The sequence below is a fragment of the Streptomyces sp. NPDC006551 genome (assembly GCF_040611675.1).
Taxonomy (GTDB): Bacteria; Actinomycetota; Actinomycetes; order Streptomycetales; family Streptomycetaceae; genus Streptomyces.
In genome coordinates, this window is the sequence record NZ_JBEXOT010000010.1 from 56,982 (window position 1) to 114,652 (window position 57,671).

Consider the following 57,671-nt stretch of genomic DNA (forward strand, 5'->3'; position numbering starts at 1 on the left):
TGTCCACGCCACCGTGGCCGGTCTCGCCACCGGCCTGATGCTGCGCACGGTCCGGGACAAGGGGGAGAAGGCGGCACCGGCCGCCCGTGTCGCGTACCTGCTGCACCCGGTCTCCGCCGGTGTCGCCGTCCCGCTGTTCGCCCTCTTCACCGCCGGCGTCAGCGTCTCCGGCGGCGCGCTCGGCCGGGTGTTCACCGATCCGGAGCCGCTCGGCGTCGTCATCGGCCTGGTCGTGGGCAAGATCCTCGGCATCTTCCTGGGCACGTACCTGGCCGCCCGCTTCACCCGCGCCGAACTCAATCCCGACCTCGCCTGGGCCGATGTGTTCGGACTCGCGACCCTGGCGGGGATCGGCTTCACCGTCGCCCTCCTGATCGGCGAACTCGCCTTCCCCGGCGCCGCCGAGGCCGAACCCGTCAAGGCCGCCGTCCTCGTCGGCTCCCTCGCCGCCGCGGCCCTCGCCGCCATACTGCTGCGCCGTCGCAACCGGATCTACCGGCACCTGTGGGAGGAAGAGGAACGGGACGAGGGCGCGGACGGCGTTCCCGACATCTACCAGACCGACGAACGGGCGCCGGGTGGGACCGCACGACAGCCGGCGGGCGAGGTCGCAAGGGGCCGGGGCTGCAGTGCCCGGCGAACTCGCCCGTGAGTCGACCAATCGCCCATGTGCTGATCGATATTCGATCAATCGACAAGAACGCATTGACTCGATCACCACCCGCCCCTAGCTTCTGGCGACACCAGGCCGCCAGAAAGGTGTCGCGTCATGATCAACGGAGCGTTTCGAGGGCGGCAGGCGATGGCCCGCGGGCTCGTCGCCGTCACCCTCACCTTCACCGGCGTCGTCGCCCTGACCGACGCACCCGCCTCGGCGGCGGGGACCACCACCCACGTGGACTGTTCGCGCCCGGCGGCCGGGGACGGCAGCCAGAGCGCGCCGTTCAACAGCGTCGCCCAGGCCAACGGGAAGACGTACGGCCCCGGTGACACGCTCGCCTTCGCGTCCGGCACCACCTGCACCGGCTCCCTCGCCCCCCGGGGCAGCGGCACCGCCGCCGCCCCCATCTCCCTCACCCGCTACGGAACCGGGCCACTGCCCGTGATCGACGGAAACGGCGCCCCGAACGCGGTCTCCCTGACCAACCAGGACCACTGGCGGATCAGTCATCTCAAGCTGACCAACCCGGCGTCGTCCCTCGCCCGTCGCACGGGTCTGCGGATCTCGGCCACCGACGGGACGGCGCACCGCGGTTACGACATCGGCTACCTCGTCGTCGACCGCGTGGCCGGCCAGACGAACAAGAACAGCCCGACCACCGAGGACTTCGTCCAGTCCGCGGGCATCGTCACGGGGGCGAGCGGCACCAACTCGACCCTCCACGACGTCCACGTCCACCACAACCAGATCAGCAACACGGGCGGCGGCGGCCTCAAGATCCGCGTCGGCGCCATGGCGGTCAAGGGCTCCGGAGTCCTGATCGAGCACAACGTCGTCAAGGACGTCGGCGGCGACGGCATCATCGCCAGCTACGCCGACGCGCCGATGATCCAGTACAACAACGCCTCAGGCGTCGGCAACGGCGTGTACCCCTTCTCCGGCGGCAACTTCGCCGGCATATGGGTGCTCGGCGACCACGATCCGACGATCCAGAAGAACGCCGTGTACGGCATCACGCGGATGTCCGTGGCCGACAGCCAGGCGTTCGACTGCGACTGGGGCAACACGGGCACCTGCACGATCCAGTACAACTTCAGCCGCGACAACATCGGCGGCTTCTTCCTCGACTGCGACGGATGCGGCACCATCGGCGGGGCCCGGCAGGTCATCCGATACAACATCTCCGAGAACGACTGCCGCATGAGCAGCGTCAGCGCCGGCCGGTCCGCGCTGCACATGTACAACAACGTCGTCTACTGCACGGACAGGAAGTTCAGCATCACGCTCCCCGAGGAGAGCGTCGTGGAGAACAACATCTGGGTGGGCACCAGCGACTCGCGGCTGCCGACAGGTCCCGGGATCTCCTGGCTGTGGAACGTCTTCCAGGGAGTGCCGCGGCCGACCGCCAACGGCATCGTGGGCGACCCCCACTTCGTGAACCCCGGCACCGGCGGCGACACCATCCACTCGGTCGACGGCTACAGGCTGCGGTCCACGTCCCCCGCCCTGAACAACGGCTCCGTGATCAGCGGCAACGGAGGCCGCGACTACTGGGCGAACCCCGTCTCCTCGACCACGAAACCGCACCGCGGCGCCTACAACGGTCCGGGGTTGTAGCCCGCCGCCCCGGACCGTCGGACGGTCATCGGGAGTGGAGCTCGCCGTCGCCACGGCCGGGGTGAACCGGCGCGCGGCATCGGGGGATGCGGCGTGTTCCGCCGGCAGCGCGCGGTGATGCCCCTGGCCGCCAGGATCTCGACTGCGCCGGGGACCCTAGGCTTCAGCGCGAGCCCCCCGGTGAAGAGCTTGAGGTCGGGCAGCAGGTCCAGGTCGTCGAGGCGGCGCACGTCGAACAGGTCGTCCTCGCCGTCCCAGACGGGGGCGCACTCCATGAAGACCTGGTGGCCGCCGTCGAACGTCAGCTCCTCCACGGCTGCGAGAAGCTCCGCCGGTATCTCCAGAAGGACCGTTGAACGCCTGCGCGTGCAATTCAGCCGAGAGTCATCACGAGCTTGCCCCGGACGTGGCGGGCGGCCAGTTCCTCCAGCGCGGCCGGAACTTCGTCGAGCGGGACGGTCCGGGCCAGCAGGGGATCGAGGCGACCGTCGGCAGCCAGCGCGCACAGCTCGGTGAGCATCACGGCCATGTCCGTCCGGGCCTGCTCGTCGCCGCTGCTGTACGCGGCTCCGAGCGCGATCTCGTGCACCGAGGGCGCGATGGTGAAGGGCGCCACCGTGGTGATGTCGGGCCGCCCCGCGACGGCGGCCAGTCCGCCGCCGTACGCCAACAGGCGCAGGGAAGCGGTGGCCGATTCGGTGCTGACGGTGTCGACAACCGCGTCCACCCCCCGCCCGCCGGTCAGCTCGCGCACCCGGGCAGGCACGTCCTCGGTGCGGTAGTCGATGACCGCCTGCGCGCCCAACTTCCGCACGTGGTCGATGTTGCGTGCGGAGGCGGTCGCGAATACCCGGGCGCCGGTCATCGCGGCCAGCTGGACGGCGAATCCGCCCACCCCGCCCGCTCCGCCGTTCACGAGCACGGTCTGACCCTCGGCGACATGCAGTCGCCGCACCAGGGCCTGGTAGGCAGTCATGCCGGCGGCCGGCAGCGCGGCAGCACGCACCAGATCAAGCGCTGCGGGCACCTGAGCCAGGACCTCCGCGTCGCCGACGGTGTACTCGGCGAATCCGCCAGGGCGCCGCAGGTCCGCGTGGTAGGCGACACGCTGCCCCACGCCGACCCGGGTCACCCCCTCTCCCAGAGCGTCCACGGTGCCTGCCACGTCCAGGCCCAGCACGTGCGGCCACGCCAAGCCGGCGACGCCGTTCTTCGCGATCTGGTAGTCCACCGGGTTCAGCCCGCACGCCTCGACCTTCACGCGTACCTGGCCGGGGCCCGGCGCCGGGACCGGCAGCTCGGTGCTGCGCAGGCTGTCGAGCGGTCCGGGACGGTCCAGGACGAGCGCGCGCATGCATGGCTCCTTACGGGTTGGTGGGTCGATTCCGGTCACTCGCAGGGTAAGGAAGCCCAGGGATGCCGGTACGGCTCTGTGGTTCCAGCCCCTGTTGAGGCTTGAAGGATTGACCGCCGGCATCCCTCGACGACTCGACCACTCATTGTGATGCGCGTGACAAGATCGCTTGGAAGGACACGCTGGCGAGGTCATCCCCCGCGCGCCGTCCAACTCCACCCGCCCCTTGCCGACCTTCACCCGGGAGGGGGCGGCGTTCGGCAGGTACACCGGCCGGCCCCCGGTAGGCGCGTGTCGGACACCGGGGACTTGACCCGCGTTGGCGCTCCGAGACCGACGTACAGACGGCACGCGAGGCGGCGACGAACCAGACCCGGCCTGGCCACGGCTCAGCGCGGACCATCACGTCTGCGACACGCTTCGGGGCCGCGATCACGGAGCCTCGAGGCAGAACGGGATTCTCTCTCCTGGCCGTTTGCAGTCGAAGGTCAGGGGATTTCCCTAGTTCCGGCACGGTGTGGCAGCCCCTATGGTCCGGAGAACGGATGCGGCGGCCGAACGAGTCCAACTTGCTGTTCGAAAAGGGGAGTCAGTGTGTTGAATCGGTGGCTGGCAGGGCTGATGAGTGTGGCGGTGGCCGGGTTAATGGGGTGGGCGCCGTCGTCTGCGGCAGCCGCGTCGAGTGGTGAGTGGTACCGGGACCTGAGGGGCGGGGGGCCGAGATCAGACTGGATGGCTCCGATACCGGGCAGTGCTTCCCTGGGCCGGCTGTCCTTGCCCGGTACCCATGACACACTGGCGATCCGCGGTGGCGATTCCACCACCACGCAGGAAGACTTCGGCACCAGGGCAGCGACGCTCCGCGCCCAGCTCGAACACGGCATACGTGCGATCGACATTCGGGTGCGTGTGGTGGACGGGCGGTTCACCATCCATCACGGCGTGGTCTACCAGGAAGCGAACTTCAGCGACGTCCTCGGCACGTTGGGCGACTTCCTTGACAGCCACCCGACGGAAACGGTGGTGATGTCGCTCCACGCCGAATGCACCCAGGAGTTCCCATCCTGCACCGATCAGCCGGCGACCACGGACGACGCCGCGCGCCTGGCCGTCTTCCGCGACTACCTTGCCAACGATGCACACGCCGCCGAGCACTTCTGGGCGCCGTCCGTCACCGGCCGAGGAGCCGCTGCCATGCCGCGCCTGGAGGATGTCCGCGGGAAGGTGGTGCTGGCGAAGTTCACCACCCCGCACGGCGGCCGCTACGCCGGCTACGGGCTGGCGCGCATGGCCGACGGCGGGTTCGAGCAGAACCACTACAACGTCCCGACCGTCTTCGACATCGGCTCCAAGTGGCAGCACGTCAAGGAGCACTTCCAGCGCACCAACGCCGACGCGCCTGACGCCATGTACTGGAACTGGACGAGCGGAAGCGGGATCACCGCCTTCCCTCATGCCGTCGCCGGCGGATACACCACCGCCGTCGGAGGCGAACCGATCCGGATCCAGGGCGTCAACGAACAGACGTACACCTTCCTCAGGAGCGACAACCGCACGGTCCGGGCAGGGGTCGTGTGGATGGATTACCCCGGCTGGGCGCTGGTCCATGCGATCATCCGCATGAACTTCTGGGGAGCGATCACCGGTCCCGGCGGTATGTGCGTCGATGTCTCCGGGGCCGGGACCGCCAACGGCACCGCCATTCAGCTCTCCGACTGCAATGGCACCCGCGCCCAGCGGTGGACTGTGGCCTCGGACCAGACGGTCCAGGCTCTGGGCAAGTGCCTGGACGTGGCCGCCGGCGGCACGACGGCGGGCACCAAGGTCCAGCTGTGGGACTGCAACAACACCGGCGCACAGACGTGGCGGAAGGCCGCAGACGGAGCACTGCTCAACCCCCGGTCCGGACTCTGCCTCGACGCCCCGGGCGGCAACGCGGTCAACGGCAACCGGCTCCAGATCTGGACCTGCAACGGACTGGACTCACAGCGCTGGAGCGTCCACGCCATCTAGAGCCCGCACCAGCTTCACCACCGTCCTCCGTAGGCGGCCCCGGCACGTCCGTTCATGTCGAGGCCGGTGCCGTTGCGGCCAGCCGGACGGGACCCTCGACACGGCGTCCGGGTTTCGCACTGCCCCCCATGGCGGTTGCCGCCGGGCGGCCTGGCCCCGGCCGGCTCCCATCGGCACGTACCCGGTGAACAACGCAGTGCCGGATCACATCCTCGCGCGGTGGGCCGGCCACAAGAACGTGAGCACTGCCACGAAGTGGTACGTCAGGCCGGACGTGGAGGATCTTCGTGGGGCTGCCACAACCGTGGGACGGTCTCCGTAGGCCTGCGGCTGGGGCGGCCGGCTCCGGAGCTGATCCGCGCGGGAGGGGTGGGAGCCGCCAGGTTCGACCCGGCGATGCGAGAGATTGTGAGAGATGAGAGGGTCTGGCGGGTGAGCGAGACACCACCGAACACCCTGCAATACCGCGTCGACGGGCCCGAAGACGCCCCGGTCCTGGTGATCGGCCCTTCCCTCGGCACCACATGGCACATGTGGGACCGGCAAGTCCCCGAGCTGACCCGCCAGTGGCGCGTCGTCCGCTTCGACCTGCCCGGTCACGGCGGCGCCCCCGCCCGCCCCTTCACCTCCGTCGCAGAGCTCGGTGACCGGCTCCTGGCCACCCTCGACGAGCTGGGCGTCCAGCGCTTCGGCTACGCCGGCTGCTCCATCGGCGGCGCCGTCGGCCTCGACCTGGCACTGCGGGCGCCCCACCGGGTCGCCTCGCTGGCCCTGGTGGCCACCTCCCCCCGGTTCGGCAGCGCCGACGAGTTCCGCCAGCGGGGAGTGATCGTCCGCACCCACGGCCTCGAACCCATGGCCCGCACCGCCCCCGAACAGTGGTTCACCCCCGGCTTCGCCGCCACCCAGCCCGCGATCGTCGAGTGGGCCGTGCAGATGGTGCGGACGACCGACCCCGGTTGCTACATCGGCGCCTGCGAGGCGCTCGCCCTCTTCGACGTCCGTGACTCCCTGGGCCGCATCGGCATCCCCGCCCTCGTGCTCGTCGGCGCGGACGACCAGGTCACCGGCCCCGCCGAGGCCCGCACCCTGGTCGCCGGGATAGCCGACGCCCGGCTCGCCGTCGTTCCCGGCGCCTCCCACCTCGCCCCCGTCGAGCAGCCCGGCGCCGTCACCGACCTCCTCACGAACCACTTCGCCGGGATCGTGCACGACACGCAGAGCGCCCTGCCCGCCCCGCCGATGCCGCCCGTCTCGGCCCCGGTCGTCCCCGTCGCCGAGATCGCCCCGGCGCCCGTGCCCGAGCTCGCCGGGTCCGCGCGGCCCGACGCGTACGACGAGGGCCTCAAGCTGCGCCGCGAGATCCTCGGCGACGCGCATGTGGACCAGGTGCTCGCGGACGAGTTCGGCGCCGACTTCCAGTCCCTGGTCACCCGCTACGCCTGGGGCGAGGTGTGGAGCCGCGACGGCCTGGACCGCCGCACCCGCAGCTGTGTGACCCTCACGGCCCTGATCGCGGGGGGCCACCTGGAGGCGCTCGCCGACCACACCCGCGCCGCCCTGCGCAACGGTCTGACCCCTGCCGAGATCCGCGAGGTCCTGCTCCAGACCGCGGTCTACTGCGGCATGCCCGCCGCCGACAGCGCCCTGCGGGTCGTGAGCCGGGTGATCAAGGAGGAGACCACGCCCCAGGCGTAGGCTGACCGGGCATGCCCATGTCCGGACCGTGTGAGGTGGACTCCTGTGAAGCTGACGAAGAAGTCGCACGCCTGCATCCGCTTGGAGAAGGACGGGCGGACGCTCGTCATCGACCCCGGCGGCTTCACCGAGCAGGACGCCGCCCTCGGCGCCGACGCCGTTCTCGTCACCCACGAACACCCCGACCACTTCGACGAGAACCGGCTGCGGGCCGGCCTGGAGGCCAACCCGGCGGCCGAGATCTGGACGCTGAGGAGCGTCGCCGAACAGCTCTCGGCCGCCTTTCCCGGCCGGGTGCACACCGTCGGCCACGGCGACACCTTCAGCGCGGCCGGTTTCGACGTCCAGGTGCACGGCGAGCTGCACGCGGTGATCCACCCGGACATCCCGCGGATCACCAACATCGGCTTCCTGGTCGACGGCTCGCTCTTCCACCCCGGCGACGCGCTGACCGTCCCCGGGCAGCCGGTGGAGACGCTGATGCTGCCGGTGATGGCCCCCTGGAACAAGATCTCCGAGGTCATCGACTACGTCCGCGAGGTCAAGCCGTACCGCGCCTTCGACATCCACGACGCCCTCCTCACCGACCTCGCCCGGCCGATCTACGACCGGCAGATCGGCGCGCTCGGCGGCACGGACCACGGCCGGCTGGCCCCCGGAGACTCCACCGACCTGTGAACTCGATGACTGTCACACCCCGCCGTTAGGCTTGCGCGCATGCGCATCGCCACGTGGAACGTCAATTCGATCACCGCCCGGCTGCCCCGGCTCCTGGCCTGGCTGGAGAGCAGCGGCACGGACGTGCTCTGCGTCCAGGAGACCAAGTGCACCGCCGAGCAGTTCCCCACCGACGAGCTGCGCGAGCTGGGGTACGAGTCGGTGGTCCACGCCACCGGGCGGTGGAACGGCGTGGCCCTGCTCTCCAAGGTCGGCCTGGAGGACGTCGTCATGGGCCTGCCCGGCGGACCCGACTACGAGACCGTGCAGGAGCCCCGGGCCATCTCGGCGACCTGCGGCCCGGTCCGCGTCTGGTCGGTGTACGTGCCCAACGGCCGCGAGGTCGCCCACGACCACTACGCCTACAAGCTGCGCTGGCTGGAGGCGCTCCAGGGAGCGGTCGCCGCGGACGCGGCGGGGGAGCGCCCCTTCGCCGTCCTCGGGGACTTCAACATCGCCCCGACCGACGACGACGTCTGGGACATCTCCCTCTTCGAAGGCGCCACGCACGTCACCGCCCCGGAGCGGGCCGCCCTCGCCGGACTGCGGGAGACGGGCCTGTCCGACGTGGTCCCGCGCCCCCTGAAGTACGACCACCCCTTCACGTACTGGGACTACCGCCAGCTCTGCTTCCCCAAGAACAGGGGCATGCGCATCGACCTGGTGTACGGCAACAAGCCCTTCGCCGACGCGGTCAAGGACAGCTACGTCGACCGCGAGGAGCGCAAGGGCAAGGGCGCGTCCGACCACGCCCCGGTCGTCGTCGACCTCGACGTCTAGGACTTGGCCGGGAGATCACGTGCGGGGCGGAATGACCCCGATCGCTGCGGTGGGGTGCCGAGGAAGCGTGGCTGCGTCTGCCATTGGGCGGCTGCGTGCCAGTCGCTCTGGTCGCGGCGGCGCCGGTAGTGGCTTTGACACGCGCGCCCAAGAGTGGTTTGCCTCCCTGCGGGCGGCCGTGGGGCCGTGCGCGCAGGGCTTCACGGCGACCGACTCCACGGGGACGACGACGTATCGGAAGGCCGAGCCGGAGCCCCTGTCGGCGGGCGACGAGGCGCTCGCCTGGGGCCTCACCGTCGAGCGGGACGGGGCGCCGGTGGTCGTCCGGCTCGCGGCGGTCCGCAAGAGGAACAACGTGGCGCTGTTCTTCACCTGCGACCCCACGGGCGGTGTCGACCGGCAGCCGATGGCCGTCATCGACGCGCAGACGGCCAAGCTGCCCTGACTCCACGGCCGAGGGCGGCTTCCGCCGTGGGCTGCCTCCATGTGCGGATCGTGGGATACGTCGGCCAGTCGGGGCTTGATTTAGTGGTCACGGGCGATGGCGCTGTGAGCGGAGTCGGCTGCGCCGACGGTGTAGTCGAGCGCGGTGAGGTGGACCGACAGCTCTCCGGTGCCGCACCCCGCCTCCAGCGCAAGCTCGGGCGCGTGGACACCGCCATGCAAACCCGTCGTCCAGGGAGTGTCCTGTCGATCACGTGACAGCTGGTTGCACGTGGTTCCGACCGGCCCGAGGGATAGTGGATCTTCGTTTATGTCGGTTGTGGCGGGGTGCTCGCATGTCCAACCCCGGCCCCGGGACCTCCCCTGGCACCCCGTGGAGCGGTGATCTCCGCGTGCCGGGTGGTCCATGGGAGGGTCCGGTGCGACGCTGGTCGGATGAACATCCCCTTCCTGGACAACTGGCGCAAGCGGCACGAAGCCGATACCTCCCCGCTGACGGCGGCCTTCGACCGCGACCCGGAGGGGGTCGGCCAGCTGCTCGCCGAGTGCGAGCTGCTGCGTGCCAGGGCCCAGGAGACCGGGGTGGAGCTGGACGACTCCCCGCGCTCGCTCGCGGCCCTCGACCAGCTCCCGCCGCGCTGGCGCGACGACCCGGAGGAGCTGCCCTGGATCGGCAACGACGCCGGTCTGTACCTCGGCACGGTCATCGTCCGCACGGTGCCGGGTGCCTGCTGGCGGGTGTGGCCCGGAGGGCAGCCGGTGGTGCGGCTCGCCTCCGGGCGGGAGATCGACGTGGTCGAGGCCGGCCTCGACTGGGCCGTGAGCGGGTCCCCCGAACTCTCCCACGTGTACGCGGAGGCCGCCGAGTTCTGACCGGCCGCCCCACCCTTCTGCAGTAAATACGGCTTATCCGTGTTTCATGCGTGTCGGGCGTGAAGTCCCTTTTCGTGCTGGATAGTTTGCGCTGACCTCGACACAGCCGAGAAGGGGGCAGGGCAGCGTATGGCCGTCGATCCGCTGATCGAGCTGCGTGGCGTCAACAAGCACTACGGAACGTTGCACGTCCTGCAGGACATCGATCTCACCGTCGGTCGCGGGGAGGTGGTGGTGGTCATCGGACCGTCCGGCTCGGGCAAGTCGACCCTCTGCCGGGCGATGAACCGTCTGGAGTCCGTCGAGTCGGGCGACATCCTCATCGAGGGGCGTCCTCTTCCCGAGGAGGGCAAGGCGCTGGCCCAGCTGCGGGCCGAGGTCGGCATGGTCTTCCAGTCGTTCAACCTCTTCGCGCACAAGACCGTCCTCGCCAACGTGTCCCTCGCCCAGATCAAGGTGCGCAAGCGGAAGAAGCAGGAGGCCGACCGCCGTTCGCGTGAACTCCTCGAACGGGTCGGCCTCGCCGCCCACGCCGAGAAGTTCCCCGCCCAGCTCTCCGGCGGCCAGCAGCAGCGCGTCGCCATCGCCCGCGCCCTCGCCATGGACCCCAAGGCGCTGCTGTTCGACGAACCGACCTCGGCGCTCGACCCCGAGATGATCAACGAGGTCCTCGAGGTCATGCGGCGGCTCGCCCGCGAGGGCATGACCATGGTCGTCGTCACCCACGAGATGGGCTTCGCCCGCTCCGCCGCCCACCGCGTCGTCTTCATGGCCGACGGCCGGGTCGTCGAGGACCGCACCCCGGAGGACTTCTTCACCGCCCCGCGCAGCGACCGCGCCAAGGATTTCCTGTCCAAGATCCTGAAGCACTGACGGGGAGCGACGCCATGCACCGTACGCAACGACTCCTCGCCGCGCTCGCGCTCGTGCTCGCCCTGGGCGCCGCGGCCGCCTGCGGCAAGGAGGGCAGTCCTCCGGTCAAGGGGCCACAGCCCGACGCACTCCCGAAGTACCGGATCGCGTCGGCGTTCCAGCTGCCCGACTCCGCCACCTGGAGGAAGGCGAAGAACCGCGGCCGTCTCATCGTCGGCGCCAAGGAGGACCAGCCGTACATGGGCGAGAAGGACCCCGCCACCGGCAGGTACTCCGGCTTCGACATCGAGATCGCGAAGATGATGGCGGCCTCGCTCGGCTTCGACCCGGCGTCGATCGAGTTCAGGACCATCGCCTCGGCCAACCGCGAGACCGCCCTGCAGAACGGTCAGATCGACTACTACGTCGGCACCTACACCATCAACGACAACCGCAAGAAGCTCGTCGGGTTCGCCGGCCCCTACTACATGGCCGGCCAGTCCCTGCTCGTCCGTGCCGACGAGAACGACATCAGCGGGCCACGGGACCTCGACGGCAAACGGGTCTGCTCGGCCGCCGGCTCCACCCCGTACCAGCGGATCGAGAAGGACTACCCCGAGGCCGACCTCGTCGCCTACGACACCTACTCGGTCTGCGTCGACAACCTGCTCACCTACCAGGTCGACGCGGTCACCACCGACGACACGATCCTGATGGGCTACGCCGCCAAGGTCCCCGACGAACTCAAGGTCGTCGGCAGGCCCTTCTCCCAGGAGCCGTACGGCATCGGCGTGCCGCGCGACGACAACGCCCTGCGCTTCGCCCTCGACGACGCCCTCGCGGCGCACGAGAGGAACGGCGACTGGAAGAAGGCGTACGACGCGACCCTCGGCCTCTCCGGGGTGCCCGCCCCGCGGCCGCCCGCCATCGACCGCTACCCGGCGAGCTGAGGAGGAGGAGCGGCGACATGGATGTACTGACCGAGAACTTCTCCCTCTACGGCGACGGCTTCCTCGGCACCGTCGAACTCACCGTCTACGCCTCGGTCCTGGCCCTCGTCCTGGGCTTCCTGATGGCCTCGTTCCGGGTCGCGCCGGTCGGCTCCCTCCGGGTCTTCGGCGGCGTCTGGGTGACCGTGCTGCGCAACACCCCGCTCACCCTCCTCTTCTTCGCGGTGATGCTGGGCCTGCCACGCTTCGGACTCGTGCTCCCCTTCAAGCTGTTCGCGGTCCTCGCGCTCGGCTGCTACACCTCGGCCTTCATCTGCGAGGCGCTGCGCTCCGGCATCAACACCGTGCCGCGCGGCCAGGGCGAGGCGGCCCGCAGCCTCGGCATGACCTTCGGACAGACCCTGAGCGCCGTGGTCCTGCCGCAGGCCTTCCGCTCCGTCATCCCGCCCATCGGCTCCACCCTCATCGCGCTCGCCAAGAACTCGGCGATCGCCGGCGCCTTCAGCGTCACCGAACTCCTCGGCACCTACAAGACGTTGAGCGAACTCGGCTACAACATCATCTGGACCTTCGTCTGGATCGCCGTCGGCTATCTGATCGTCACCCTCACCATCAGCGCGATCTTCAACATCCTGGAGAAGGGCTGGGGAGTCGCCCGATGACCGAGTCCACCGCCCTGTACGACATCCCGGGTCCGCACACCCGGAAGCGCCACCGGCTCTACGGCGTCCTCTCCACCGTGGTGATCCTGGCGCTGGCCGGCTGGATCCTCCACCTCCTGTTCGACACCGAGCAGTTCACCTCCACCAAGTGGTCGCCGTTCGCCTACGAGGGCATCCAGGAGCTGCTGCTGCGCGGGCTCGGCAACACCCTCAAGGCCTTCGCGTACGCCTCGGTGCTCTCGCTCGCGCTCGGTGGCCTCCTCGCCACCGGGCGCCTCTCCGAGCACCGGGTCTTCCGCTGGATCTCGACACTCCTCGTCGAGTTCTTCCGTGCCATGCCCGTCCTGGTGATGATCTTCTTCATCTTCGTGGCGCTGAAGGTCCACCCGCTGCCCGCGCTGGTCGCCGGACTGACCCTGTACAACGGCTCGGTGCTCGCCGAGGTGTTCCGTACCGGGGTCGACTCGGTCGACCGCGGGCAGCGTGAGGCGGCGTACGCGCTCGGCATGCGCAAGACACAGGTCATGACCTACGTCCTGGTGCCGCAGGCGCTCCGTGCCATGCTGCCGACCATCATCAGCCAGTTGGTGGTGGCCCTGAAGGACACCTCGCTCGGATTCCTCATCACCTACGAGGAGTTCCTGCACGCCGGCAAGCTGATCGCGTCGAACCTCGACTACGACCTGCCGTTCATCCCCGTCGTCATGGTGATCTCACCGATCTACATCGGGATGTGCATGCTGCTGTCCTGGTTCGCCACGTGGGTCGCCAGGAAGGAGCGCCGCAGTCCCAAGACGAAGGCCGTCGAGGTCGCCCCGGCCGAACCGGGGACGCTGCTGCCGGGCGGAGGTCCTCCCAGGGGCGCGTAGCGGGCGCGCGGCAGCTCGCAGGAAGCCATGCCCGTCCGGCAGCAGCCGGTGATCACTCCTCCCGCAGCGGGATCGACACGAACGACGGGTCGGCCGAAGGGGAGGAGAAGGTCAGCTGCGCGCCGGTCGGGTTGTGCTCGATGTAGAGGGGGTCGACGGTGTCGACGACCACGGCGAGACGGTGGCCGGCCGGCACGTCGTAGGCCGTGGAGAACAGCTCCAGGTCGACGGTGAACGGCTCGCCGGGCGTCTTCCCGTGGAAGGTGTACGGGGCGTTGCTGACCAGTCTGCCGAGGCCGAGCGGGCCCACGTCGTAGAGGTACGCGACGAGGGTGCCGCTCTCCTCGGTGGAGGTGACCGTGGTGTGGAGCTTCGCCGTACCGCGCACATTCTGGACGGTGTCGTAGCGCTCGGACTGCCACACGCCGGCGAAGGAGCGGGGGAGCAGCGGGATCGAGGCCATGGGCGGGATCTTGAGGAACTGGTCCAGGGCGTTGGAGAGGAGGACGACGCCGCCGTTGGCACCGGAGTCCACATCGGCCCGGATCCGCTGGGAGCCGCCGAGGGCGATCTTCCGCTCGTCGGCGCCGACCGACTTCCAGTCGGGGTAGCCCTCGTAGCCGCCCGTGGAACGCGACTTGAGCTGGACGGGCTGCTCGCGGTCGATGCCGTTGTCGGCGCCCTTGAGGTAGCGGTCGAACCAGCGGTGGGCGCTGGTCCAGGTGTCGTTGGGCAGACCCAGCAGGCCGGTGGCCTCGGCGGTGGCGTGGTCGCCGGGGCGGAACTCCAGGCGCTTGGGGCCCTGGAGCTTCTCGTAGAAGGAGGCGTACTGGTTGGGCGGGAAGATGGTGTCTCCCCAGGCGTTCCCGAGCATGATCGCGGCGCCGTTGGCGTTGATCCGGTCCAGGTACGTGACGGCGGAGCGCTTCCTGCCCCAGGCGATCATCTTCTCCTCCTCGGCGAGGTTGGAGGAGAGGAAGTCACCAAGTATCTCCTGGAGTTCGGGGCCGGGGCGGCCGGTGAGGTAGCCGGCACCGCCGAGCAGGGCCGCGGCCTGGACGTGCTGGGTGCGGCCGCTGTAGATCGACTCGATGAGGTCGGCCCAGCCGCTCAGCGCCGCCACGGCCTTGACGCGCTTGTCGTGCGCGGCGGCGAGCAGGCTGATTCCGGCGCCGTACGAGACGCCCGCCATGCCGACCTTGTCGGGGTCGGCGGCGGTGTTCGCGAGGACCCAGTCGATGACCTTGGAGGCGTCGGCGACGTCCCTCGGCCCGGCGGTCTCGATCTGGCCGCCGGACTGCCAGAAACCGCGCGAGTTGTAACTGACCACGATGTAGCCGGAGTCGGCGAGCTTCCGGGCCTGGGCGAGGTACTCGACCTGGGGCATGGCCCAGCTGGTGGGCAGCACGATCACGGGGTGGCGGGCGCCGGAGCCCGCACCCGCCGGGGTGAGGACATTGGCCTTCAGGACGGTGCCGCCGTCGCCGGCGATGTCGACGAAGTGGAGGCCGGTCTCGGTGGCGTGGGCGGCGGGTGCGAGCCCGAGCGCCGTCCCCGCCACGAGGGCGGCCGAGACGGCGAGGACCAAGGGTGTGCGCACGGGTCACTCCTCACTGATGTCACTGATGGGGGGCAGTGAAAGTGACCCGACGGTAACCGGGAGGCCTTACTCGGGGTAACCAGCTGGTGAGTTACGTGCGGGTAACGATTATTGGACTGACTGTCAGTTGAGGGCGCTCTTGGAGCGCCACTCGGCCCAGGACAGATTCCACTCGCCGTAGCCGTTGTTCAGCGCCTGCGTCCCCTTGGCATCGGAACCGGTGATCTCGAAGGGGTCGCCCACCCGCACCCGGTCGTACACGGCCCGCGCGTCGCCGTCGCTCATGCCGATGCAGCCCGAGCTCCTGTTGGCGCTGCCGAAATGGGCCGCGTTCCAGGGCGCCGCGTGCGCGTACATCCCCGACCAGGTCAGCCGCATCGAGTAGTCGACCATCTTGTCGTAGGCGTCGCCGAGCCCCACGGTCTCCGAGCGCATGTTGATGGTGCCCTCCTTGGACATCAGCACGGTCCTGCCGCGCCAGGAGGCCTTCTCGCCGCCGGGCGTACCGGCCGACACGGGCACCTCCTTCACCACGGCGCCGTCCCGCAGCAGCGTCAGCCGGTGGTTGTCGAGATCGACCTTGACGAGCTGCTCGCGTCCGATGCCGAAGGTGGTGGTGTAGTCGCGTACGAACCAGCCGCCGGCGCCGGAGTCGATCCCGCTCAGCCGGGCGTCGAGGGTGACCTTCGTGCCGGCCTTCCAGTACTCCTTCGGCCGCCAGTCGACCCGGTCCTTGCCGGACCAGTCCCGCATCCAGCCCCAGGAGCCTTCGGTCCGGTTCGAGGTGGTGACCGTGAGGTGCTTCTCGACCTCGGCCTTGTTCTTCACCGGGTGGTCGAAGACGATCGACAGCGGCTGCGCGATGCCGACGGTGGTGTTCTTGCCGGGGGCGAGCGTCAGTTTGTTGACCCGCTCGGCCGGTGCGGTGGTGAACCCGGCGCGGGCACTCCCGCCGGAGGCGTCGCGCGCCTCGATCGCGTAGGCGGTTCCCGGCACGGCCTTGCGCGAGGAGGTCCAGCTCGTCCCGTCGGCGGACACCTTCCCCTCCAGCCGCCCGCCCTTGGAGTCGGTCACGTCGACCCGCGACAGCCTCCCCTCGGCGAGCCGGACGACGACCGGCTCGCCGGCCGTCGCCCGGTCGCCCGTGAGATTCACCGAGATCCGCGTCCGCGGCGCCCCCTCCTCCGTACCGCCGGCCGCCGCCGTTCCTCCGGAGCAGGACGTGACGGCGGCCAGGGCGAGCGCCCCGGCGACGGTGGCGAGCAGGGGGCGCGGGCGTATGCGGTTCACGGGGACGACCTCCGGTGTGGATCACTTTCGCGGGGAGAGAGGGACGGAGGCCGGGAAAGGTTGCGCGCGTTTGATCTATTTCACGGTCTTCGGATGTGAGATGGGCGATACGTCGCCGTCCAGCAGCGCGACGACCTCCAGGAAGTCGTCGTAAGCCGCGCCGTACCGCTCGTCGGCGACGAGGAACACGGCCCGGTCGGTCAGGGCCCGCGCCGAGGCCGCCGGGCCGTCGTGGGCCGGGCCGGGAAGGTCGGCCAGGCGGCGGGCGAGTGCCACTCCTTCGTCGAAGAGCGGCCGGAACGGCTCCAGGTCGGGGCGGCCGCGCTTCACCCCGACGAGCACCGAACGGATCGTCAGCCGCCGCTGCGCGGTGACCAGCGCCGGAAGGTGCCCTCGCGCATCGGTACGGGCCGCACCGGCGAGGGCGGCGACCTCCTCCTCCAGGCGGGGCAGGCTCGCGACGTACGCCTCTCTCACATCGGGAGACCAGGAGGAGAGGCTCGTACCGAACGCCGGTGCCGGTGCGCCCGGGGAAGCCTCCGGCTCGGCCGGCCGGCCGGACAGGGCGAACAGGGCGGTCCAGCGGAGGACGTCGCCCCCGCTCGTGCGCTCGCCGGTCCTGGCGAGCTCCGCGAGGAGAGCGAGTGCCTCCTGCCGTGCGGAACGGGCCTCGGCCCGGCGCCCCGCCGCGTCCAGCATCCGGGAGTGGTGGACCAGTTCCCAGGTCAGCAGGGCCAGGGGCGGCTTCGCGGCCTCGACGCCACGGCGGTGCGTGCTCACCAGGTCCGCGAAGACGTCCAGGGCCGCGTCACGCTGACCGGCGGCGTCCAGGTCGGCCGCCCATGCGACGTTGTTCCAGAAGAAGACGTCCGCCGGCGTCTCGTCCGGCCCAGGACGGGCGAGCCGCTCGCGGAGTTCGGCGGCCTCCCGGTGGCGGCCCTCCTCGGCCCGCACGGTGGCCAGCCGCCCCTCCACGTACCGGGCGCTCGACACCTGCCCCTGCTCGAACCCCCACCGCCCCGCCTCGGCCATCTCCTCGCACATCGCGACCCCCTCGGCCCGTCGGCCGGCACGGAACAGCTCGTGCTGACAAGTCCTCAGAACGTCCACCAGCAGCTCCGTCCTCCTCGGTTCACCGGCGTCGATCCGCCGGGCGGCGTCCGCGGCCTCCGCGCACACGGCCAGCCGCACGTCCGGCCGGTCCCCGATCTCGCGCCAGTAGCCGTACGACACCAACGCCCGGGCCAGCTTGGGCAGATAGGTCAGCGGGCTCACCGGCGCGAGGACCCGGTACACCTCGACCTCTCGGACGGGGCTCAGCCCGCCGGATCCGAGCAGCATCGTCCGTGCCCGCAGCACCGCATCGTGATCGATCTTCTCGGAGTGATTCATGACGGTGATTCTGGGATCTGCCGAAGCGCTCGAACAAGGTTTCCCGACCGTGTCATCGGTCCTACGAAAACCGCCTCTGACCTGTCATGATGGATACGTCATCACCTCTGGAGCCGGTCCGGCCGATCTCGTCCCGCGCGGCTGCCCGATGCTCCGCGGACCTGGATTCCCGGAGGCGGGCGCTCCAAGCTGAGGCCCGTGGAGAACACCAGCGACGTACCCGACGTCTTCGATCCCCGTGTCTACGCCCACGGATTGCCGCACGAGGCGTTCCGCACCCTGCGCGACCGGTGGCCGGTCGCCCGGCAGGAGGAGTACGAAGTCCTCGGCTGGCCCCCCGGCACAGGTTTCTGGGCCGTCACCCGCCATGCCGACGTCGTGCGGGTGCTCAAGGACGGCACGACCTACTCGTCGTGGCTCGGCGCCACCCAGATCCGCGATCCCGACCCCGCCGACCTGCCGTTCATCCGCCGCATGATGCTCAATCAGGACCCGCCCGGGCACGGGCGGCTGCGTCGGCTCGTCAGCCGCGCGTTCACGCCCGGCCGGATCGAACGGTTCGCCGTGAACGCGCGGTCACGGGCCCGCGAGCTGCTCGGCGCGGCCCTGGAGGCCGGGCCGGAGGTGGATCTCGTGAGCGCTGTCACCGACGACTACGCCCTGCTCAACCTGACCGACCTCCTCGGGGTGCCCGCCACCGACCGAGGACTACTGCTCGCCTGGACCGAGCGGGTCATCGCCTACCAGGACCCCGACGAACCGGCCGTCCTCGGCCCCGACGGCCGGCCGGTCGATCCGCGCTCACCCGCCATGCTCGCCGAGATGTTCGGCTACGCCCAGGAACTCGCCGCGTACAAACGGAAGCACCCAGCGGACGACATCATGACCTCGCTCGCCACGACCGAACTCCAGGACGCCGAGCTGGAGATGTTCTTCTTCCTGCTCACCGTCGCCGGCAACGACACCGTGCGCTCCGCCGCCCCCGGCGGACTGCTCGCCCTCGCCGAACACCCCGCCGAGCGCGAGCGGTTGTGGCGCGGCGAGGTCGCGACGGACAGCGCCGTCGACGAACTCCTGCGGGTCCACCCGCCCGTGCTCTCCTTCCGGCGCACCGCGCTCCGCGACACCGAGCTGGCCGGCCAGGGCATCGCCGCGGGCGACAAGGTCGTCGTCTTCCACGCCTCCGCCAACCACGACGAACGGGTCTTCACCGACCCCCACCGGCTCGACCTCGGCCGGAGCCCCAATCCGCACGTCTCGTTCGGAGACGGACCGCACGTCTGCCTCGGCGCCCACTTCGCCCGCATGCAGCTGCGCATCCTGCACGAGGAGGTGCGGGACGCCTTCACCGACCTCACCCTGGTCGCGCCGCCCCGCCGGCTCGTCTCGAACTTCATCAACGGCGTCAAGTCGCTGCCGGTTCGGCCGCGACGGCCGTCATCGCCTGCCGCGTCACATCGGCGACCAGCTCCACCACGTCCGGGCCGTACGCCTGCGAGTTGACCACCTTGAGGAGGAGGACGAACGGGCCGGAGCCGTACGTGCGCGCCAGTTTCTCGTGGTGCTTGGCCAGATAGCGGGTCGCGGCCTGGTTGGTGACCGCGAACTGCCCGCAGAAGAGGAACACCGGCCGCCCGCCGTCGCCCGCCGTGAGCCGGGCGAGGACGACGTACTCCGTCACGCCGTTTACCCCCCGGTACACCTCGCCCCCGATCGTGAACATGCCCCGGTCCTCGACCGGGTCCGACTCCACGTTCATGCGCAGACCCGGCAGCAGGGAGGAGAGATGCGCGGCCATCCGGCGATTGGAGTACGGTCCGCCGACGCAGAACTCCGCCAGGTCACCGATGCCCTGCCGCGCCGAGTCGTGCTGGACTATCCGGGGCTGCGCCCCGCAGTCCTTGATCAGGGCGGACAGTTCGAGCAGCGCGGAGACGTCGGTACGGTGCACCGAGCCCTCGCTGCCCGCCTTGCGGTTCACCACCAGCAGGCACTCGGAACCGCCGGCGAGACCGAAGAACGCCTGCTTGCGGCGGAGCCCGCGGCGCCACAGATACGTGCGGGTCAGCCAGCCCAGCGATGCGCTGACGCCGGTCGCGAGCACGCCGAGGACGACATTGCGCAGGTCTTCATTCATGGGCGCGCATGCTAGCGGGGCGGCGCCACTCCGTTCGAGGCGGTCCTGACGAGGAGGGCGGGAGGAAGTTAGGCTGCCGGGACGGCTGTTGACTGGAGGTAGGAATGCGTCGTTCCGCCGCACGGAATGGGTCGGTTCTCGCCGTCGCCGCGACGGTGCTGCTCTCGGTGGGCGCCGCCGCACCGCCGTCCGCCGCACCGCCCTCCGCATCCAGGGCGACCGAGGCGAAGCCGGCGGTCAAGGAGCCCGTGGCCGTCGGCTGGGGCGGTGCCGTGGCCAGCGTCGACGCGGACGCCTCCGCCGCCGGCATCGAGGTGCTCCGCGAGGGCGGCAACGCGGTCGACGCGGCCGTCGCGGTGGCCGCGGCCCTCGGCGTCACCGAGCCGTACTCGGCCGGTATCGGTGGGGGTGGCTACTTCGTCCACTACGACGCCAGGACCCGTACGGTGCGCACCATCGACGGGCGCGAGACCGCGCCGCGGTCGGCGGACGCGAACCTCTTCGTCGAGAACGGCAAGCCCATCCCCTTCGACGAGGGGATGACCAGCGGCCGCGGCGTCGGCACCCCCGGCACCCCGGCCACCTGGAAGACGGCGCTCGACACATGGGGCAGCAAGCCGCTGCGCACCCTCCTCGCGCCGGCCACGCGGCTGGCCCGCGAGGGCTTCACCGTCGACCCGACCTTCCGCGCCCAGACGGCCGCCAACGAGGCCCGTTTCCGCGACTTCCCGGCCTCCTCGGAGCTCTTCCTGCCGGGAGGGGAACTGCCCGTCGTCGGCTCGACGTTCAAGAACCCGGACCTGGCCCGTACGTACGAGAAGCTGGGCCGGGAGGGCGTCGGCGCCCTCTACCGGGGGCCGCTGGCCCGGGACATCGTGAACACCGTACGCAAGCCCCCGGTGCGGGAGGGGGCCACGCGGGTCGTCCGCTCCGGCGACCTGACCGAGCGTGACCTGGCCGCGTACGAGACCGAACGGCGGCGGCCCACGAAGATGTCGTACCGCGGTCTCGACGTCTACGGCATGGCGCCCTCGTCCTCCGGCGGCACGAGCGTCGGCGAGGCGCTCAACATCCTGGAGCGCACCGATCTCTCCGCGGCCACCCAGGCCCGGTACCTGCATCGTTTCATCGAGGCGAGCCGGATCGCGTTCGCGGACCGGGGCCGCTGGGTCGGCGACCCGGCGTTCGAGGACGTCCCCGTGCGGGAGCTGCTCTCGCAGCGGTACGCGGACTCCCGGGAGTGCCTGATCCGCGACGACGCGGTCCTGACCAGTCCGCTCGCGCCGGGCGACCCGCGCGACCCGGCCGACTGCGCGAGCGGCGGGACGGCGGCGCCGACCACGTACGAGGGCGAGAACACCACGCACCTGACGGTGGCCGACAAGTGGGGGAACGTCGTCGCCTACACGCTGACCATCGAGTCGACGGGCGGCAGCGGGATCACCGTGCCGGGGCGCGGCTTCCTGCTCAACAACGAGCTGACCGACTTCTCCTTCGCCCCGGCGAACCCGGCGGTCCACGACCCGAACCTGCCCGGTCCCGGGAAGCGGCCCCGCTCGTCGATGTCCCCGACCATCGTGCTCGACAAGCACGGGCGTCCGCTCCTCGCCCTGGGCTCCCCGGGCGGGGCGACCATCATCACCACCGTGCTGCAGACGCTGACCGGCGTCGTGGACCGGGGGCTGCCCCTGGTCGACGCGATCGCGGCGCCCCGGGCGAGCCAGCGCAACCAGACGACGACGGAACTGGAGCCGGGGCTCTGGAACAGCCCGCTGAGGGGCGAGCTGGAGGCGATCGGCCACGGCTTCCGGCAGAACCCGGAGATCGGCGCGGCGACGGGCGTCCAGCGGCAGCCGGACGGCAGCTGGGTCGCGGCGGCGGAGACGGTCCGCAGGGGCGGAGGCTCGGCGATGGTCGTACGGCCCCGGCGCTGACTGCCGGGGCCCGCACGGCGCGCGGCTCCGGCGGCCGCAGGGCGGCGAGGCCCCGGGGTGACGTCCGGGACCCCGGGCCGCGCGGGCTACCAGGCGCCCAGTCCCCGGGGCTGACCGGCCAGGCCTCCGCGCGTCGCGGCCCGCGCCTGAAGGGTGGTCAGGACGCGGGGACGGTCGTGGTCGTACGGTCCCGGGCCGTCCGGTCGGCTCCTGCGGCTACAGGGCCGTCAGGATGCGGGGGCCGTCGTCGGTGATCGCGATCGTGTGTTCCGTGTGGGCCGCGCGGGAGCGGTCGAGGGTGCGGATCGTCCAGCCGTCCCCGTCGGTGTAGTGGTCGTCACGGCCGCCGCCGATCAGCATCGGCTCGATCGCGATCACCATTCCGTGGCGCAGCGGCATGCCCCGGCCAGGGCGTCCCTCGTTGGGGACGCCCGGGTCCTCGTGCATGGTGCGGCCGACGCCGTGGCCGCCCATGCCGTCCGGGATGCCGTATCCCGCGCCGCGGCACACGCGGCTGACGGCGTGGGCGATGTCGCCGATGCGGTTGCCCACGACGGCCGCGCCGATCCCGGCCTCCAGCGCCGCGTACGCCGTGTCGATCAGGCGGGTGTCCTCCGGGCGGGCCCGGCCGACCGTGAAGCTGACGGCCGCGTCGCCGACCCAGCCGCCGAGGGACGCCCCGCAGTCGATGGAGACGAGGTCCCCGTCGGCGAGCCGGCGGCCGTCCGGGATGCCGTGCACGATCGCGTCGTTCACCGACGCGCACACGACGGCCGGGAACGGCACGGGAGCCCAGTCGGGGTGGTAGTGCAGGAAAGGCGATCCCGCGCCGGCCTCGTCGAGCACCTCTCGCGCCGCCCGGTCCAGTTCGCCGAGGGTGACGCCCGGCGCCGCCTTCTCCCGCACCGCCGCCAGCGCCCGGGCGACGACCCGGCCGGCCTCTCGCATCGCCCGCAGTGATTCGTTCGTCTTGATCTCCACCATGCCAATTACTATACCGGTATTAGAATGGGCTTCATGGTGCGCACACCCCTGACCCCCGAAGAGCGCGAGCGCGGCGAACGACTCGGCCTGCTGCTGCGCGAGGCCCGCGGCGGCCGCTCCATGGCGGAGATCGCCGCCGCCGCCGGGCTCTCCGCGGAAACGCTCCGCAAGATCGAGACCGGACGGGCCCCGACCCCCGCCTTCTTCACCGTCGCCGCGCTGGCCGGGGTCCTCGGTCTCTCCCTGGACGAGGTCGTCGCGCGCTGCGCGCTCGTACCGGTCTGATTCCGGCTCGGACCCGAACCGCGGGGGCGCGCGCCCGGTGGCATAGCCTCGGCCGCATGATGCCCGAGGAGTTGCGACACGGCCGCTACGTCAGCCTGACCACCTTCCGCAGGAACGGGACCGGCGTGGCGACGCCCGTCTGGTACGCGGTGGAGGGCGACCAGCTGTACGCGTGGACCCGCACCGACTCCTGGAAGGTCAGGCGACTGCGCGACGACCCGCGGGCCGTCGTCGCCCTCTGCGACGTGCGCGGGAACACCGCGCCGGACGCGGTCGGCGTGGAGGGCACCGCCAGGCTCCTGGAGGGGGAGGAGCTGCGCCATGTGCGCCGGCTGCTCGCGCGGAAGTACACCTGGCAGTTCTGGATGGTGGACTGGCCGGCCACGGTCGCCCGCCTCGGGAAGCGGCCTCACACCGGCATCGCGGTGACATTCTGAGAGACGGTCCGCGACACGAAAACCGTCTGTAGCCGTCACGTAACACGACTGAGGTCCAATGCGTGCGGACCGGAAGGTTCCAGTCGAGTGTGCGGGTGGTGCGGCGGTATGACGACCGATCAACTTCCGGCGGAAGCGGGAGCGTTCGCGCGCTTCCTGAGAGACCTGGTGGCCCGCCTGGAGCCGGGTGAGGGCTGGTACGGCGTCTTCACGAGCCGGGACCCGGACGGGATGCGGGCCTGCCTCGACGGTACGGAGATCCTGCCCTGGGACGTGGTCGAGTCCCTGCTCCAGGACCTCGGCGAAGCGCCGACGGGGCCCCGGGCCGTACGGGGCAGGGCGCTGCACACCGCGGCCGCCGCCGCCCACGACCGGAGGCCGGGCGGAGCGGAGGCGCTGCGCGAGCGCCTGGCGCTGATGGAGCGGGAGCGGCGCCGCGCCGAGAACCGCTCGCGTGAACTCGAGGCCCTCCTGAGCGCGGCCCAGGGCTTCCCGGACGCGCCCCGGCTCCAGCACGAACTGGCCTGGGTCCGGGACGACCGCAGCCGTGCGACGGCCCGGATGGCGGAACTGACGGCGCGCCTGACCGTCCTGACCCGTCCGGCCCCCGCCCCTGCCCAGGCTCCCGCACCCGCCCCTGCTCCCGCACCCGCCCCTGCTCCGGCTCCCGCCTCCGCCCCGGCCGTCAAGCGGCGCCCCAGGGGCGCCCGTTACGCATGGATGGAGGAGGTCGAGGACGCGCCGGAGGCGGTGGGGGTGCCGCAGTTGCCGGTGGGCGACGCCCGTCCGCGCGGTGCGCGGTTCGGCGGAGCCGAGACGACCGCCGCCGCCCCGCCCCGTACCCCAGCCCCGCCCCTCACCGCCACCGCCGATGACGCCGCCGAGGCGGCCCGCGCCGCAGCGAACGCGGTCTACGCGCTGCGGCGGCTGCGCGCCCAGGGCCGCAGCGGCGAGGCGCACGCCCTGCTCTGCGAGGCCGTCGCGGGTCCGCCCGCCTGGCTCCCCGCCCTCGCCGCGGAACTCCACCGGGTCGGGCTCGGCGCCGACTGGGCCACCCTGCTCTGGGAGGCGGCCACCCTGCCCCCCGGCCGGCTCGCCGCCGTCGCCGGGGCGCTCGCGGACGCGGGCCGGGACCATGACTGCGACCAACTGCTCCGCCAGGGCGTCGCCCGGCCGGTCGAGGAGCTCGCCGACGCCTGCACCGCCCTGCGCGCCGAGGGCCACCACCGTGAGGCCCATGCCCTCCTCGCGGCCTTCGTCCGGGCTCGTACGCCGGAGGACGCCGCCCGGCTCGCCGCCATGGACCCGCACGCTCTGGTGCCCCAACTCCTCGACGCCGCACACGCCGTGTCTCCCGAGCGGGCACGCGACCTGGCGCACGCCCTGCGGGTCGCCGGCCTGGGCGGAGCCTGACCGCACCGCCCCCGTCCGTCACGCCGGCGCGTCACGTCGTGCGGACCGCCGCATGTCACGTCGTATGTCACATCGGAACAGACCTGGACGTGTCGGTGCGTGTCCGACGTGGACCACTCGGGTATGAAACATGATCGACTCCGGCGGTTCACGGCGGTGGTCTTGCTCCGGGGTGTGACGGGGCTTACGTTCTCCTCCTACGTACCGCGTCTACGTGCGTAGAGGCTCTCTGACGCCGTGCCGAAGGAGCAGCTCATGACCGCTGTCGTACGCGCCGCACTCGTCCAGGCGACCTGGACCGGCGACACCGAATCCATGATCGCCAAGCATGAGGAGCACGCCCGCGAGGCGGCCCGGCAGGGCGCTCGGATCATCGGGTTCCAGGAGGTCTTCAACGCCCCCTACTTCTGCCAGGTGCAGGACCCGGAGCACTACCGCTGGGCCGAGCCCGTGCCGGACGGTCCCACCGTCCGCAGGATGCGGGACCTCGCCCGCGAGACCGGCATGGTGATCGTCGTCCCGGTCTTCGAGATCGAGGGTTCAGGCTTCTACTACAACACCGCCGCCGTGATCGACTCCGACGGCTCCTACCTCGGCAAGTACCGCAAGCACCACATCCCCCAGGTCGAGGGATTCTGGGAGAAGTACTACTTCCGCCCCGGCAACATCGGCTGGCCGGTCTTCGACACCGCCGTCGGCAAGGTCGGCGTCTACATCTGCTACGACCGCCACTTCCCCGAGGGCTGGCGCCAACTCGGCCTCAACGGCGCGCAGCTGGTCTACAACCCCTCCGCCACCCACCGCGGACTCTCCTCTCACCTCTGGCAGCTGGAACAGCCGGCCGCCGCCGTCGCCAACGAGTACTTCATCGCCGCCATCAACCGCGTCGGCCAGGAGGAGTACGGTGACAACGACTTCTACGGCACCAGCTACTTCGTCGACCCGCGCGGCCAGTTCGTCGGCGACGTCGCCTCCGACAAGACCGAGGAACTCGTCGTACGCGACCTGGACTTCGGCCTGATCGAGGAGGTCCGTAAGACCTGGGCCTTCTACCGCGACCGACGCCCCGACGCCTACGACGGGCTGGTACGGCCGTGAGCAGCCTCCACGACCGCCACCGCGCCGTCATCCCCGACTGGGTCGCCCTCTACTACCAGGACCCGATCGAGATCACCCACGGCGAGGGCCGCCACGTGTGGGACGCCGAGGGCCGCAGGTACCTCGACTTCTTCGGCGGCATCCTCACCACCATGACCGCCCACGCCCTGCCCGAGGTCACCAAGGCCATCGCCGAGCAGGCCGGCCGGATCGTCCACTCCTCCACGCTCTACCTCAACCGCCCGATGGTCGAGCTCGCCGAACGTATCGCCGCCCTCTCCGGCATCCCCGACGCCCGTGTCTTCTTCACCACCTCCGGCACCGAGGCCAACGACACGGCGCTGCTCCTCGCCACCGCGTACCGCCGCTCGAATCAGATCCTGGCGATGCGCAACAGCTACCACGGCCGCTCCTTCTCCACCGTCGGCATCACCGGCAACCGCGCCTGGTCACCCACCGGCCTCTCCCCGCTGCAGACCCTCTACGTCCACGGCGGCGTCCGCACCCGGGGCCCCTACGCCCAGTACACGGACGAGCGCTTCATCGACGCCTGCGTCGCCGACCTCGAAGACCTCCTCGGCCACACCCGGGACGTCGCCGCGCTGATCGCCGAACCCATCCAGGGCGTCGGGGGCTTCACCTCCCCGCCCGACGGGTTGTACGCCGCCTTCCGCCGGGTCCTCGACCGGCACGGCATCCTCTGGATCGCCGACGAGGTGCAGACCGGCTGGGGCCGTACCGGCGACCACTTCTGGGGCTGGCAGGCCCACGACCAGGCCGGCCCGCCCGACATCCTCACCTTCGCCAAGGGCATCGGCAACGGCATGTCCATCGGCGGAGTCGTCGCCCGCGCCGAGGTCATGAACTGCCTGGACGCCAACTCCATCTCCACCTTCGGCGGTTCACCCGTCACCATGGCCGCCGGCCTCGCCAACCTCGGCCACCTCCTGGAGCACGACCTCCAGGGCAACGCCCGCCGCGTGGGCGGACTGCTCCTCGAACGGCTGCGGGCCGTCGGCGCCGGAGTGGAGGCGGTACGCGAGGTCCGCGGCCGAGGTCTGATGATCGGCATCGAACTGACCGTACCGGGCACGGACGAGGCCGACCCGGCAGCGGCCGCCGCGGTCCTGGAGACCGCCCGCGAGAACGGACTGCTCATCGGCAAGGGAGGCGGGCACAACACCAGCACCCTGCGGATCGCCCCACCGCTCTCGCTCACCGTCGGCGAGGCCGAAGAGGGTGCCGCGATCCTCGAACAGGCGCTCCTGGCCCTGTAGTCCATCCGCACCCAGACAGGCTCATGCCAGGGGGAGACCCGTGAGTACCCGTACCCTCATCCGCGGCGGTCTGGTCGTCACCGCCTCCGACGAACTGCACGCCGACGTCCTGATCGAGGACGGCCGGATCGCCGCCCTCGCCACGCACGGCTCCGACGCCGCCGCCGGCTGGACCGCCGAGCGGACCCTCGACGCCACCGACCGGTACGTCCTCCCCGGCGGCGTCGACGCGCACACCCACATGGAGCTGCCGTTCGGCGGCACCTCCGCCTCCGACACCTTCGAGACCGGCACCCGGGCCGCCGCCTGGGGCGGCACCACCACCATCATCGACTTCGCCGTGCAGAGCGTCGGCCACACCCTGCGCGAAGGTCTCGACACCTGGTACGCCAAGGCCGACGGACGGTGCGCCGTCGACTACGCGTTCCACATGATCCTCTCCGACGTCAACGAGCACACGCTCAAGGAGATGGACAAGCTGGTGGAGGAGGGCGTCACCTCCTTCAAGCTCTTCATGGCGTACCCCGGCGTCTTCTACAGCGACGACGGCCAGATCCTGCGTGCCATGCAGCGCTCCGCGGGCAACGGCGGGCTGATCATGATGCACGCCGAGAACGGCATCGCGATCGACGTGCTCGTCGAGCAGGCCCTCGCCCGGGGCGAGACCGATCCCCGCTACCACGGCGAGGTCCGCCGGGTGCTCCTGGAGGCCGAGGCCACCCACCGGGCCATCCAGCTCGCCCGGGTGGCCGGGGCGCCCCTGTACGTCGTCCACGTCTCCGCCGACGAGGCGGTGCGGGAGCTGGCGGCCGCCCGGGACAAGGGGCTCGACGTCTTCGGCGAGACCTGTCCGCAGTACCTCTTCCTCTCCACCGACAACCTCGCCGAGCCCGGCTTCGAGGGCGCCAAGTACGTCTGCTCGACGCCGCTGAGGCCCCGGGAACACCAGGAGGCGCTCTGGCGGGGCCTGCGGACCAACGACCTCCAGGTCGTCTCCACCGACCACTGCCCCTTCTGCTTCAAGGGCCAGAAGGAGCTCGGCCGCGGCGACTTCTCCAAGATCCCCAACGGCCTCCCGGGCGTCGAGAACCGCATGGACCTGCTCCACCAGGCCGTCGTCGACGGGCACATCAGCCGCCGCCGCTGGATCGAGATCGCCTGCGCCACCCCCGCCCGCATGTTCGGCCTCTATCCGCAGAAGGGCACGATCGCCCCCGGCGCCGACGCCGACGTCGTCATCTACGACCCGCACGTCCGCCAGACGCTCTCCGCGGACACCCACCACATGAACGTCGACTACTCCGCGTACGAGGGGAAGACCGTCACCGGCCAGGTGGAGACCGTCCTCTCTCGCGGCGAGATCGTCATCGACAAGCGGGAGTACACCGGACGTGCCGGGCACGGCTGCTTCATCCCCCGCTCCACCTGTCAGTACCTGAACTAGGAGGCGCCGACGTGGACTTCGGACTCGTCCTGCAGACCGACCCGCCCGCCTCGGCGGTCGTCGGCCTGATGCGCCGGGCGGAACGCAACGGCTTCCGCTACGGCTGGACCTTCGACTCCGCCGTGCTCTGGCAGGAGCCCTTCGTCATCTACAGCCGCATTCTCGAGCACACGCGGAAGCTGACCGTGGGCCCCATGGTCACCAACCCGGGCACCCGCACCTGGGAGGTCACCGCCTCCACCTTCGCCACCCTCAACGACATGTACGGCAACCGGACCGTCTGCGGCATCGGCCGCGGCGACTCCGCGATGCGCGTCGCGGGCCGCAGGCCCAACACCCTGGCCCGGCTCGGCGATGCCATCGACGTCATCCGCGACCTCGCCGAGGGGCGGGAGGCCGTCGTCGACGGGAACCCGATCCGCATCCCCTGGGTGAAGGAAGGCCGGCTGCCGGTCTGGATGGCGGCATACGGCCCGAAGGCGCTGGCGCTCGCCGGCCAGAAGGCCGACGGGTTCATCCTCCAGCTCGCCGACCCCTATCTGACCGAGTGGATGGTCAAGGCCGTACGGGACGCGGCGGCGGCGGCGGGCCGCGACCCCGCCGCGATCACGATCTGTGTCGCCGCGCCCGCCTACGTCGGCGACGACCTCGACCACGCCCGCGACCAGTGCCGCTGGTTCGGCGGCATGGTCGGCAACCACGTCGCCGATCTCGTCGCCCGCTACGGCGAACACTCCGGGATGGTCCCGGAGGCCCTGACCGCGTACATCAAGGAACGCCACGGCTACGACTACAGCCACCACGGCCGTGCGGGGAACCCGTCCACGGACTTCGTCCCGGACGAGATCGTCGACCGGTTCTGCCTCCTCGGCCCGGCCGAGGCGCACATCGAGAAGCTCAGGGCCCTGCGCGACCTGGGCGTGGACCAGTTCGCCGTCTACGCCATGCACGACGCCAAGGAAGCGACGATCGACGCCTACGGCGCGCAGATCATCCCGGCACTCACCAGATGACCGTCTGCTGAAAGGGCACACAGCATGACCTCGACCGTCCCGCCCGCGCCGTCCGAAGGACCCATAGCCGACCCGGCGGGACGCGTCGAACTCCCGCCGGGCACACACCTTCCGGACAACCGCTTCGTCAACGACGACCTGCTGCCCGTACCGGTCGAACGCCGGCGCTGGACCACGTACAACTTCGCCGCCCTCTGGGTCGGCATGGCCCACAGCATCCCCTCCTGGCTGCTCGCCTCCGGCCTCGTCGCGCTCGGCATGGACTGGAAGCAGGCCGTCCTCACCATCGCGCTCGCCAACGTCATCGTGCTGGCGCCCATGCTGCTCACCGGTCACGCCGGACCCAAGTACGGCATCCCGTTCCCGGTGCTCGCCCGCGCCTCCTTCGGGCTGCGCGGCGCGAACCTGCCCGCGATGATCCGGGCCGCCGTCGCGTGCGCCTGGTTCGGCATCCAGACCTGGATCGGCGGCCAGGGCATCTTCGTCCTGCTGGGCAAGCTGTTCGGCGGCTGGACGGAGGCCGCCCGGATCGGCGGGCAGCCCTGGACGCTCTGGTTCTGTTTCGTCCTCTTCTGGATCCTCGAACTCGCCATCATCTACCGGGGGATGGAGGCACTGCGCCGCTTCGAGAACTGGGCGGCCCCCTTCGTCATCGTCGGCGCGCTGGTGCTTCTCGCCTGGATCGCGGTGAAGGCCGGCGGTTTCGGACCGCTGCTCGACCAGCCGTCGCGGCTCGGCTGGGGCGCGGACTTCTGGCCGGTCTTCTTCCCCTCGCTCATGGGCATGATCGCCTTCTGGTCGACCCTGTCCCTGAACATCCCGGACTTCACCCGCTTCGGCGCCGGGCAGCGTGCCCAGATATGGGGGCAGACGCTCGGGTTGCCCACGACCATGACGTTGTTCGCGCTGCTCTCGGTGTTCGTCACCTCCGGTTCGCAGGCGGTGTACGGAGCTCCAGTCTGGGACCCGGTCGCGCTGGCCGCCAGGACCGACAACGTCTTCGGGCTGCTCTTCGCGCTGGTGACCGTGCTCGTCGCCACGATCTCGGTGAACATCGCGGCGAACGTCGTCTCGCCCGCGTACGACCTCGCCAACCTCGCGCCGCGACTGATCGACTTCCGTACGGGCGCGCTGATCACGGGTGTCCTCGGGGTGCTGATCATGCCGTGGAAGCTCACGGAGACCCCAGAGTTGTACATCTTCACCTGGCTCGGCCTCGTCGGCGGACTCCTCGGCACGGTCGCCGGCATCCTCATCGCCGACTACTGGCTGGTCCGCCGCACGGTCCTGGACCTGCCCGGCCTCTACACGCCCGGTGGACGCTACTGGTACACGGCGGGATGGAACCTGCGCGCCGTCGTCGCGTTCGCGATCGGCGGCGTCCTCGCGATCGGCGGCTCGCACTCGGCGCCGGGCAAGGGACCGTTCCCCGAGGACGGACTGATCCCCTTCCTCGAACCGCTGGCCGACTACGGCTGGGCCGTCGGCCTCGGAGCATCGCTCGTCGTGTACGTGGTGCTGATGGGGCGCCAGGTACGAACCTGAGCCGACCAGGTCACGTGGGGCGGAGGCTGACACCGGGCTGCCTACACGAAGCCTCGCCCGCCAACTTCAGCCGCCGATAAGGATGTTGAGGGACGCGTGAGACGGCGGAGCGCATTTTTCGGGACCCGGACAGAAACCTTGCCAGCCTCCCAGGGGCGCCCTATCGTCGCGGACAGAAAGCGCTTTCTCTGCTCTGCCCGGTGACTGGTCGAGCAGCGACACCACCCAGCGTGCGAAGACGAAAGGGAGGCGAGGATGAGACGACCAGTCGCACTGCGACTCTGCGCGGCACTGGCCACCATGGCCTTTGCGGCCGCCACCGGTGCGGTTCTGTCGGTACCCGAGGCGTCCGCGGCGACCGGTAGCGCCACCGGCTACGCGACCCAGAACGGCGGGACCACCGGCGGTGCCGGCGGGCGGACGGTGCGGGCCACCACGGGCACCGCGATCCACGCGGCCCTCTGCGGCCGGGCCAGCAGCAGCACCCCGATCACCATCGAGGTCGAGGGCACCATCAATCACGGCAACACCAGCAAGGTCTCGGGCGCCGGCTGTAACACCGCCGACGGCGTGATCGAGCTCAAGCAGATCAGCAACGTCACGATCGTCGGGGTCGGCGGCGGAGCCGTCTTCGACCAGGTGGGCATCCATATCCGCGAGGCCAGCAACATCATCATCCAGAACGTGACGGTCCGGAACGTCAAGAAGTCGGGCTCGCCCACGTCCAACGGCGGCGACGCCATCGGCATGGAGAGCAACGTCCGCAACGTCTGGGCCGATCACGTCACCCTGGAGGCCTCGGGCGGGGAGTCGGAGGGGTTCGACGGCCTCTTCGACATGAAGGACAACACCCAGTACGTGACCCTGTCCTACAGCATCCTGCGCAACTCCGGCCGCGGTGGCCTCGTCGGGTCCAGCGAGAGCGACCTCTCGAACAGCTTCATCACGTACCACCACAACCTGTACGAGAACATCGACTCCCGGGCGCCCCTGCTGCGCGGCGGCACGGCCCACATGTACAACAACTACTACCTGCGCCTCAACGAGTCCGGCATCAACTCCCGGGCCGGAGCTCGGGCCAAGGTGGACAGCAACTACTTCAAGGATTCCAAGGACGTCCTGGGCACCTTCTACACCGACGCGGCCGGCTTCTGGCAGGTCAGCGGCAACATCTTCGACAACGTGACCTGGTCGAGCCCCGGCAGCGAGAACAAGCCGGCGGGGCCCGACCCCCAGTCGAACACCACCGTCGGCATCCCCTACTCCTACAGCCTCGACGCGGCCGGTTGCGTGCCGGCCGTCGTGAGCCGGACGGCGGGCGCCGGCAAGGGTCTTCTGGTGTCGGACGGCAGCTGCTCGCCGCAGACACCGACGCCGACCAGCCCGACACCGACCAGTCCGACGCCCCGGCCGACCACCCCCACGCCGGGGCCGACCACCCCCACGCCGGGACCGTCCCAGCCCGGTGGGAGCAACCTCAGCATCGGGGCCGGCTCCGACGGCTCCGGCAAGGCCGACGGGACGAGCTACGGCAACGTCCGGGACGGTGACATGAGCACCTACTGGTCGCCGGCCGGCTCGACCGGTTCGATCTCGATCAAGTGGGGCTCCGTCACCACCGTCTCCGCGATCAACATCCGGGAGGCGTCGGGCGCCACGGGCCGTATCGGGTCCTGGAGGGTCGTCAACGCCGACACCGGCGCCGTGCTGACCTCCGGCAGCGGGGCGGGCGTCATCGCCTTCCCCCGGACCTCGCTGAACAAGATCACCTTCGAGATCGTCAGCTCGGCCGGCACGCCGCAGGTCGCCGAGTACGAGACCTACGCCGGGTAGCGTCGCCGCCCGTCGGGGAACGATCAAGGGGCCGTTTCGGATTCCTCCGAAACGGCCCCTTCACCTTTCCTGGCGGCCGGCGCCGTTACAGCGGAACGCGCGCGACCAGGGCGGCCAGCACGACGCAGGCCGCGGCCGCCGCCCAGAAACGGGGGGAGCGGGTGTCGTCGAGGGCCTTGCGCGGGGTGCCGGCCTTGCGGAGGGCCTTCTCGACGAGCGGGGCGATCCCCACCGCCACGTACACCCTGAGCGCCGTCTCCATCAGGTGCAAGCCGTCGTCGGGCGGCAGGAGTACGAAGGCCAGGGCGAATCCCGCGGTGACGGCCGACTCCAGCCGCCAGCCGCGACCGTGACGCACGACCAGCACGGCCTGGGTGGCCAGGAGCAGCAGGAAAGCGGCTTGGAACACGATCACTGAGACGTCCTCGCTTCCGGAAGTCCGGGAGAGCCCGGGAGTCCAGGGGTGGGAAGAGGAAAGGTACGGGGAGGGGGCCGGTCGTGCCGACCCCCTCCCCTCAGCCCGCTACTTCTTCCAGCGGTTCACCTTGATCCTCGGGTACATCACCCATGACCAGAACCCGCTCTTCTGCCAGATCCCGACCGTGATCTTGACGCCCTTGCTCTTGGGCATCGCGTTCTTGATCTGGATCTCGGTGGCGAACCACCGCATCGCACCACCGATGGCCTCCAGCGCCAGGCCCGCGATCTTGGCCCAGAAGGCCGGCATCGTCAGACCGATCCGGCCGAAGGCCGAGGCGAGGCGCGCGCCCGCCTTGATGGCACGGGCCAGCTTCTTGGCCTTCTTCTTCTTGACGTGCCAGACCTTCTTCTTCTTCCAGCGCTGGCCGTCCAGGTCCTGCGAGTTGACCGGGTCGCCCGGGTACGCGTAGGCGCTGAGCGAACCGCCCGGGACCGGGTCGGTCTGCAGGAAGCGGCCGGTGGCCGGCGAGTAGAGGCGGACGCCCATCAGCGTGGAGCCGCTCAGCGTCTCCGAGGAGCGCTGGTGGCCGCCGACCCAGCCGTACCGCGCCGTGGTCGCGCCCTCGGCCCGGTTGCCGTACTCGTCGGTGCGCAGCACCACGGGCGCCTGGGTGGTGTCCGCCGGCAGCTGCACCGAGACGTCGCCGTGCAGGTTGAGCAGCTGCAGGACGAGCCCGCCGGTCTTGCCCGTCGTCGCGGTCAGCTGGCCGCTGAGCCCGTTGACGTAGCGGGTGATCGTGCCCTGGGCGTCCTCGACGGTCCAGGTGGGGTTGTCCCCGGTGCCGTAGTGGTGCGCCTTGGACTCGGTCTTCGTCCAGGTGCCGTCAGTCCCCTTGGTCTCCACGATCCACGCGGCCATGCGGCCGGTGGCGTCGAGGTTCCAGGTCTGGCGGCGGTCGCCGACGGTCTCGCTGTGGACGAGGTCGTTGGCGTAGTACGTCAGCTGGGCACCGGCCGGCGTCGTGGTGGTGCGGCCGAAGGCGTCGTAGGCGTAGCCGCTGTCGACGATCCGGTCGGCGCTGTCGTACGTGTGCGTCGTGCTCGTGGAGCCGGTTCCTCCTTCGGAGCAGTCGGCCGTGGTCAGGCCGGTGCGGTTGCTGTTGGCGTCGAACGCGTAGGACCTGCGGGTGCACAGGGCGTCCGCGGTGTCCTTCGCGGTCACGAGCCGTCCCGCCGCGTCATAGGTGTACGCGGTGGCGGTGGCGGTGCCGTCGGACTGGTTGTGCCCGGCCTGCTGCTGGTGCGCGGTGTGTCCGGTGGTGTCGGACAGCAGGGCCGTGCCGTCGGCGGCCGAGTACCTCCGGGCGGTGGTGTTGCCCGCCGGGTCCCGGTCCACGGTCAGCGTGACGGCGCCGGGCAGGGACTCGGTGGCGAGCTCGCCGTCCGCGTCGTAGGTGCCGGCGAAGGCCCCGGCGACCGAGTCGGTCACCTTGGTGGCCAGACCGCGCGGCTCGACGGCCGTGTCGTAGGCGTACGTCGTGGTCGACGGCGCCGAGTCGGAGACCTGGACCGGCCGGTCCAGGGCGTCGTACGCCGTGGTGACGGTGTTGCCGTTGCCGTCGGTGGTGCTGATCCGGCGGCCGAGCGCGTCATAGCCGTACGCCACGGTGGCACCGGCGGCGGTCTGCGAGGCGACCTCGCCGTTCTGCTGGTGGTAGACCGTCGTGGCCTCCGGCACCGCGGTGCCCGCGCCGCCGGTGACGGCGGACTTGATCTGCCGGCCCGCCGCGTCGGTGGTGACCGTGGTGGTGCGGGTGGCGCCGTTGGCGGTCTCGGTGGCCGTGGAGACGCCGCCCCAGCGGTCGTAGCCGTAGGTCTTGGTGACCCGTTCGGCCGGGTGGGAGCCGCCACCCGTGATCGTCCCGGCGGGGCTGGTGCGGCACACCAGGCCGGCCCAGGCGGGCTTGCCCGCGCAGGCACCGGTGCCGGTCGCCGACCAGTACTCGGTCACGGTGGTCAGCGCGTCGCTGCCGTTGGAACGGCCCGAGGTCTCCCGGATCTTGCGGCCCGAGGCGTCGTACGCCGTGGTGGTGGTGATCGCCAGGCCGCCCGGGTCGACGACGCTGCGCGTCGGCTGGCCCGAGGCCCAGTCGTAGCCGGTCGCCGTGGTACGGCGGTCGGCGTCGGTGGCGTACCCCTTCACGGAGGCTCCGGTGACAGCGGTGGTCACCAGGTCCTGCACCGCCGCGTCGGCGGGACGGCCCTCGTCGTAGGTGTTGACGGTATGCGTACGGGCCGGGACCTCGGTGCCCGCGGGCAGTGTGCCCGCGGCGGTGCCCCCGGACAGGGCGCGCTCCAGGGTGACCAGGTGCAGGGGGCCGAACTCCTCGGTCTCGCGCCGGCCGTCCGCGCTGTACACGGTGCGGGTGGAGAGCTGCTCGGCGCGCTCGGCGACGGTCGCGTCGATGATGCCGAGCCGGGTCAGCTCCGCCTTGGCCGCGTCGGTGGCTCCGACGGCCAGGGCCCGGTTGCCCGGGGTCAGGGAGCGCTCCTCGGAGCCGTACTGGTTGTAGTCGACGGAGTCGATGTGGCCGCCGGGCTGCGCCGTGTTGACCTCACGGCCCGACGCGTCGGCGTACACGATCGTCGCCCGCTTGTACGCGTCCGCGGTCAGCGAGGTGCCGACGTTGGAGGCGGGGACCTGGTCCGCCGGGAAGACGGCGGTGGCCTCGACCGGGGCGTCGGTCTGGCCCCAGACGGCGACCGCGGCCGCGTTCATCTGGTACGGGGCGTTGGAGCCCGACACCGGCACCTGGTAGACGACCGTGGTGACGGCCTTTCCGCCGTCGGTCTCGCCAGCGCTGCCCTGCTTCAGGGTCGGCCGCGACGCGGACAGGAGCATGCCCTCGCCCGCGGTGACCGCGGTGCCCGCCTTGCCGTACGTCAACGTCCACGGCAGCTCGCCGGGCTCGGTGAGCGTGGTGAGCCGGCCCGCGCTGTCGTAGGCGTACGCGGTCTTCAGCGCGGGGCTGATCCGCGGGTCCCACACCTCGCGCAGCCGCCCGGAGGCGTCGTACGCGTACTGCGCGACGGTCTCGGCCGTGGCCGCGCTCGCGCCGGGGCTGGTGGCCCACAGCTTGAGCTGCGCGACCTGTCCGGCGTAGTTGCCGAACGCGGTCGACGTCGCCGTGGTGGACGACGCGTACACGTACTCCAGGACGCGGCAGCCGTTGGTGGCCGGGGTGGCCTGGCAGGTGGCCGCGTCGACCGCCGGGGAGGCGCCGATCAGGTACTTCGGCCGGGACTGCACCGCGCCGCCCACGGTGACCTTCTCGGAGACCACGGTGGTGGTGGAGTCGTCGACCGACAGGGCCGTGGTGGCCAGCGTCCAGGTGGCGGCGGCCGCGTCGACCTTACGGAAGACGCTCACGGTGCCGCTGGTGTCCTTCAGGGTGAAGGAGCTGGTCGGCGAACCCGTCAGGGTCAGGTCCTCGGAGCCCGACTCGGCCTTCCAGCCGCCCCCGCTGGTCGCGGTGAAGGCGGTGGCGACACCGGTGGAGTCCAGGATCTCGACCGAGGTGGCCGAGGTCTTGCGCAGCACGGTCCAGTCGGTGCCCGCGTCCTCGGCGCCCACGCCGGAGGACCAGTTGGGGCCGAAGATCGCGGCCTGACCCTCCTGGACCTCCTGCGCCACCGGGCGGCGCGAGGAGTGCGAACGCTCCGCGGAGAGCCCGAAGACCTCCGCGTCGGTGTCGGTGAAGGTGAAGTCACCGGTCTGGGCGTTGACCGTGCCGGGACCCACCTCCAGGCTCGGCGCGTTGCCCGCCTGCCGGTCGAGGGTGACCTCGACGACCTGGGAGTTGTACTTGGTGGCCGTACCGGCGTCGAACACGGCGCGCAGTTCGAGCACGCCGTCCTCGGCCAGCGAGGTGGCCGCGTCCCACACCAGGGGAGGGGCGGTGCCGGAGGTGACCTGGGCGGGCCAGCTGACGGGCCCGCCCGTGGTGGTGGTCACGTGGGCGGTCGGCACGGTCTTCCAGGTGTCGGTCTCGCCGCGCCGGTACTCGTACGTCACACCGGTGTACTCGGCCTTGCCCTTGGCCTGCAGGGAGACGCGCCGCGCCGTGTCGTCACCGTCGGAGGGGGAGATGACGGCCGCGCCGTCGGCGCCGACGCCGAAGCTGTAGCTCGTGACGTCGGTGGAGAGGTTGCCGCCGGAGTCGACGGTCTTGGCGCGCAGGGTGTGCCAGCCGTCGGCCGGGTCGACCGAGATGGTCAGCGCGTCACCGCCGGTGCCGTCGACCGTGTCGTCCACGCGGTTCGGCAGGTTGGTGTCGTCCAGACCCCAGTAGTAGCCCTGGCCGTCCGTGGACGCCGTGTCCAGGGTGCAGGTCACCGGGCCGCTCGCACGGGCGGTCCAGGTGTCCTTGTCGTACGTCTGGCAGCTGATCGTGGGCGCGGCCGGCTTGGCGGTGTTCACGCCGAACGGCATGTACGCGCTCCACGGGCCGTAGAAGGTCCCGTCGTAACCGCGTACGCGGTAGCGCAGCTTCGGCCCCGACGGCAGCTTGTTCGCCGTCGGAACGGTCAGGGTCGCGTTCGACCCGGAGGCCACGGCGGCACTGGTGCCCGTGTACGTGTACGTGGTCTCGTTGTACGCCGGGTCGGGGGTGATCTCGAACTGGGCCCGGACCGTGGCGCCGTCGGGGTCGGTGACCTTGGCGGACATCGTCGGGGTCACCGAGGTCACGTACCGGATGCCGTTGTACGCGTTGACGGCGGACGGCGAGATCGCGGTGGCGGTCGGCGACCCCGGGTAGGAGTCGTAGGTGACCGTCAGGTGCGGCTCCTGGGCGTGGTCACCGCTGACGTAGTTCGCCGAGCGGTAGCGCCGCCAGGTCAGCGAGTCGGTCTCGCTGGTCCCCTTGATCTGCAGGCCGTGGTTGGGCTGGCCGTCGGCCCACGCCTGCACGATCGCGTCGATGTCGAAGTCGACCGTGCCGGCCGGGCAGGTGGAGTTGTAGCCCTTGGCGGCGGTGCTGGTCACCGCACCGGCGTCGGTGGTCGCCGGCTGCGCGCCCCAGGTGATCGTGGAGGAGTTCCAGTCACCGGTGATGCGCCGCACCTGGGTGCCGGAGCCGGTGGTCGAGCAGGTCGACGAGTAGTACGAGTAGAGACCCAGGTTGGTGTCGTTGATGCGCTTGCCCTTGAAGGCCGACACATCGAACTTCAGGTACGCGCGGGCCTTGGTGGTGCCGCCGTCGTACGTGCCGGACTTGAGCTCGGCCGAGGAGACCTGCGAGTCCGGGTAGTTGGTGGCCACCCAGGTGTCGGTGGAGGCCGTCAGGGTCGAGGTCGGGTCGACCGTGACCGGGTAGGTCAGGTCCTTGGTGAAGTACTTCGGGTCCGGCGACAGGACGAGGGTCTGCTTCCCGTCCTTCGCCGTCTCGATCTTCACCGGGACCCTGGCCAGGTGCTTGGACTCGCCCGAGCGCGGGTCCTTGGAGGAGTCCCACATCATCGGCGCGGGCGCCTCGGCGACCAGCTTGCCGGCGGAGTCCTCGAGCAGCAGCCGCCCGCTCGGCGCCTGGGACAGCTTCAGCCCCTTGGCCTCGACGGGTATGCGGTAACTGACCGGAGCCGTGGGCGCCTTGGCCAGGTGCACGTTCTGCGAGAAGCCCTGGGGAAGCGCGGTGACGGTGAGCGTCTCGCCACCGCCGAGGTCGTACGCGGCGGTGTCCCCCTTCAGCTTCGGCGCGGGCAGGTTCTTCTCCCAGCCCATGGCGAAGCCGCGCCCGCCGCGTCCGACGGAGGCGAGCTTCGTGTCGCCGCCGTCCGAGACGGTGATGTCCGCCGTCGTCGTACGGGGTCGCAGGTCGGCGCCCGCGTCGGCGAGCGTGGTGTTGATGTCCTGCCAGGCGCCGTCCTTCTTGACCCGGACCGGCGCGGCGTACACGGCGGTCTGCATCTGTCCGTCGGGCAGCACATAGGTTGCCGAGGTCTCGGTGCGCGCCGACAGGACCTCGATCCTGCGCTTCTGCAGCCGCGCCATCAGCCGTGCGGACGCCTCGTCCTGGGCCACGGCGGGACCCTTGGGGGCGGCGTCCACGGCGGCGGCGCGCGCGGTGGGCTGCTGCGAGCCCAGTGCGACGGCCTGGCCGGTGGTGGCGACGACCACGGCCGTCTCGGCGGCCAGTACGGCGGCTACCGCACCGGCGATCAGGCGCAGCCGTTGACGGGTCGATCTGCGCGCAGTGGACCACGGGGGCCTCTTGGGCACAATCCCTCCCAAAATTTGTCTGTGACATGCCACGTCGGTGGCGGCAGACAGAATTCCGGCTCCGTGACCGCCCGGTCACCCTTGGCAGGAAACCTCCATAGGATTCAGAGGTTCTCTTGAGCTACCGGAGTCGTCGGGCCGGGGGCGCGGGCGGTGGATATGTCACGGTGTCGGCTGGTCGTCCATGAGGGTGCCGGAAGGCGCCGGCCCGGGCTGGCCCGGGACGGCGGGGTGGACGAACTGGCGGGCCTGCAGCTCGTACGCCTCGCGGAAGAAGCCCGAGCCGGTGGTGGGGTCCATGAGCTCCTCGAACGTCCCGGCCTCCACCACCCGGCCGCCCTCCATCACGTAGATGAGATCCGCGTGGGCCACGCTGTGGAGGCGGTGGGTGATCAGGATCGTCGTCTGGCCGGTGCCGGCGAGGCGGTGGATCTGGTCGAAGACCCGCTGCTCGGCCACCGGGTCGAGGGCGCTGGTCGGTTCGTCCACGATGAGCACCTGCCCGTGGCGGAAACGCGCCCGAGCGAGGCCGATCTTCTGCCACTGCCCCCCGGAGATCTCCTGGCCGCCCCGGTAGCCACGGGCCAGCAGCGTGTCCAGACCCCGGGGGAGGCCCTCGATCACGTCGTCCGCGCCCGCGTAGGCGGCAGCCGCCCCGATCGCGGAGTCCTCGAACGGGCCGCCGGGCCGGCCGATGCCGATGTTGACGCGGGCGGTGAAGGGCCAGCGGTGGAAGTTCTGCGCCACCATCGCGATCCGGTCGAAGACCTGAGCACGGCTGGCCTCGGCCGCGTCGACCTCACCCCACATCACCCGGCCGCCGTCCGGGAGGTACAGCCCGCACAGCAGCTTGGTGACGGTGGTCTTGCCCGACCCGTTCCTGCCGACCAGCGCGACCGTCCGCCCCCGGGGGATGACGAGGTCGACCTCGCACAGGGACGGCCTCTCCGCCCCCGGGTAGGTGAAGGTGACCTTCTCGAACCGGATCTCCTCCACGTCCTCGGGAAGGTCCACCCCGCCGGCCGGGATCTCACGGCGGACCGCCTCCTCGCACAGGGTCTCCAGGTCGGCGACGAACAGCGACTCCTCCTGGACGTCCGTCACCCTCATCACCAGGTCGGTGATGCTCGCCGAGCCGGTACGGATCGCCAGGACCGCCGTGCCGCCGACCGCGAGCGCCATCTGCCCGTGCCACAACAGCACGCCGAGCACCGCGTACGTGGCGACGGTCGCGAGTCCGCGCGCCGCGTCCGCCGTCAGCCCCGTACGGGCCCCGATCCACGCCAGCCGGGTCTGCTCCCGCTCGCTCGTCTCGGCCATCCCGCGGAAGTGCTCCAGCAGGAACGGGCCGACATCGTGGACCCGGACCTCACCGGCCGCCTGCTGGTCGATCAGCAGCCGGCTGATCAGCTGCGCCGCCCGCGCGTGCTGCACGAACCGGTGCCAGCTCACGTACCGGGCCCGCGCCATCGTCAGCGAACTCCACGCGCTGGGCAGCGCCATGGCGATCAGCAGCGGCAGCAGCAAGGGGTGCAGGACGGTGAGCACACCGGCGGCGGCGACGAGGGAGATCGCCGAGGTGACCACGGCCGTGCAGTACCCGACCATCCGGCGCGCGGAGTCCGCGCCCCACTGGGCGGAGTCCATCAGCTTGTGGAACGCGTCGTCCTCGATCGCCTCCAGCTCCACCCGTGCCACCAGCGCCAAGTAGCGCTCGGTGGCCACCCGTTGGACCTTCGGCTCCAGGATCCCGGTGCCCGCCGACGACGCGGACTTCAACGCGGATCCGATCATCCCGAGAACGGCGACGACCGCCAGGGAGGGCAGAGCGGACCGCAGCCGTTCGGCCGTGCTGCCCTGGGCGAGGAGCTCTACCAGGATCGCGTTCACCGCGACCAGGGACACCGCCTGGGTGACACCGCGCCCGAACTCGCTGCCCGCGACCGTGTACAGAGCCCGCCGGTCGGCCGCGCGGGCCAGCCGCACCGCGATCGCCACCTGCCGGGGGAGCGAGAGGGCCATGGACCGAAGGCTCAGCTTCACCCACACCCCGTGGTGCTGGCTCCACCCCATGTCGTACGCGAGCTCCCCGCCGAACAGCAGCCGTTCGGACGCCGAGGGGCCGCCTTCACCGGCCTCGTGTCCTTCGTTCTCCGTTCCGGTGCGAGCGGTCGCGCGGGCGGCTGAAGAGCGCATGGTGTTCTCCGGTGTGGATCGGCCGGGTTGCCATGGAGCTCAACGACACGGTGATAATTTCGAACACACGTTTTTCGGACGCTTCCCGTGCCCCTTGACAGAGCGAGAAACCGAGAGTGCGGGATACACCGATCCTTGCCGTGCGGGGCCGCCGCCCGAGCCGGCCATGGCCGAAACGCCGACGCCCTGACAAGGCCGTATGGCGCCCAGGAGAGGGCGAGGCGGAACGCCACCCGCTGAACGGATGTGCGGCGGCCGGCTCACCGGCCCCTGGGCACTCGGGAAGCGCGCCGGAATTCGCCGCCCGCGCCCTTCCGGCCTTTACCTTCGGCTTCCCGGTGTCCTAGCCTGGGTGCCGTAGATCACACGGCTGAGCACGCGGCCCCGTGTGCCGTCGTGCGCCCGTGATGTCACTTCCCACTCTCAGGGTGTGGATTCCCTTGGACCAGCGCAAGGTAAGGCGGACGCCGATGGCCGGCACCCAGGACAGGACGCTCGAACCCGGCACGGAGTCTTCGGACTACACCAAGCGGCTCGCCCGCCTGGAGCAGTCGGGGATCAAGCGGTTCCTTCCCACCCAGGCGCCGTACCGGTGGAATCTGAAGCGGCTCGGCCTCGGCCGCGTGCTGGACGTCGGCTGCGGCCTGGGCCGCAATCTTCTCAACTGCGAGCCCGGCAGCGTGGGCGTCGACCACAACGCCCACTCCGTCGCCACCTGTCGTGAGCGCGGGCTGACCGCCTACACACCCGAGGAGCTGGCCAAGGCCCCGGACTGCGGGCCCGGCTCGTTCGACAGCCTGCTCTGCGCGCACGTCCTGGAGCACATGGACGAGGAGTTGGCGTCCTCGATCCTGGAGCAGTACCTGCCGCTGGTGAAGCCGGGCGGCTCGGTCGTGCTGATCACCCCTCAGGAGGCCGGCTACCGCACCGACGCCACGCATGTGCGGTTCGTCGGCTTCGACGAGCTGCGGCACCACGCGGAGAAGGCCGGCGTGACCGTGGCGCGGACCTACTCCTTCCCCTTCCCCCGTTCGGTCGGCAAGGTCTTCCCGTACAACGAGTTCGTCCTCGTCGGGAAGGTCGCCACGGCCTGACCACCGGCCACCTCTCCGGCCCCCGGGTGCGACCGGTCGCGAGGCCGAGCGGCGACGAACACACGTACCGCCGGGGCGAGTCCGGAGGGTCGGTCCGGCGACCTGGTCGCGTGACGACCGCGGCCGCGTGGACCGAGGAGACGTTCCCCGAGCACTGGGCGCGCGCGTCACGAGGGCCGGCGTCACGGCGCCGCGCCGCCCCACGACCTCGACACCTCTTCGGAAGATCTCCGCGCCGCCGCACCCCGGTGCCTCCTCGGAGGATCCTCGCGACGCACGGCGCCTATCCTGGGATCTGCCGGTCGCCGTACGGCGGCCGATGGCCGACGAAGGAGTCCGAGGTGCCGTCGATGCTCGATGCCGTCGTCGTGGGGGCGGGCCCCAACGGACTGACCGCCGCGGTGGAACTGGCCCGACGGGGCTTCTCCGTCGCCGTGTTCGAGGCCAAGTCCACGATCGGCGGCGGTGCCAGGACCGAGGAGCTGACCCTCCCCGGCTTCCGGCACGACCCCTGCTCCGCCGTGCACCCGCTCGGGGTCGGTTCGCCCGTCTTCAAGACGATGCCGCTGGACCGCTACGGCCTGGAGTGGCTGCACCCCCGACTGCCCATGGCCCACCCGTGGGACGACGGCACCGCCGCCGTGCTCTCCCGGTCCGTCGCCGAGACCGCCGCCTCCTTCGGGCCGCGTGACGCCGGCACGTACCGCAGACTCGTCGCTCCCTACCTCGGCAAGTGGGACACCCTGGCACGGGACTTCATGTCCCTGCCGCTGACCGCCCTGCCCCGCGACCCCGTCACGCTCGCCCGCTTCGGTATCGACGGGCTGCCGCCGTCGACCTGGCTGATGCGCCGCTTCCAGGACGACAAGGCGCGTGCCCTGTTCGCCGGCCTCGTCGGCCATGTCATCGCTCCCCTGGGAGGGTTCGCGACGACGGCGATCGGCCTCGTCTTCGCGCTCGCCGCACACGAGGGCGGCTGGCCGCTGCCCCGCGGCGGCTCCCAGTCGGTCTCGGACGCCCTCGCCGCGTATCTGAAGGACCTCGGCGGCGCCGTCCACACCGACTTCGAGGTCAAGCGGCTCGACGACCTGCCGCCGGCCCGCGCGTACGTCTTCGACACCTCGCCCACCGCCCTGGCCAGGATCGCGGGCTTCGGCGGCTTCTACGACCGCTACCGCTACGGCGCCAGTGTCTTCAAGATCGACTACGCCCTCGACGGCCCGGTCCCCTGGACGGCCGAGGCGCCCCGCCACGCCGGCACCGTCCAGATCGGCCCCTCCAGCGCCGAGATCGGCGCCGCGCTGCGTCAGGCGTCCTCCGGCACCGCGCCCCGCACACCCTTCCTCATCACCGCCCAGCCCAGCCTCGTCGACCCGTCCCGCGCCCCCGAGGGCAAGCACGTCTTCTGGGCGTACGGCCATGTGCCGAACGGCTGGGGCGGCGACCTCACCGAGGCGGTCGAGCGCCAGATCGAGCGCTTCGCCCCCGGCTTCCGTGACCGTGTCCTGGCCCGCGCCACGGCGGGACCGCCCGAGCTGGCCGCCCACAACGCCAACTACGTGGGCGGGGACATCGCCTGCGGCGCCGCCCGCGGCCTCCAGCTCCTGCTGCGGCCCCGACTCTCCCTCTCCCCCTACCGCACCCCCCACCCGGCGGTCTTCCTCTGCTCCTCCGCGACCCCGCCGGGGCCGGGCGTCCACGGCATGTCGGGCCACAACGCCGCGAAGGCGGTCTGGCGCCGTCTGCGCGCGACAGGGGACTGACCGCGCGGTCTCGGACCGCGGCGTGCGCTCCCGGAACGCCCGCCGTGCGCCCGTGAAACACCGCCGTGCGCCGGCGAAGCTCCGGCGTATGCTCGCGGACCCTCGCCGTGCGCCGGCGAAGCTCCGGCGTACGTCCGCGAACCCTCGCCGTGCGCCCGGGAAACCCAGGCGTACGTCCGCGGACCCCCGGCGTACGCCCGCGCCCGAGGACCATCATGTCCTCATGGCCAAGACCACCGTGATCACGCTCGCCCTCGGGGACATCACCGAGGAACACGCCGACGCCCTCGTCAACGCGGCGAACTCCTCCCTGCTGGGCGGCGGGGGAGTCGACGGCGCCATCCACCGCCGCGGCGGCCCCGCCATCCTGGCGGAGTGCCGCGCACTCCGCGCCGGCCACTACGGCCGCGGCCTGCCCGTCGGCCGGGCCGTCGCCACCACCGCGGGCCGCCTCGACGCCCGCTGGGTGATCCACACCGTCGGCCCGCGATTCAGCCCGGAGGAGGACAGGTCGGCCCTGCTGGCCTCGTGCTACCGCGAGTCGCTGAAGGTGGCGGACGAGCTCGGCGCGCGTACGGTCGCCTTCCCGGCCGTCTCCGCCGGCATCTACGGATGGCCGATGGAGGACGCGGCCCGTATCGCGGTGGAGACGGTACGGGCCACGGAGACGTCGGTCGAGGAGGTCAGGTTCGTCCTCTTCGACGACCGGGCGTACGAGGCGTTCGCCCGGCACATCCGTTGACGGGTGCCGTGCGGCCCCCCGCAGTGACCGCCCACGCCACGACCGAGGCTGCCGTGCCCGGGGCGGCGAGCCGATCGGGCGTATACGCAGAGCCCCGCGACGACGCCTCGGATAGGGTGATCGAGTAGGAAAAACACCCCCCGGGGTTAGGTCGATGCGTTGGACACTGATCAGTCGACGAGCGAGACGCCGGAGCGGCCGCCGGCGGCCGTCGGGTACGCGGGTGTGCTGCGCGAACTCCTCCCGATCGCCCTGTGGCGGGAGGACGCCGACGGCTGCGTCGTCGAGTGGTCCCTGGCCGCCCAGGACCTCCTCGGGTACCGCCCGGAGGAGCTGCTCGGCCGCCCCGCCACACCCGTGCTCGCCCCGGAGGCCAACCAGGAGCTCGCCAGGCAGCTGACGCGGCGCGTCCAGAACGGTGAGACCGTCGTCGGCACGCTGCCCGTACGCCACCGCGACGGCCACGACGTGACGATGGAGATGTGGATCGTCCCCGACGTCGACCCCCGGGGGCGGCCCGGAGCCATGCTCATCGCGGTGGAGACCACCGAGGTCCTGCGCATGCGGGACTCGCTCGCCGCCCTGCAGAGCCTCTTCACCCAGTCGCCCATCGGCCTTGCCACCCTCGGCCCCGATCTGCGGTTCCTGCGCGTCAACGACGCCCTGGCCCGGATGAACGGCGTCTCGGCCGCCGAACACCTCGGCAAACGGCTGACCGAGGTGGTGCCCGGGGTCAACGCCGTCGCCCTCGAGGCGATGATGCGGCAGGTCATGGACCGCGGCGAGGCCGTCGTCGACGTCCGCCGCACCGGCCGCACCCCGGCCGACCCCGACCACGACCGGACCTGGTCCTGTTCGTACGCCCCGCTGCTCGACGGCTCCGGCCGGCGCCTCGGACTGATCGCCTCCCTCATCGACATCACCGAGGGCCAGCGCGCCCTCGTCGAGGCCGAGCGCGCCCGCTCGCGCTTCGCCCTGCTCGCGGAGGCGGGCACCCGCATCGGCACCACCCTCGACCTGCGGCAGACCGCCGAGGAGGTGGTACGGGTCCTGGTGCCCCGGTTCGCCGACTCGGCCGACGTACAGATGCTGGAGGCGGTCCTCGCCCCCGACGAGGCCGCCGCGGCCGGGGCCGCCACCCAGGGTCTGCTGCGCCGGCTGGCCGCCGTCTTTCCCGACCCGTCCGCTCCCACCGCGCTGCTCGCCGCCGGGCACACCTTCCAGATCCCGCTCGGCACCGTCTACGAGCGGGTCGTCGCCGAGGGCCGGGCGATGAACCTCTACCAGTCCGACATCCCCGCGCTGTTCCCCGACCCCCGCTCCGCGGCGCTGCGCGAGTACCTCGCCACCAGCATCGGCTCCGCCCGCCTCGTCCCGCTGGTCGCCCGCGGCAGGGTGCTCGGCGCGGTCACCGTGACCCGCGTACGCGGCCGTGAGCCGTTCGACGAGCAGGACTGCGTGCTCGTCGACGAACTGGTCGCCCGCGCCGCCCTGAACATCGACAACGCGCGCATGTACACCGCCCAGCGGGAAGCCGCCCTCACCCTGCAGCGCAGCCTGACGAACAGCTCGCTGCCGAAGGTCGACGGCCTGGAGCTCACCGGCAGATACCTGCCCGCGAGCGACCACGACGTCGGCGGCGACTGGTTCGACGTCATCGCCCTGCCCGAGGGCCGTACCGCCCTGGTCATCGGCGACGTCATGGGGCACGGCGTCCACGCGGCCGCCGTCATGGGCCAGCTCCGCACGGTGGTACGCACCCTCGCCCGGCAGGGCGTGCCTCCCGCCGAGCTGCTCCGCTCCCTCGACGCCGCCGTCGCGGACCTCGGCGAGGACGAGATGGCGACCTGCGTGTACGCCGTCCACGACCCCGCCTCCGGCGGTGTGGTGATCGCCCGGGCCGGCCATCCGCCGCCGGTCGTGGCCACCGCCGACGGGGCGATCACCTTCCTGGAGGGACCGCCCGGCACACCGCTGGGCACCGGAGGCCAGGACTTCCGCACCGAAGAGGTGCGGCTGCCCCCGGGCAGCCTGCTGGTCCTGTACACCGACGGCCTGATCGAAGCCCGGGACCGGGACCTCGACGAGGGCATGGACCGGCTCGCCCGGGCGCTGTTCCACCACGAACGGCCCCTCACCCAGCTCTGCGACGGCATCCTCGAACAGCTGCTGCCCTGCGCGCAGCAGGACGACGTTGCGGTGCTGCTCGCCCGTACGTCACTGCGGTGATCCGCGAGCCGGGGTTCGTGCGGACGGTCCGCCAGGCGGGTGTCGTGGGGCGCGTCACCAGGCCAGGCTCTCCAGCGCGTCGAGATCCGGCATCCCCACCCCCGCCGCGGACCCCGGAGGGGCCGTGGTCAAGGTCAGTTCCGCCCAGATGACCTTGCCCCGCTCGGTGTAGCGGGTGCCCCACCGCTCGGCGAACTGGGCCACCAGGAACAGCCCGCGCCCGCCCTCGTCGGTGGTCGCGGCGTACCGCAGATGCGGGGAGGTGCTGCTGCCGTCGGCGATCTCGCAGATGAGCCGGCGGTCGTACAGCAGACGCACCCGGATCGGCTCCGCGCCGTACCGGATGGCGTTGGTGATCAGCTCGCTGAGGATCAGTTCGGCCGTGAAGGCGATGTCGCCCAGCTCCCAGGCGGCGAGCTGCTCGGAGGCGGCGTTGCGGATGCGCGAGACGGCGGCCGGATCGGCCGGCACGTCCCACTCCGCGATCCGGTCGGCCTCGAGGCGGCGCGTGTCGGCGACGAGCAGGGCGATGTCGTCGTCCGGGGCCGGCACGAGCAATGAGGTCAGGACGTCCGCGCAGGCCTGCTCCGGGCTCCGGCCGGCCCGGGCCAGGGAGTCGCGCAGCAGCCCGAGGCCGGTGTCGAAGTCCCGGTCGCGGTTCTCCAGCAGCCCGTCCGTGAACAGCACCAGGCGGCTGCTCTCCGGCAGCCACAGCTCCGTCGCCTCGAACGGCATCCCGCCCACACCGAGCGGCAGGCCGGCGGGCAGCTCGGGGAACTCCACCCGCCCGTCGGCGTGCACCAGCGCGGGGCCGGGGTGCCCGGCGCCGGCCATGGCGCAGCGGCCGTTCGCCGGGTCGTAGATCACGTACAGGCAGGTGGCGCCGGTGATCGGCTCGCGTTCGGCACCGCCCCGGACGTCCCCGTCGTCGCCCGCTCCGCCGCCGTCGCCGGACTCCGGCCGGTCGATCCGGTCGATCAGCTCGTCGAGGTGGCCGAGGAGTTCGTCGGGGGGCAGGTCCAGGGTCGAGAAGTTGTGCACCGCCGTCCGCAGCCGGCCCATCGTGGCGGCCGCGTGCAGTCCGTGGCCGACGACGTCGCCGACGACGAGCGCCACCCGGGCGCCCGGCAGCGGAATCACGTCGAACCAGTCACCGCCCACCCCGGCCTTCGCGGGCAGGTAACGGTAGGCGACGTCGACGGCGGACACCTCCGGCAGCACCCGGGGGAGCAGACTGCGCTGGAGGGTGACCGCCATGGCGTGCTCGCGCGTGAACCGGCGGGCGTTGTCGATGGAGACCGCGGCGCGCGCGGTCAGCTCCTCCGCGAACGACAGGTCGTCGTCCCCGAAGGGCTCCGGGGTCTCGGCCCGCCAGAAGTTCGCCATCCCCAGGACCACCCCCCGGGCCAGCAGCGGCACGGCGACGAGCGAATGCAGACCGTAGGCGAGGGCGACCGACGCCCCCTCGGGGTCCTGGGCCCGCCAGCCCTCGGCCGCGCTCAGATCCTCCACCAGTACCGCGTGCCCGCTGTCGAGAGCCGTCGCCATCGGCGTCGTCGGTACGACGCACCGGATCAGGTCGCCCACCGGCTGGAGCGGAGGCTCGCCCCGGATGCCGGTCAGCGCCGCACGGCGCATCTCCGTGTACGTCCCCAAGGGTTCCTCGCCGCGCAGCACCGGCTCAAGCAGCTCCACGGTGACGTAGTCGGCGAACCGCGGCACCGCCACCTGCGACAGCTCCTCCGCGGTCCGCACCACGTCCAGCGTGCTGCCGATCCGCACTCCCGCGTCGTACAGCAGCTGCAGCCGGCCCCGGGCCACCTCGGCCCGGCCGGACAGCGCGGCGAGCTCGGTCGAGTCGCGCAGCGTCATCACGGTGCCCGTGGGGCGGCCCCGGTTCGGTTCGGTGGGGCGCACGTTCACGGCGAGCAGCCGGTCGCCCGCCAGATGCACCTCGTCCGTCACCGCCCGCCCCGAGGCCAACAGCGCGGCGGTGCCCGGGTCGAGCCCCAGCTCGGTGACATACCGCTGCTCGGCGTCGGGCGCCAGATCGAGGAGCCGCCGGGCCTCGTCGTTGGCGAGCAGCAGACGGCGGTCGGCGTCGATGATGAGCACGCCCTCGCGCACGGCGTGAAGGACCGCCTCGTGGTGTTCGTTGATCCGGGTCATCTCGACCGGCCCCAGGCCGTGGGTCTGGCGGCGCAGCCGCCGGCTCACCAGCGCGGCGCCGCCCACCGCGAGCAGCAGGGCGCCCGCGGCGGTCCCGAGCAGCAGCGGCAACTCGTTCTCCACCACGTTGCCGACGTTCTCGATCTCGATCCCGGTGCCCACCAGGCCGACGACGTCGCCGTCCTCGGTCCGCACCGGAACGATGGCCCGGACCGCGTCCGTCGGCTCTCCGGTGAAGATCTCGGTGAACGACTCGCCGGCCCGGGCGCGCGCGATGTCACCGGTCGCGCGCTCCCCGATCAGCTCCGGCCGGGCGTCGGTGTAGCGGATCCCGTCGGGGGTCATCACGGCCAGGAAGTCGAGACCCGCGGCCACCCGGGCGGCCTCCGCCCGCCGCTGGAGCAGGGCCGTCGGGTCCGGGGCCCGCAGGGCGTCCAGGAGGCCGGGCGCATGCGCGAACGCCTCCGCCGCGGCGAGCGAACGATTGCGCGCCTCACGCTCACTGTCGTAGCGGGTCTGGAAGATCAGGGCCAGCGCGGCCACGGTCACCAGCAGGACCACGATGACCGCCTGCAGGGCGAAGACCTGGCCGGCGACACTGCGCACCCACAGCCCCCTGGGTCGTCCAAGACGTCCGGTCATGGGGTTCTTCTCATGGATGTGGCTGTCATCACGGACTCGGCTGTCACCCGTCCACTTCCTCGGCTCGCCCGGCGCGCCGCAGAGTTCCCTTCCTTCCCATGCTGCCCCCGCCGCGCCGGGAAATCGAGGCGGCACCGGCCAGACGAGGTCGATGTCGTTTTCTCGCCAGCCCGAGGGTGTGAACGTCCCCGATCCTGTACTCATGCACACCGACACCGAGCGCTGCGTACGGGCCGTCCGGTCGAAGGACGCCCGCTTCGACGGCGTCTTCTTCACCGCGGTCCTGACCACCCGGATCTACTGCCGCCCCAGCTGCCCGGTCGTGCCGCCCAAGGTCGAGAACATGGTCTTCCACCCCAGCGCCGCCTCCTGCCAGCGCGCCGGGTTCCGGGCCTGCAAGCGCTGCCGCCCCGACACCAGTCCCGGCTCCCCGGAGTGGAACGTCCGCGCCGACGCCGTCGCCCGCGCCATGCGCCTCATCCAGGACGGCGTCGTGGACCGCGAGGGCGTGCCCGGACTCGCCGCCCGGCTCGGCTACTCCACCCGCCAGATCGAGCGCCAGCTCCTCGCCGAACTGGGCGCCGGACCGCTGGCCCTGGCCCGCGCCCAGCGCGCCCAGACCGCCCGGCTGCTCATCGAGACCACCCCGATGCCCATGGCCGAGATCGCCTTCGCGGCCGGGTTCGCCTCGATCCGCACCTTCAACGACACCGTCCGCGAGGTCTTCGCCCTCGCCCCGGGGGAGCTGCGCGCCCGGGCGGCGCGCACCTCGGGCCCGGACCGGACGACCCCCGGTGTGATCGCGCTGCGGCTGCCGTTCCGCGCCCCCCTCAACCCCTCCAACCTCTTCGGCCACCTCGCCGCGACCGCGGTGCCCGGTGTCGAGGAGTGGCGGGACGGCGCCTACCGCAGGACGCTGAGCCTTCCGCACGGCCACGGCATCGTCTCCCTCGCCCCGCGCCCCGACCACATCGCCTGCCGGCTCTCCCTCACCGACCCGCGCGATCTCACCCTCGCCATCAGCCGCTGCCGCTGGATGCTCGACCTCGACGCGGACCCGGTCGCGGTCGACGAGCAGCTGCGGTCCGACCCGCTGCTCGCGCCGCTGGTCGACGGGGCGCCCGGGCGGCGGGTGCCGCGGACCGTCGACGCCGCCGAGTTCGCGGTACGGGCCGTGCTCGGCCAGCAGGTCTCCACCGCCGCCGCCCGCACCCACGCGGCCCGCCTGGTCACCGCGCACGGAACCCCCGTCGAGGACCCCGAAGGCGGGCTCACCCACCTCTTCCCCACCCCCGAGGCGCTGGCGGGTCTCGACCCCGAGGCGCTCGCGCTGCCCCGCAGCCGCCGTACCACCCTGCTCACCCTGGTGGAGGCGCTCGCCGACGGCTCCCTCCACCTCGGCCCGGCCAGCGACTGGGAGGAGGCCCGCGCCCGGCTCCTGGCCCTGCCCGGCTTCGGCCCCTGGACCACCGAGGTCATCGCGATGCGCGCGCTCGGCGACCCCGACGCCTTCCTCCCCGGCGACCTCGGGGTCCGCCGCGCCGCCCAGGGGCTCGGTCTGCCGACCACCCCGGCCGCGCTGACCGCCCGCGCCGCGCACTGGCGGCCCTGGCGCGCGTACGCCGTGCAGTACCTCTGGGCCACCGACACCCACCCGATCAACCACCTCCCCGCGTAAGGAAGCCATCGAGCCATGCCGACCGTCCAGCACATGGTCGTGGACAGTCCGTACGACGCGCTGACCCTGGTCGCCGTCGACGGTGTCCTCAGCCGTATCCACATGACCGACCAGCGCCACCGCCCGCCGGAGGAGACCTTCGGTGCTCCCGACCCCCGTCCCTTCGGCGAGGTGATCCGCCAGCTCGACGCGTACTTCGCCGGCGAACTGACCGAGTTCGACCTGCCGTTGAAGCTGATCGGCACCCCGTTCCAGCTGCGGGTGTGGCAGCAGCTGTGCCGCATCCCGTACGGCGAGACCCGCACGTACGGAGAGCTGGCCGAGGCCCTCGGCAACCCGGGCGCCTCGCGCGCGGTGGGCCTGGCCAACGGCAAGAACCCGGTCTCCATCGTCGTGCCCTGCCACCGGGTGATCGGCGCGAGCGGTTCCCTGACCGGGTACGGCGGCGGGCTGGGCCGCAAGCAGCGGCTGCTCGCCTTCGAGTCCGGCGTCGCCGAGCCGGACGCGCTCTTCCAGGTCGCGTCCGTATCCCCTAGCTCCGCAGGCGGGTGAGGAGCGCGGGCAGCGAGGTCCCGATCGGTTCGCGCACGATCTCGTCGGCGATCTCGTCGTACGGGGTGGGCTCGGCGTTCACGATGATCAGCCGGGCCCCGTGCTCGGCGGCGATCCCCGCCAGGGAGGCCGCCGGCTGGACCTGGAGGCTGGTGCCGACCGCGACGAACACCTCGGTGGCCTTCGCGATCGACATCGCCTCATGGAGGACGACCGGGTCGAGCCGCTGCCCGAACATCACGGTGGCCGACTTGAGGATCCCGCCGCACGCCAGGCACTTGGGATCGTCCTCGCCGGCCCTCACCCGCTCCAGGGCCTCGTCCATGGAGGAACGGGCGTGGCACCCGGTGCACACCACCGACCGGGCGGTGCCGTGGAGTTCGAGGACCTTGCGCTCCGGCACCCCGGCGATCTGGTGCAGCCCGTCGACGTTCTGCGTGATGACCCGGACCGGGTTCCCGCTCCGCTCGAACGCGGCGACGGCCCGGTGCGCCGCGTTCGGCTCGGCGCGCAGCACCGGCCCGTCGAGCCGCATCCGCCACGACCGGCGCCGGATGTCCGGATCGGCCATGTAGTGCGCGTACGTGACGAGCTTCTCGGCCTCCGGGTCCCGTGTCCACAGGCCGTTGGGGCCGCGGTAGTCGGGAATGCCGGAGTCCGTGGAGATGCCGGCTCCGCTGAGGATGGCGACCATGGTCATACCGCGAGCGTAGGACGCCGACCGGGCCTCCCGCGAACGGAATTGCGGGTGCTAGGTTCCCGACATGGCAAAGGTGAACATCGCGCTCGACGCCGAACTCGTCGTCGAAGTCATGGTCTTGGCGGGCGTGGGCGACCCGCAGGACGCGGTCGAGGCCGTCGTCCGCGACTACATCGCCCGCGGCCACCGTACCGAGGCCCGCGTGGACTCGCGCGACGACACCCGCCGCAGGGGCGATCTCACGCCCCCCGAGACCACGCAGGGCTGAGCCGATGCGACGGACTCCACGCCGGGCGGCCCGGATCGCCGTCATCGCCCCCGACGGCTCCGTCTACCTCTTCCGTTACGACAACGAGGAGGTCGGCGTCCACTGGGCCCTGCCGGGAGGCGGGCTCGAACCGGGAGAGGGCCCTCGGGAGGGCGCCGTGCGCGAGCTGCGCGAGGAGACCGGGTGGGAGGGGATCGTGCCGGGCGAACTGCTCTGCACCTGGGAGCACGACTTCACCCGCGCCGGGGTGCCCGTCCGGCAGCACGAGCACATCTACGTGGCGTACGGGCCGCGCCGCGAGCCCGCCGGCGATCTCGCCGCCGCGCACGCGGAGGACCGGATCCAGCACGGGCGCTGGTGGAGCCCCGAGGAGCTGGCCGCCGCCGACGAGGCGCTCTGGCCGCCGGACCTGGCCCGGCTGCTCGCACCGTTCACCGCGTCGCCGGACCGTCCGCGGGCCGTGCCCGACCCGCGGACCTGACCTGCCCTTCCGACGTCCACCGCGGCCGACGTCCCGTATCCGTGGTCCCGTATCCGTGGTCGCGGAGCCGTCGTCCCGGCCCCGACGTTCCGGAGCCGTCGTCCCGGAAGAACCCGGTGAGCGCCGCCCTCACACCGTCCGCGTGGCGAGCCGGACCGTCCGCTCGGCCAGCTCGCTGATCCGAATCCCGTCGAAACCGAACACCGCGCTGCGCACCCGGTCCCGCAGCGGCTCCGACCACTGCGGAGGGATCGCGGCCGCCCCGCACAGCACCCCGGCCACCGAGCCCGCCGTCGCCCCGTTGGAGTCCGTGTCCAGACCGCCGCGCACGGTCAGGGCGATCGTGGCGGTGAAGTCGCCCTCGCCGTAGAGCAGTCCGGCCGTCAGCACGGCCGCGTTGGGGATCGTGTGGATCCAGCCCAGGCCGCGTGTCCGCTCCGCGAGTTCGGTGAGCGTGGCGGACCACTCCACCCCCGACTCGTACAGGGCGATCGTGTGCCGCACCGTGCGCGCGAGGCGGCTGCTCGCCGGGATCCGTTCCAGCGCCGTCTCCAGCGCGGAGCGCGGGTCCGGGGCGGTGAACGCGGCGGCGATCAGGGCGGCCGCCCACATCGCGCCGTACACGCCGTTGCCGGTGTGGGACAGCACGGCGTCCCGGCGGGCGAGCGAGGCGGCGCGGCGCGGGTCGCCGGGAGAGGTCCAGCCGTAGACGTCGGCCCGGATCAGGGCGCCGATCCACTCCTGGTGGGGATTGTCGTAGGTAGCGGTGAGCCGGGGGGCTGAGGCCGTTGGCGAGATTGCGGTAGGCGATCCGCTCGGCGGTGAACGTCTGGAGGTAGGGGAGGCGGAGCAGCCAGTGCTCGCCGGCCTGCTCGGTGGTGAAGGCGAAGCCGCGGGTCTCCAGGAGATGCAGACCGAGGATCGAGTAGTCGACGTCGTCGTCCCGGCAGCTTCCGTGGATGCGCCCGCGCACGCACTGCGGCCACTCGGGCCGCAGCTCGAACCCCTGGGCGAGGGCGTCGGCGGGCGGCGGGGGCAGGTAGTCGGTGAGCGGGAGCGCGTCCGTGAGACGGAGGTACCGGTCGATGCGTTCGGGCGTCCAGTGGTCGCCCCGCTCGACGGGTTTGCCGAGCATGTTCCCGGCGATCCGGCCCGTCCAGCCGCCGAGAACGCGGTCGGCGAGTTCGCCGTGGGTGAGCCCCATACGTCCGGTGTACCCAATGGCGCCGCGCGGCGCGCGCCGGACGGGCGGGTTCCGCCCTCAACCCGCCCCACTATGGTGCGGAATATCGTCTCATCAGGGGGTGGCACGCCCTCTCACGCTCCGGATAGGGTCGGCCTCGGCGCGACTGCCTGTTCGAAAGCAAGGGATGCAAGGTGACGGACGGAGCAGCAACGGAGGCCGCACGGGGACGAGCACGCGTGCTCGTCGCGGCCGACAAGTTCAAGGGTTCGCTCACGGCCGTACAGGTCGCGGAGCGGGTCACGGCGGGACTGCGACGGGTCGTCCCGGAGCTGGAGGTGGAGACGCTTCCCGTCGCGGACGGCGGCGACGGTACGGTCGCGGCCGCGGTGGCGGCCGGTTTCGAACGCCGTGAGGTACGGGTGACCGGACCGCTCGGCGAGCCGGTGACGGCGGCGTTCGCGCTGCGCGACAAGACGGCGGTCGTGGAGATGGCGGAGGCGTCCGGCCTCCAGCTGCTCCCGCGGGGGGTCTTCGCGCCGCTGACCGCCACCACGTACGGGTCGGGCGAGCTGCTGCGCGCCGCGCTGGACGCGGGCGCGACGACGATCGTCTTCGGCGTCGGCGGCAGCGCCACGACCGACGGCGGGGCCGGCATGCTGGCCGCGCTGGGCGCGGTCTTCCTGGACGCCGCCGGTGCGCCGGTCGCCCCCGGCGGCGGCCCGCTGCGCGATCTCGCCACGGCCGACCTGTCCGGTCTCGACCCCCGGTTCGCCTCGGTCGACCTGGTGCTCGCCAGCGACGTCGACAACCCGCTGACCGGCCCGAAGGGCGCGCCGGCGGTCTACGGCCCGCAGAAGGGCGCGTCCCCCGAGGACGTCGAGACCCTGGACGCGGCACTCTCGCACTTCGTCACCGTCCTGGAGAAGGCCATCGGCCCCAAGGCGTCGGAGTGCGCGGTCGCCCCGGGCGCCGGCGGCGCGGGCGGCATCGGGTACGGCGCGCTGGTCGGCCTGGACGCGCGCTTCCGCCCCGGCATCGAGCTGATGCTCGACGTCCTCGGCTTCGCCCCCGCCCTGGAGCGGGCCACGCTCGTGATCACCGGCGAGGGCTCCCTCGACGAGCAGACCCTCCACGGCAAGGCACCGGCCGGCGTCGCCTCCGCGGCCCGGGCGGCCGGCAAGGAGGTCGTCGCGGTCTGCGGCCGCCTCGCCCTCGCCCCGGAGAGACTGGGGATGGCCGGCATCCGCCGCGCCTACCCGCTGACGGACCTGGAGCCGGACACGGCGAAGTGCATCGCCAACGCGGGCCCGCTCCTCGAACAGGTCGCGGCGAACATCGCGAGGGACTTCCTGGCGTAGGCCTCCGGCGGGGGGGGTGCGGGGCACGAGGCCCCTCGAGGACGGTCGGCGCGCGAAGCCGCCGTTCCCGGGGGCACCGGGCAGGTGGAGCGGAGGCGCCCGCGAGGGCGCCGTCCCTCTGCCCACCGTTCCGTCCCGGCGGAACGAATGCCCACGACGAGTGGGGGAGAGTCGGCGGCGCGAAGCTGCCGCTGGCGGGGGGCGAAGCCCCCGCGCGTCACCCACCCCCCGGCAGGGTCGCGGAAGGGGCGGGGCGCGGGCAGGGCCCCTACCCCGTCGCCGCCGTCAGGCGGAACGCGTCCAGGGCCAGGGTCATCTCCGTCAGATCCCGCGGCCGGGACAGCGACCGTGAGGTGAGCTGTTCCAGCCGGCGCAGTCGGTTGAAGACCGTGTTGCGGTGGCAGTACAGCCGGCCCGCCGCCCGGCCCGCCGAGCCCTCGCAGTCCAGCCACACGTCCAGGGTCTCCAGCAGGATCGCCCGGTCCGCCGGATCCAGTTCGAGGAGCCCGCCCAGGACGTCCGAGATCAGCAGCCCCGCCATCTCCGGCTGACCGACCACCAGCGCCCCCGCCATCCGGCGGTCCAGGCGGACGATCTCCTGGGACTCCGGCGGGCACGTCCGCAGGGCAAGCTCCGCGAGGCGACGGGCGCGGCCCAGCTCGGCGAGCCCCGACACCACCGGGCTGATCCCGCCGGGCCCCGGACAGCGGCCCGCCAGAAGCTCCGACAGCGCGTCCAGAC

45 protein-coding genes and 2 pseudogenes (2 of these 47 cut by a window edge) are annotated in these 57,671 nt (G+C 71.7%); 32 read left to right on the forward strand and 15 right to left on the reverse strand.

What is annotated here, in order from left to right:
* Together nhaA and ABZY12_RS13120 are read left to right on the forward strand one after the other, a co-directional pair.
* Window positions 1-652: the 3' portion of a Na+/H+ antiporter NhaA gene (gene nhaA / locus ABZY12_RS13115; RefSeq protein ID WP_356889441.1), read on the forward strand. It extends 713 nt beyond the left edge of the window; only the last 652 of its 1,365 coding nucleotides appear in the window; its start codon lies off the left edge, out of view; the stop codon is at window positions 650-652.
* A 117-nt stretch (window positions 653-769) separates the two neighbouring features.
* The gene (locus ABZY12_RS13120) at window positions 770-2,278 is read left to right on the forward strand and encodes a right-handed parallel beta-helix repeat-containing protein (RefSeq protein ID WP_356889443.1); all 1,509 of its coding nucleotides are present in this window, start codon (window positions 770-772) and stop codon (window positions 2,276-2,278) included.
* Here ABZY12_RS13120 and ABZY12_RS13125 read toward each other — a convergent pair.
* Complete coding sequence (locus ABZY12_RS13125; RefSeq protein WP_356889445.1) at window positions 2,257-2,592, reverse strand: hypothetical protein; 336 nt, start codon at window positions 2,590-2,592, stop codon at window positions 2,257-2,259. The two genes, ABZY12_RS13120 and ABZY12_RS13125, sit on opposite strands and share 22 nt — an antisense overlap.
* Before the next feature lie 59 nt (window positions 2,593-2,651).
* Window positions 2,652-3,632 (reverse strand): zinc-binding dehydrogenase, encoded by a 981-nt coding sequence (locus ABZY12_RS13130; RefSeq protein ID WP_356889447.1) that lies wholly within the window; start codon window positions 3,630-3,632, stop codon window positions 2,652-2,654.
* Window positions 3,633-4,364: 732 nt separating this feature from the next.
* On the opposite strand from ABZY12_RS13130, the gene ABZY12_RS13135 reads away from it, so the two are divergent.
* The 5 genes from ABZY12_RS13135 to ABZY12_RS13155 all read left to right on the forward strand — a co-directional run bounded on the left by ABZY12_RS13135 (window position 4,365) and on the right by ABZY12_RS13155 (window position 9,285).
* Window positions 4,365-5,645, forward strand: coding sequence for a phosphatidylinositol-specific phospholipase C domain-containing protein (locus tag ABZY12_RS13135; RefSeq protein WP_356889449.1), 1,281 nt, complete (start codon window positions 4,365-4,367; stop codon window positions 5,643-5,645).
* A gap of 396 nt (window positions 5,646-6,041) precedes the next feature.
* Window positions 6,042-7,343, forward strand: coding sequence for an alpha/beta fold hydrolase (locus tag ABZY12_RS13140; RefSeq protein WP_356889451.1), 1,302 nt, complete (start codon window positions 6,042-6,044; stop codon window positions 7,341-7,343).
* 45 nt (window positions 7,344-7,388) lie between these two features.
* On the forward strand, window positions 7,389-8,021 hold the full coding sequence (locus ABZY12_RS13145; RefSeq protein WP_356889453.1) for an MBL fold metallo-hydrolase: 633 nt from the start codon (window positions 7,389-7,391) through the stop codon (window positions 8,019-8,021).
* Between the two features lie 39 nt (window positions 8,022-8,060).
* Entirely contained in the window at window positions 8,061-8,840 is a 780-nt protein-coding gene (locus ABZY12_RS13150) for an exodeoxyribonuclease III (protein ID WP_356889455.1), read from the forward strand.
* A gap of 178 nt (window positions 8,841-9,018) precedes the next feature.
* Complete coding sequence (locus ABZY12_RS13155; protein ID WP_356889457.1) at window positions 9,019-9,285, forward strand: hypothetical protein; 267 nt, start codon at window positions 9,019-9,021, stop codon at window positions 9,283-9,285.
* Between the two features lie 80 nt (window positions 9,286-9,365).
* On the opposite strand, the gene ABZY12_RS13160 is transcribed toward ABZY12_RS13155, so the two are convergent.
* On the reverse strand, window positions 9,366-9,506 hold the full coding sequence (locus tag ABZY12_RS13160) for a hypothetical protein (protein ID WP_356889459.1): 141 nt from the start codon (window positions 9,504-9,506) through the stop codon (window positions 9,366-9,368).
* A gap of 213 nt (window positions 9,507-9,719) precedes the next feature.
* Between ABZY12_RS13160 and ABZY12_RS13165 the strand changes: the two genes are divergently transcribed.
* From ABZY12_RS13165 to ABZY12_RS13185, 5 genes are all read left to right on the forward strand, one after another.
* Complete coding sequence (locus ABZY12_RS13165) at window positions 9,720-10,157, forward strand: DUF6278 family protein (RefSeq protein WP_356889461.1); 438 nt, start codon at window positions 9,720-9,722, stop codon at window positions 10,155-10,157.
* A gap of 129 nt (window positions 10,158-10,286) precedes the next feature.
* Window positions 10,287-11,030, forward strand: coding sequence for an amino acid ABC transporter ATP-binding protein (locus ABZY12_RS13170; RefSeq protein ID WP_356889463.1), 744 nt, complete (start codon window positions 10,287-10,289; stop codon window positions 11,028-11,030).
* Between the two features lie 14 nt (window positions 11,031-11,044).
* On the forward strand, window positions 11,045-11,959 hold the full coding sequence (locus tag ABZY12_RS13175) for a glutamate ABC transporter substrate-binding protein (RefSeq protein WP_356889465.1): 915 nt from the start codon (window positions 11,045-11,047) through the stop codon (window positions 11,957-11,959).
* A gap of 17 nt (window positions 11,960-11,976) precedes the next feature.
* A complete protein-coding gene (locus tag ABZY12_RS13180; RefSeq protein ID WP_356889467.1) occupies window positions 11,977-12,621 on the forward strand; it encodes an amino acid ABC transporter permease in 645 nt (214 codons plus the stop codon).
* Window positions 12,618-13,490: an amino acid ABC transporter permease gene (locus ABZY12_RS13185; protein ID WP_356889469.1), complete on the forward strand. Its 873-nt coding sequence runs from the start codon at window positions 12,618-12,620 to the stop codon at window positions 13,488-13,490. The genes ABZY12_RS13180 and ABZY12_RS13185 overlap by 4 nt, the downstream gene beginning before the upstream one ends.
* 52 nt (window positions 13,491-13,542) lie before the next feature.
* Here the strand turns inward: ABZY12_RS13185 and ABZY12_RS13190 are convergent, their stop codons facing one another.
* The 3 genes from ABZY12_RS13190 to ABZY12_RS13200 form a co-directional block, all read right to left on the reverse strand.
* Window positions 13,543-15,090: a CocE/NonD family hydrolase gene (locus ABZY12_RS13190; protein ID WP_356889471.1), complete on the reverse strand. Its 1,548-nt coding sequence runs from the start codon at window positions 15,088-15,090 to the stop codon at window positions 13,543-13,545.
* 123 nt (window positions 15,091-15,213) lie between these two features.
* Window positions 15,214-16,371: an Ig-like domain-containing protein gene (locus tag ABZY12_RS13195; protein ID WP_356889627.1), complete on the reverse strand. Its 1,158-nt coding sequence runs from the start codon at window positions 16,369-16,371 to the stop codon at window positions 15,214-15,216.
* Window positions 16,372-16,455: 84 nt separating this feature from the next.
* On the reverse strand, window positions 16,456-17,772 hold the full coding sequence (locus ABZY12_RS13200) for a hypothetical protein (RefSeq protein WP_356889473.1): 1,317 nt from the start codon (window positions 17,770-17,772) through the stop codon (window positions 16,456-16,458).
* A gap of 198 nt (window positions 17,773-17,970) precedes the next feature.
* On the opposite strand from ABZY12_RS13200, the gene ABZY12_RS13205 reads away from it, so the two are divergent.
* A complete protein-coding gene (locus tag ABZY12_RS13205; RefSeq protein ID WP_356889475.1) occupies window positions 17,971-19,275 on the forward strand; it encodes a cytochrome P450 in 1,305 nt (434 codons plus the stop codon).
* On the opposite strand, the gene ABZY12_RS13210 is transcribed toward ABZY12_RS13205, so the two are convergent.
* Window positions 19,178-19,909, reverse strand: a complete 732-nt coding sequence (locus ABZY12_RS13210; protein WP_356889477.1) for a hypothetical protein — start codon at window positions 19,907-19,909, stop codon at window positions 19,178-19,180. The genes ABZY12_RS13205 and ABZY12_RS13210 overlap by 98 nt on opposite strands.
* Before the next feature lie 104 nt (window positions 19,910-20,013).
* On the opposite strand from ABZY12_RS13210, the gene ggt reads away from it, so the two are divergent.
* Window positions 20,014-21,843, forward strand: coding sequence for a gamma-glutamyltransferase (ggt, locus tag ABZY12_RS13215; RefSeq protein ID WP_356889479.1), 1,830 nt, complete (start codon window positions 20,014-20,016; stop codon window positions 21,841-21,843).
* 216 nt (window positions 21,844-22,059) lie between these two features.
* On the opposite strand, the gene map is transcribed toward ggt, so the two are convergent.
* On the reverse strand, window positions 22,060-22,827 hold the full coding sequence (map, locus tag ABZY12_RS13220) for a type I methionyl aminopeptidase (protein WP_356889481.1): 768 nt from the start codon (window positions 22,825-22,827) through the stop codon (window positions 22,060-22,062).
* 33 nt (window positions 22,828-22,860) lie between these two features.
* Here map and ABZY12_RS13225 point away from each other — a divergent pair, with 33 nt between their 5' ends.
* The 9 genes from ABZY12_RS13225 to ABZY12_RS13265 all read left to right on the forward strand — a co-directional run bounded on the left by ABZY12_RS13225 (window position 22,861) and on the right by ABZY12_RS13265 (window position 33,172).
* The gene (locus ABZY12_RS13225) at window positions 22,861-23,112 is read left to right on the forward strand and encodes a helix-turn-helix transcriptional regulator (RefSeq protein ID WP_356889483.1); all 252 of its coding nucleotides are present in this window, start codon (window positions 22,861-22,863) and stop codon (window positions 23,110-23,112) included.
* 56 nt (window positions 23,113-23,168) lie between these two features.
* Entirely contained in the window at window positions 23,169-23,549 is a 381-nt protein-coding gene (locus ABZY12_RS13230; RefSeq protein WP_356889485.1) for a PPOX class F420-dependent oxidoreductase, read from the forward strand.
* Between the two features lie 108 nt (window positions 23,550-23,657).
* Window positions 23,658-24,962, forward strand: coding sequence for a UL36 very large tegument protein (locus ABZY12_RS13235; RefSeq protein WP_356889487.1), 1,305 nt, complete (start codon window positions 23,658-23,660; stop codon window positions 24,960-24,962).
* 255 nt (window positions 24,963-25,217) lie between these two features.
* A complete protein-coding gene (locus tag ABZY12_RS13240) occupies window positions 25,218-26,060 on the forward strand; it encodes a nitrilase-related carbon-nitrogen hydrolase (RefSeq protein WP_356889489.1) in 843 nt (280 codons plus the stop codon).
* Entirely contained in the window at window positions 26,057-27,337 is a 1,281-nt protein-coding gene (locus tag ABZY12_RS13245; protein ID WP_356889491.1) for an aspartate aminotransferase family protein, read from the forward strand. Before ABZY12_RS13240 ends, ABZY12_RS13245 begins: the two co-directional genes overlap by 4 nt.
* 40 nt (window positions 27,338-27,377) lie before the next feature.
* Window positions 27,378-28,781 (forward strand): dihydropyrimidinase, encoded by a 1,404-nt coding sequence (gene hydA, locus ABZY12_RS13250; RefSeq protein ID WP_356889493.1) that lies wholly within the window; start codon window positions 27,378-27,380, stop codon window positions 28,779-28,781.
* A gap of 11 nt (window positions 28,782-28,792) precedes the next feature.
* A complete protein-coding gene (locus tag ABZY12_RS13255; RefSeq protein WP_356889495.1) occupies window positions 28,793-29,794 on the forward strand; it encodes a TIGR03842 family LLM class F420-dependent oxidoreductase in 1,002 nt (333 codons plus the stop codon).
* Window positions 29,795-29,818: 24 nt separating this feature from the next.
* Window positions 29,819-31,339: an NCS1 family nucleobase:cation symporter-1 gene (locus ABZY12_RS13260; RefSeq protein ID WP_356889497.1), complete on the forward strand. Its 1,521-nt coding sequence runs from the start codon at window positions 29,819-29,821 to the stop codon at window positions 31,337-31,339.
* Between the two features lie 255 nt (window positions 31,340-31,594).
* Window positions 31,595-33,172 (forward strand): pectate lyase, encoded by a 1,578-nt coding sequence (locus ABZY12_RS13265; RefSeq protein ID WP_356889499.1) that lies wholly within the window; start codon window positions 31,595-31,597, stop codon window positions 33,170-33,172.
* Window positions 33,173-33,257: 85 nt separating this feature from the next.
* On the opposite strand, the gene ABZY12_RS13270 is transcribed toward ABZY12_RS13265, so the two are convergent.
* The 3 genes from ABZY12_RS13270 to ABZY12_RS13280 all read right to left on the reverse strand — a co-directional run bounded on the left by ABZY12_RS13270 (window position 33,258) and on the right by ABZY12_RS13280 (window position 41,945).
* Window positions 33,258-33,587, reverse strand: coding sequence for a hypothetical protein (locus ABZY12_RS13270; protein WP_356889501.1), 330 nt, complete (start codon window positions 33,585-33,587; stop codon window positions 33,258-33,260).
* Window positions 33,588-33,695: 108 nt separating this feature from the next.
* A complete protein-coding gene (locus ABZY12_RS13275; protein ID WP_356889503.1) occupies window positions 33,696-39,872 on the reverse strand; it encodes a DNRLRE domain-containing protein in 6,177 nt (2,058 codons plus the stop codon).
* A gap of 162 nt (window positions 39,873-40,034) precedes the next feature.
* Window positions 40,035-41,945: an ATP-binding cassette domain-containing protein gene (locus ABZY12_RS13280; protein ID WP_356889629.1), complete on the reverse strand. Its 1,911-nt coding sequence runs from the start codon at window positions 41,943-41,945 to the stop codon at window positions 40,035-40,037.
* 593 nt (window positions 41,946-42,538) lie between these two features.
* Between ABZY12_RS13280 and ABZY12_RS13285 the strand changes: the two genes are divergently transcribed.
* The 4 genes from ABZY12_RS13285 to ABZY12_RS13300 all read left to right on the forward strand — a co-directional run bounded on the left by ABZY12_RS13285 (window position 42,539) and on the right by ABZY12_RS13300 (window position 47,896).
* Window positions 42,539-43,162 (forward strand): class I SAM-dependent methyltransferase, encoded by a 624-nt coding sequence (locus ABZY12_RS13285; RefSeq protein ID WP_356889505.1) that lies wholly within the window; start codon window positions 42,539-42,541, stop codon window positions 43,160-43,162.
* A 341-nt stretch (window positions 43,163-43,503) separates the two neighbouring features.
* Complete coding sequence (locus ABZY12_RS13290) at window positions 43,504-44,925, forward strand: NAD(P)/FAD-dependent oxidoreductase (RefSeq protein WP_356889507.1); 1,422 nt, start codon at window positions 43,504-43,506, stop codon at window positions 44,923-44,925.
* Window positions 44,926-45,148: 223 nt separating this feature from the next.
* Window positions 45,149-45,667: an O-acetyl-ADP-ribose deacetylase gene (locus ABZY12_RS13295; protein WP_356889509.1), complete on the forward strand. Its 519-nt coding sequence runs from the start codon at window positions 45,149-45,151 to the stop codon at window positions 45,665-45,667.
* A gap of 159 nt (window positions 45,668-45,826) precedes the next feature.
* Window positions 45,827-47,896, forward strand: coding sequence for a SpoIIE family protein phosphatase (locus ABZY12_RS13300; RefSeq protein WP_356889511.1), 2,070 nt, complete (start codon window positions 45,827-45,829; stop codon window positions 47,894-47,896).
* Window positions 47,897-47,950: 54 nt separating this feature from the next.
* Here ABZY12_RS13300 and ABZY12_RS13305 read toward each other — a convergent pair whose 3' ends face one another.
* Window positions 47,951-50,707, reverse strand: a complete 2,757-nt coding sequence (locus ABZY12_RS13305; RefSeq protein ID WP_356889513.1) for a SpoIIE family protein phosphatase — start codon at window positions 50,705-50,707, stop codon at window positions 47,951-47,953.
* A 202-nt stretch (window positions 50,708-50,909) separates the two neighbouring features.
* Here ABZY12_RS13305 and ABZY12_RS13310 point away from each other — a divergent pair, with 202 nt between their 5' ends.
* Both ABZY12_RS13310 and ABZY12_RS13315 read left to right on the forward strand, forming a co-directional pair.
* A complete protein-coding gene (locus ABZY12_RS13310; RefSeq protein ID WP_356889515.1) occupies window positions 50,910-52,385 on the forward strand; it encodes an AlkA N-terminal domain-containing protein in 1,476 nt (491 codons plus the stop codon).
* A 15-nt stretch (window positions 52,386-52,400) separates the two neighbouring features.
* The gene (locus ABZY12_RS13315) at window positions 52,401-52,937 is read left to right on the forward strand and encodes a methylated-DNA--[protein]-cysteine S-methyltransferase (RefSeq protein WP_356889517.1); all 537 of its coding nucleotides are present in this window, start codon (window positions 52,401-52,403) and stop codon (window positions 52,935-52,937) included.
* Here the strand turns inward: ABZY12_RS13315 and ABZY12_RS13320 are convergent.
* Window positions 52,918-53,637, reverse strand: coding sequence for a Sir2 family NAD-dependent protein deacetylase (locus tag ABZY12_RS13320; RefSeq protein ID WP_356889519.1), 720 nt, complete (start codon window positions 53,635-53,637; stop codon window positions 52,918-52,920). The genes ABZY12_RS13315 and ABZY12_RS13320 overlap by 20 nt on opposite strands.
* Window positions 53,638-53,701: 64 nt before the next feature.
* Here ABZY12_RS13320 and ABZY12_RS13325 point away from each other — a divergent pair, with 64 nt between their 5' ends.
* Together ABZY12_RS13325 and ABZY12_RS13330 are read left to right on the forward strand one after the other, a co-directional pair.
* A complete protein-coding gene (locus ABZY12_RS13325) occupies window positions 53,702-53,905 on the forward strand; it encodes a type II toxin-antitoxin system VapB family antitoxin (protein WP_356889521.1) in 204 nt (67 codons plus the stop codon).
* 10 nt (window positions 53,906-53,915) lie between these two features.
* Window positions 53,916-54,386 (forward strand): annotated as a pseudogene (locus ABZY12_RS13330) (NUDIX domain-containing protein); the annotation flags it as partial.
* A gap of 129 nt (window positions 54,387-54,515) precedes the next feature.
* On the opposite strand, the pseudogene ABZY12_RS13335 reads toward ABZY12_RS13330, so the two are convergent.
* Window positions 54,516-55,590 (reverse strand): annotated as a pseudogene (locus ABZY12_RS13335) (ADP-ribosylglycohydrolase family protein).
* Window positions 55,591-55,763: 173 nt separating this feature from the next.
* On the opposite strand from ABZY12_RS13335, the gene ABZY12_RS13340 reads away from it, so the two are divergent.
* A complete protein-coding gene (locus ABZY12_RS13340) occupies window positions 55,764-56,930 on the forward strand; it encodes a glycerate kinase (protein ID WP_356889523.1) in 1,167 nt (388 codons plus the stop codon).
* 268 nt (window positions 56,931-57,198) lie between these two features.
* Here ABZY12_RS13340 and ABZY12_RS13345 read toward each other — a convergent pair whose 3' ends face one another.
* Window positions 57,199-57,671, reverse strand: partial view of a helix-turn-helix domain-containing protein gene (locus ABZY12_RS13345; RefSeq protein ID WP_356889525.1) — the end only. 730 nt of this gene lie beyond the right edge of the window; the window shows 473 of its 1,203 coding nt (coding positions 731-1,203); its start codon lies off the right edge, out of view — the gene reads right to left on this strand; its stop codon occupies window positions 57,199-57,201.

What these genes read in the sequence shown, in the direction of transcription:
- ABZY12_RS13120 (WP_356889443.1), top strand. Translation starts at nt 770, where the DNA reads ATGATCAACGGAGCGTTTCGAGGGCGGCAGGCGATGGCCCGCGGGCTC.
- ABZY12_RS13130 (WP_356889447.1), bottom strand. Translation starts at nt 3,632, where the DNA reads ATGCGCGCGCTCGTCCTGGACCGTCCCGGACCGCTCGACAGCCTGCGC.
- ABZY12_RS13135 (WP_356889449.1), top strand. Translation starts at nt 4,365, where the DNA reads ATGGCTCCGATACCGGGCAGTGCTTCCCTGGGCCGGCTGTCCTTGCCC.
- ABZY12_RS13140 (WP_356889451.1), top strand. Translation starts at nt 6,042, where the DNA reads ATGCGAGAGATTGTGAGAGATGAGAGGGTCTGGCGGGTGAGCGAGACA.
- ABZY12_RS13150 (WP_356889455.1), top strand. Translation starts at nt 8,061, where the DNA reads ATGCGCATCGCCACGTGGAACGTCAATTCGATCACCGCCCGGCTGCCC.
- ABZY12_RS13165 (WP_356889461.1), top strand. Translation starts at nt 9,720, where the DNA reads ATGAACATCCCCTTCCTGGACAACTGGCGCAAGCGGCACGAAGCCGAT.
- ABZY12_RS13170 (WP_356889463.1), top strand. Translation starts at nt 10,287, where the DNA reads ATGGCCGTCGATCCGCTGATCGAGCTGCGTGGCGTCAACAAGCACTAC.
- ABZY12_RS13175 (WP_356889465.1), top strand. Translation starts at nt 11,045, where the DNA reads ATGCACCGTACGCAACGACTCCTCGCCGCGCTCGCGCTCGTGCTCGCC.
- ABZY12_RS13180 (WP_356889467.1), top strand. Translation starts at nt 11,977, where the DNA reads ATGGATGTACTGACCGAGAACTTCTCCCTCTACGGCGACGGCTTCCTC.
- ABZY12_RS13185 (WP_356889469.1), top strand. Translation starts at nt 12,618, where the DNA reads ATGACCGAGTCCACCGCCCTGTACGACATCCCGGGTCCGCACACCCGG.
- ABZY12_RS13200 (WP_356889473.1), bottom strand. Translation starts at nt 17,772, where the DNA reads ATGAATCACTCCGAGAAGATCGATCACGATGCGGTGCTGCGGGCACGG.
- ABZY12_RS13210 (WP_356889477.1), bottom strand. Translation starts at nt 19,909, where the DNA reads ATGAATGAAGACCTGCGCAATGTCGTCCTCGGCGTGCTCGCGACCGGC.
- ggt (WP_356889479.1), top strand. Translation starts at nt 20,014, where the DNA reads ATGCGTCGTTCCGCCGCACGGAATGGGTCGGTTCTCGCCGTCGCCGCG.
- map (WP_356889481.1), bottom strand. Translation starts at nt 22,827, where the DNA reads ATGGTGGAGATCAAGACGAACGAATCACTGCGGGCGATGCGAGAGGCC.
- ABZY12_RS13225 (WP_356889483.1), top strand. Translation starts at nt 22,861, where the DNA reads ATGGTGCGCACACCCCTGACCCCCGAAGAGCGCGAGCGCGGCGAACGA.
- ABZY12_RS13230 (WP_356889485.1), top strand. Translation starts at nt 23,169, where the DNA reads ATGATGCCCGAGGAGTTGCGACACGGCCGCTACGTCAGCCTGACCACC.
- ABZY12_RS13235 (WP_356889487.1), top strand. Translation starts at nt 23,658, where the DNA reads ATGACGACCGATCAACTTCCGGCGGAAGCGGGAGCGTTCGCGCGCTTC.
- ABZY12_RS13240 (WP_356889489.1), top strand. Translation starts at nt 25,218, where the DNA reads ATGACCGCTGTCGTACGCGCCGCACTCGTCCAGGCGACCTGGACCGGC.
- ABZY12_RS13260 (WP_356889497.1), top strand. Translation starts at nt 29,819, where the DNA reads ATGACCTCGACCGTCCCGCCCGCGCCGTCCGAAGGACCCATAGCCGAC.
- ABZY12_RS13265 (WP_356889499.1), top strand. Translation starts at nt 31,595, where the DNA reads ATGAGACGACCAGTCGCACTGCGACTCTGCGCGGCACTGGCCACCATG.
- ABZY12_RS13280 (WP_356889629.1), bottom strand. Translation starts at nt 41,945, where the DNA reads ATGGGGTGGAGCCAGCACCACGGGGTGTGGGTGAAGCTGAGCCTTCGG.
- ABZY12_RS13285 (WP_356889505.1), top strand. Translation starts at nt 42,539, where the DNA reads ATGGCCGGCACCCAGGACAGGACGCTCGAACCCGGCACGGAGTCTTCG.
- ABZY12_RS13295 (WP_356889509.1), top strand. Translation starts at nt 45,149, where the DNA reads ATGGCCAAGACCACCGTGATCACGCTCGCCCTCGGGGACATCACCGAG.
- ABZY12_RS13305 (WP_356889513.1), bottom strand. Translation starts at nt 50,707, where the DNA reads ATGACCGGACGTCTTGGACGACCCAGGGGGCTGTGGGTGCGCAGTGTC.
- ABZY12_RS13310 (WP_356889515.1), top strand. Translation starts at nt 50,910, where the DNA reads ATGCACACCGACACCGAGCGCTGCGTACGGGCCGTCCGGTCGAAGGAC.
- ABZY12_RS13315 (WP_356889517.1), top strand. Translation starts at nt 52,401, where the DNA reads ATGCCGACCGTCCAGCACATGGTCGTGGACAGTCCGTACGACGCGCTG.
- ABZY12_RS13320 (WP_356889519.1), bottom strand. Translation starts at nt 53,637, where the DNA reads ATGACCATGGTCGCCATCCTCAGCGGAGCCGGCATCTCCACGGACTCC.
- ABZY12_RS13325 (WP_356889521.1), top strand. Translation starts at nt 53,702, where the DNA reads ATGGCAAAGGTGAACATCGCGCTCGACGCCGAACTCGTCGTCGAAGTC.